The sequence below is a fragment of the Chloroflexota bacterium genome, assembly GCA_020850535.1.
Classification (GTDB): Bacteria; Chloroflexota; UBA6077; order UBA6077; family JACCZL01; genus JADZEM01.
Map to the genome: position 1 here is coordinate 1 of JADZEM010000079.1, position 57,671 is coordinate 57,671.

The window sequence follows — 57,671 nt, forward strand, 5'->3', positions numbered from 1 at the left end:
ACGTGATCGTCTCGGGGAACGGCGGCGAGCTGTCGGTCTTCCGCCACAGCGGCTCCGGCGGCACGGGCACCGCGACCCCCACCTCGCCGGTCTCGTCTACCGCCACCCCGACAGCCACCGTCACCGCGCCCGTTGCCACCGCTACCGCGACGCGCACGCCGACCGCGACGGCCACGGCCACCGGGCCCACTGCCACGGCGACCCGCACCCCGACGGCGACCCGCACCCCGACGGCGACCCGTACCCCGACGGCCACCAACACGCCCCAGCCCACCACGCCAACGGCGACGCGCACCCCGACGCGCACGCCAACGGCCACGCCCACCGCCACCCCTGACGCGGGTGGGTCGCTGATCGTTGACAGCTCCAGCGCCCAGATCACGTTCACGGGCTGGTGGCCGACCCAGAACGACACGGCGGCCATCGGCGGCTCGGAGCGCGTCGGCGAGTTCGGCGGCTCGAGCGCCGAGCTCACGTTCACCGGCACATCGATCACCCTGGTCTACCGCCAGGACACGAATCGCGGGCAGGCCCAGGTCAGCATCGACAACCTGGCAGTCGGCCTGATCGATCAGTACGGGACAGCGCAGGCCCAGAAAACCGTCACCTACTCGGTCTCGGCCGGCACCCACACGGTTCGGGTTGTCGTCAGCCGTGCCAAACAGGCCGCCTCGTCCAACTACTTCGTCGGCATCGACGCGTTCGCGATCGGGTCGACGGCCTCAGCGCCGCAGAACCGAATCCGCCTGACCACGCAGGCCGGCGCGCCAGGACAGTTGCTCGTCACGGTCAGCACGCAGGCCGCCTGCGGCGGTCTCACCCGGATCGACTTCGGCGGGGCTGGCGGCGCTGGCGTGGTCGGGTCGGTGCGGTTTGACATCAGCGGCGGCCCGACGAACCTCGCACCGGGTCAGTCCTATGTACCGCCGGCCGGCGCGCTCCAGGTTTCATTTGTGTTGCGGCGGCTGAGTCCGGGGGCGGTGACGGTGCCGCTGACCATCTCCGACGCCTGTGGCAGCTGGAAGACGTTCGTCGGTGGCGGGGCGTCGGCGTTCTAGTGGCCTGTCAGTCATGAACGACCGAGTTGGACCTCTGCCGCCGCCTCACCGTCATCCCGAGCGACGTGAGGCTGCTCCCTCCCCCGTCATCCCGAGCGGAGTGAGCGTGCGAACGAAGTCGAGGGATCTTCCTCACGCTACAGAAGGAGAAGATCCCTTCACTCCGCTCGTTCCTCGCCGCGGTCGGGATGACGGCGGGGAGGTGGTATGTCGCCGCGGTCGGGATGACGAGAGGGGTGTGCTCGTAGCTCGCGTAGCTTGCCCTGAGCGTGCCGAATGGGGTCGGGATGACGACCGGTACTGAGCGACCCTGCGATTGACGCCAGACGAGCCACTAGCTGCGCGCAGACGGCACGATCCGGGGCGGCAGCGGGAACGAGATGTGCTCTATAGCGGGCGGTTACCAGTCGAATGTCACAATACTGACGGTGTCATGACTCACCAGCATCGGCGCTCAGTAACGCAGGCTTCGGGGCGCCGCACCGGCCGTTTCCGTGCTCGCTAACACCAAACGGTCGTCCACCTGGCTCCGGACGCCGCTCTCACCAGAGCAGCGGTTCTTGCTGGAGTGCGTCCGGCGCAGTTGCGGTGTGGAGGCTCGTCCGCTGCCGGCCGTGCAGCAGTGGACCCTGCTCATCCAGTGCGCGACCACCCAGACCGTGTTGCCGGCGCTCGACGCCGTCCTCCAGGATGAGCAACAGGTTGCCCCAGACGACGTGCGCCGCCTGGTGCATCTCGGGGCGGCCCTCGCCGTGGAGCAGCGGCTGCGCGTTCAGGATCCAGGTGTCCGCCTGACGCTCCAAACCCTGGTTGACGCGGGCTGTGATCCCGTCGTCCTCAAGGGCGCCGCCCTGGCCTACACCCGCTACCCGAATCCGGCCTCGCGCCTCTTCTCCGATGTTGACGTGCTGCTGCCGGAGCACCAGATCGGCAGGGCGGCAACGTGCCTGGCGCAGGCGGGCTATACGTTGGTCCCGGGGCCGGCGCTTCCTGCTGCTCATCAGCACCTGCCGCCGCTCCAGCCGCCCGACCACTCGATTGCCGTCGAGCTGCATCGTGGGCTGGTCGAGGACACCGCTCCGTACCGCGTAGAGATCGGTGCGATGCTCCAGCGCGCCCGCCCGGTGAGCATCCTCGGCGTCCCGGTCCGCGAGCTCGATCCGGTCGACGCGCTGATCCACGTGAGCGTGCATCTCTCCTACGGGCATCGCTACACGCGCATGCCCATCCGCTCGCTCGCCGATATCCTGGCCCTCACCAGCCACGATCGCATCGACTGGCCCGAACTGGTCTCGCGGGCGCGAGCGGCGCACGTCAGTGGCGCGGTGATCTGGCCGCTGGCCCTGGCGCGCGGCTGGCTCGGCGCGCCGGTCCCGCACGCGGTGCTGGCGCAGCTCGCACCGCCGCGCCCCCTCACCAGGGTGTTGACAGCCCTCTTGCGGACCGGTTCGATCCTTGACCCCTCGCTCGTGCCAGACGACGGCAGCCGTGTCCTGCACGATACGGCCGTCGAGCTGTCGCTGGTCAGCGGCTGCTCGGCACGCACGCAACTCGCCACCCTCGCGCAACGGCTGCTGCCGGGGCCACACCGCGTGACCCATCTCCAGCCCGTCGAACAGACATCCCCAACGGCGTATCTTCGCGCGATGTTGCGACCGGAACGTCTTTCAAGGGGCGTGCGAGCAGCGCTCGACACGGTGCGCGCAACACGCGAGCGACTGCGCTGACGGCGCCGCGCTGGCGACTGGCGTTGTGACGGGCAGTTTTCTAACAGTCTTGTGAAAAGTCACCGAAAATCACCCATTTTGCCACCTTGAGTTGTGCATGACTACGACGAGCGCGCTAGACTTGAAGGGTAAATCACGAACTCTGAGTAGCGGGGAAACTGATCATGAGTTCAGACCAGCCGGCATCGACGGATCACTCGGGCGGTTCGGCGGACAACGCCGCCAGGCCGGAGGGCAAGTCCAGGCGAGGCCGTCGAGCCGTCCTGAAGGGGACGCTCGCAGCGACGGGCGGCCTCCTTGCCGCGAGCTACGTTCAGCCTGAGTTGCGGACATTCGGCAGCGCCACCGCCCATGCTGTTGGGTCGATCGACCGCTCCCATGGCCGGGTCGCACCGATCCAGCAAGAGCATGCCCCAGACAAGCCGCGACGCCGCGCCGATGTGCCAGGGCTTCCGCTGCCCCCTCGCGGCCACTAGTTCGGCCGGGGTGCTCGTCGCCCCGCCAGCCATGAGATTCTCGCGCGCCGGTGCGTTGACGCGCCGATGCCGCCTGGATGTCCCCCCCGCGGGACGCAACGGACACGGAGACGCGAACGCCCGCGCATGCTCGATCCACGACGACGCTCCGAGATCGAGACGGCGACGCTCGATGACCACGTCATCCTGATCGACGTCACGTCCGGCGCATATCACACCCTCAACCACACGGGCGCGGTCATCTGGGACTGGTGTGATGGCACACACTCTGTCGAGGAGATCGCGCGCGGCCTCGCCGCGACGTACGGGATCGGCGTCGAGCTTGCCCAGGTTGACGTGCTCCATGTGCTTGCACAGTTGAAGCGGGCAGGACTTCTTGAAGATGCCAGGGCGTCCGCGTGATGCGGGCCCCCGCCTGACGCGGTGACGGCCAGCCATTCTGGGGCGACGGCCGAGCACGAGCCGGGGCGCGTCACGCTGGCCCTCTTGAGCGCCCGCGTGGACGTCGTCGGCCCATCACCCATGGTGCAAGGCGTGGCCGCGCTGTTTCCGCCGCCGCCACCGTGGCTGATCGAAGCGCCGGCGGGCCTGCGCACCACGGTGACCGTCGAGCGGGACGCCGACACCCACGGCCGGTACCATGTGCGCTCCGGCGACGATCAGTGGCTCCTCACGAGCATCGGCGACGCACAGGCGAGTGCCGAAGCGCTCGTCACCACGGCGCTCGCCGAGCAGCTACGTCACCGGCTGCTGCTCATCCATGCGGGAGCGGTCAGCAACCAGGACGCCTGTATCCTGTTTCCTGGGCCGTCAGGCAGCGGCAAGAGCACCCTGGTCGCGGCGCTGGTCGCCAGCGGGATGCGCTGCTTCGGGGACGACGTGGTCCTGTATGACCGAGAGCGCCAGCAGTGCCTGCCGTTTGTCCGGAGCATCACGCTGAAGGCGGGCAGCCCGACGCTGTTGAGCCAGCAGTGGGGCCAGCAGATCGAGGAACCGGCCGCCGCTCGTTTTGGCGAGACGCCGGTCACCTTCCTGACGCCATCGGCGGATGCGTGGCCGGCTGCGCCGCTGCCCGTGCGCTTCGTGGTCGTGCTGGAGCGGCAACGGGGCGTGACGGCGCACCTGCGTCAGCTCTCGCGCATCGAGACGCTGACGCTCCTCCTGAGCCAGTGTTTCAACCACGGCACCCTGGGAGCAGCCGCCGTCCACGCCGCGCTCGATCTCCTGCGGGGCTGTGCCTGCATGGCGCTGACCTACGACGACCTCGGCGAGGCCGTTCGGCTCGTTCGCCGGCTGTCGTAGACGCGGCAGGAACGACGGGCGGCAGGAACGACGGGCGGCAGGAGCGAGGGTCGGTCGGAACTAGGCTGGCCGCTGGCGCGTGGCCCAGCCGGCCTCGCTCAGCTCGTACCCCGGCTCGTCCGCGCCGATCTCGTGCAGTTCTTCACGAATGCCACGCACCGCTCGGTCGTTCTGGTGCAGGCGAGACCAACCGGCAAGAATGGCGCCAATCGCGAGCGCCCAACCTACGATGAGTCCACCGATCAGCATGGCCTGCTCCGCATGGAGGATTTGGTCAGATAACGTACAGCACCCCTGAAATGTGATGGGTGCGCGCCTGCCTCGCCGAAACGACGCACATGCCGGCGTGGATCGAGCAGTATGGCGCGGGGCGCACCATCGACGTGCGGCGCGGTCAGCTCCGACCATACTATGTTCTCGCAGGAATGGGGCCAGGCGCTGTCACACTGGCGACACGCCCGCGGGAACCCTCAGCACACAAAGACGCCCCCGGGAGGCTGCTGGATCGAGCAGTCTCCCGGGGGCGTCTTGCAGCGGTGAGGCGTTCGGCCTACGGGGTTGGGTAGGTCGCCGGCAGGCCGAGCTTGAAGCGGCGAATCGAGTAGGCCGTGGTGTCGATGGTCACGGACGACGCCGTATGGAAGCCATCGGTGTAGTCGATGCCGGCGAGGCTCGTCGGATTCACCGTCAGATCGATCACGTCGGTGTACCATTGGGCCACGCTGGCATCGTAGTAGCTGGCGCGGACACGCAGCTGCGTGGCGGACACCTGGTCCCAGCGCGTACGGATGATGTCTCCCGCCTCCGGGATGTGGCTCCCGCCGCCGATTGAGGCCGTTGGCAGCGGCCACTCGGCCAGGATCGTCGGGCCGCTGCCGTTCCAGGCCTCGAAGACCAGCCCGACGTTGCCGCCCCCGCGACCGATGGGGATGATCTCAAGGTTCTGCTCGCGGTTGATCTCCTTGCGGAAGCCAACCATCGGCCCGAAGTAGGTCCCGTTTGCGGGCTGTGTCGGCGGCGTCCCGTTCGGCCAGCCGATCTCGATCTCCGCCCAGCCGCTGGTCAGCGTCGGCATGCGGTCGATGTTGCGCCCTGACTGCAGTCGGTCCGTCGCGCTGTACAGGCCATGCGTACCGACGAGCCGCAGGTCGTTCGCCCAGGTCGTCCAGTCGATCTGCCACTGGACGCCGCTCTGCGTTCGGTAGTCTTGCTCCTGCACGTTGGCGGTGGACCGCCCATCCGGACCGGTTGGCAGTGCGGCAGTCCCGGCCGGCCGCCACTCGTCCACGTACACGGAGAGCGCATCCGCGCTGTTGGTCTCAACGATGCCGATGGCGGACTGGTCGTAGGTCTCGGATTGCATCCGCCCCTGGTGGTACCAGCCGTAGAACGACCCGTCGATCAGGAAGGCAAAGGCGCGCTTGACGCCAGGGCCAGATTGCGTGTGCAGGCCCAGCTCCAGGTCAAACCAGCGGTCGCGGGGGACCTGGCCGTACACGCGGAACTCGATCGGCTGGTTGTCCCAGTCACGCTGGCCCACGGCGTACAGCTCGCCGCCCTGTCGTACCCGCAGCGACCAGCCGTAGCCGGCCCCACTGGCCCACATGCGGCCAACGGTCAGGTACTCGGAGGCCCCGAGCGCGTTCACGGTCGCCGATGGCACGTACACGCTGGCGCGCTGCCACCGCCAGGTGCCCGGCCGCTCTTGCCAGGTGTGGCTGCCCGCGGCATCGGTGAATCCCACGCGGACGGAGGCTGTGCTGCCGCTGCCACTGGTGGTGGCCAGGGCCGAGAAGCTGCCGCCGGCCGCCGGGATCGCCGAGCTTCGCTGGACCGCGCCGGTCCCGCTGACACCCGTGGTCACCTGCCAGCCGCTCGCCGCCTCAAAGCCTTCGAGCACCGTCCCGCCGCCACCGGTGGGTGTGTTGGTTGGCGTGGCGACCGTGGTCGGGGTTGATGTGGCCGTGGGGGTCCGTGTCGCGGTCGCGGTTGCGGCCGGCACGCCGGTGGCCGTGGGGGTCCGTGTCGCGGTCGCCGTGGCCGGGGCGGTCGTCGGCGTCACGGTTGCTGCTGCGCCACCCACCACGAAAGCGTCAACGCCGACAAAGTAGGCGCTGGACGCTGCCTGCTTGGTGCGGGTGACGCCCACGCGGATCGTGTGCGCGCCCGGTGCGACGGTGTAGGTCGCCAGCTTTTGCGCCTGGGCCGTACCGTACTGATCGAGGACCGCTACCTGATTGCCGTCGATCAGGATCTGCGCCTGTCCCCGGTTCGAGTCCTGGCGGTACATCAGCGAGATCGTGGTCCCCGTGAACGAGAAGGACGCCGCATCGCCGCCGAACTCGCCCGCGCGCTCCGAGCCGCCAAATGCGGTGGCATTGGTCTGGGTCGGCCACCAGCCGGTGAAGGTGATCTGCGCGCTGGTGCTGTCCACCGTCGTGCCCGTCGCTGGCGTGGCAGTTGCGGTGGCTGTCGCCGCTGTCGTGGCCGTCGCCGTTGGCGTACGGGTGGCAGTGGCGGTGGCCGCAGGCGGCACGGTGTTGCTTGGCGTGGGTGTCCGCGTTGCCGTCGGCGGTACAGCGGATGTGGCCGTCGCGGTGGGGGGCGCGGTGTTCGTCGCTGTCGCCGTCCTGGTCGGCGTCCGGGTTGGCGTCGCAGTCGCCGCCGGCACCGTCGTGTTGGTGGCCGTCGGCGTGCGCGTCGCCGTGGAGGTGGGCGCGGTCGTCGGCGTTGGCGTCGAGGTCGGCGCGGCGCCTCCGGCGACCCGGAAGGCGTCTACGCCGACGAAGTAGCCTGACGACGCGGTCTGCTTGGTCCGCTGTACGACCAGGCGGAGCGTGTGCGCGCCCGAGGTGACGGGATACGTCACCGCGGTCTGGGCCTGGGACGCGCCGTACTGGTCCAGCGTTCCGACCGCCGTGCCGTCGATCAGCACCTGTGCGCGGCCCCGGTTCGTGTTCTGTCGATACACCACCGTCACGGACGAGCCGGTGAATGGGAACGAGACGGCGTCACCGCCGAACTCGCCGACCCGCTCCGAGCCGCCGATAGCCGCCGCATCCGTCTGAGTGGGCCACCAGCCGGTGAAGGTGATCTGCGCGCTGGTGCTGTCCACGGTGGTGACCGGCGGCGGCGTCGCCGTGGCCGCCGCCGTCGCGCCGCCAAATGGGGTGGACACGCTGGCCCACGCCGGGTCAGCCGCCTCGGTGGCGGACGTGAGGCCGAGCGTCAGCGGGCCAGCGTTCCCAGATGCATCGGCGGCCGCCTGCCCCGTTCCCTCATCGAAATGGTAGAGCGCGAGGGTCGTCGCATCGGGATCAAACGGCCCGGACAGCGGGGTGAACGCCGCCGTGTAGCGCAAGCCTGAGGAGATCCGCAGCTCGTCTACCTGCCCGCCAAAATACGGAAATGACGCATAGCCGCCCATGCGGAGTGGCAGGCAGTTGCCGCAGGTGCTGATCTGGCCGACATCGCCGGCCGCACCGGGCGTGCCGTTGACGTAGACCTGGCCGAGCCGCGTCGTCGGATCGTATGTCGCGGCGACGTGATACCAGGAGCCGGCCAACAACGTCACGGCCGTATTCGTGACCGAGCGATCCGTCGTGCCATCGGCCACCCAGAGCGTCACCTGGCCGTTGGACAGCTCCAGCAACCAGCCTTGATTGTCGGCATCATTTCGCGTAAAGACGATGGTGCCATTCTCGGTGCTTGTAGCGGGCGAGACCCATACTTCGACGGTCTGACGACCCTCTTGACCGGCAAAGGCAGATCCGGTCGCACGGGATGTGTTGCCATCAAAGATCAGCGCACTGTCGGACGATGTCTGATAGACCGCGCTGGAGCTGCTTCCACGAAGTGCCAGCCGTGAGTCGATGTGCGCACCGGATGCCCCGCGATTGAGCGCTGAGGCGTCTGCGTCAGCTTGCCCGAACACCAGCGCCCCAAGCGTAACGACCACCATCACCGCAAGGATCCGTTGATACACGAGCAATACACCCACGCTAGCCCTCCACATCGCCGCTCAATCCGTTTCCCACACGTCCAGCAGGATGCCATGCCGATACAAAATGGATCATCCTTCGGGCGTCGATGGTCATACTGGCGCCCATCCCATCACTTGACGCCATGTCTCCACGTTGGGAACGGAAATTCCGGCCCGGAAGTGATGAGTGGAACCTGAGTGAAGTACGCGCGGAGCGCTTACTCGGGTTTTCAAGATGTCATGCAAATCACCTGTCGATCATACTGCACCAGATGGCAGAGAAGTCCATGCTTCCCGAACAAAAACATGTCAGCTTTCTTGTGCGACTTCTGAACGCAAAAATGGGCAGCAATCCTGCAAAGCAAGACGCTGCCCAGGACACATCAGTGTCAGACATATGTTCTATTCTAGAGCCGATCATGCGGCCGCACATAGGCGCTATGCGGCCGGCCTACCGGAGAGGGGGCTATTCGCGGAAGTCTGGCCGAAGTATCGAGCGCCGCGCATCAAAGTCGATCATGACCGACTTTTCCAGGGCATGCCTTGCACTCGTGCACCAATCGTCGTGCACATTATGCGGAAATCGCACGCAGAAGCATGGGAGCGGGTCGCCCGGCAAGTATCGCTCAGCGACGCCTCTGAGCGCGTCCCGCAGGATACACACGGCTTCGGACAGGCGCGCTTCAAGGCTCGCCTGGGGCCACGCTGCCATAGCGCGATCCAATTCCGAGGTGTCATGTTCGTCCATATCCACACCACTCCGACGCCAGCATAGGCAGAGCTCGCTTCCGCAGCGCGATGTGTGTCGTGGTACTGTTCGCGCTCTACGTGCAAAATCGACGATCTTGTTCACGGTCACCGCGTCCATTCGGGGCTGGGGTCAGCGTGGCAGGTCGCAGCTAGTACGTTGCCATGCTGGATGTGACGGGTCTGTCATCTCGACCCCATTCGGCAAGCTCAGGGCAAGCTACGCGAGGAAGGAGCGGAGCGGAGGGATCTTCCTCGCAGGGGTGTCCAGGGGAAGATCCCTCGACTGCGCTCGCACGCTCGCTCCGCTCGGGATGACGGGTACGACGCCGCCTTCTGCGTGGTGGAGTACGAGCCCGCGTACGCTCGGGACGGTTCGCGCCTGCAAGCCGGGCTGCATGCTCTCGCCAGACGGGGCTGCCGGGGGGCTGCCCGATCTCTGTTGCACTGTCACCTGCCGGTGCAGGTGCGTCACTACTATCCATTCACCGGAGGGATGCTCATGTTTCGTGCGCGCGCGGCTTTGCCGCTGGCCGGCCTCGCCTCGGTGCTGGTCATCGACCGGTTCCGCCAACGACGGTGGCCGCTCGTCATCGCGGGGCTGTTGGACGAAGCGGGACACGTCGTCACCGCGCTGCTCACGCACTGCGCGTTCGCGCTGCCACGCTCGCGGATGAGCGTCGGCGGCACGCTGGCCGGGGCGACGCTCCTCGACGCCGATCACGTTCCGCACCACCTCGGGTACCGCATCCTCACGTCCACGACCGAACGGCCCTTGACCCACTCAGCCGTGTCGGTCGGCCTGGTTGCGGTCACCGCCGCGCTCGCTCCGCGTCAGCTCCGCTGGCCACTCGCCTGCGCGGCCATTGGCGCGGGAACCCAGCTCATCCGGGACATGGGCACCGGATCGGTCCCGCTGATCTGGCCCGTCTCGCGGTCCGAGTTTCGCACGCCGTATCTGGTGTACATCGCCTACCTCCTGCTGTGCGTTTGCCTGATCGTGCGGGGCGAAAAGACGACGAGCTAATACTCCACCACGCAGAAGGCGGCGTCGTACCCGTCATCCCGAGCGGAGCGAGCGTGCGAGCAGAGTGGAGGGATCTTCCCCGTTGTGGCTACGTGAGGAAGATCCCTCCACTGCGTTCGCACGCTCACGTCGTTCGGGATGACGGGGGAAGCGTCGAGTAACCCGACCCGGTCGTTCATGGCTGACAGGCCACTGGGCTACGCCCGTCAGGCCACCGCGTATCAGCGGGCGACGCCCCGCACAGGCGCCGCCGCCCGGCGAACAGTTGCCCATTGCCGCCAGCGACGCAGCCGGCCGCTCGGCCGGGTATCCCGGCGCGACGCCTACAACCCGCGGCCAGAGTACTGGCGTCTCCCAACGCTCGGTTCGTCGATCGGTCCGGCCGCGACGGCGGTGGCCGTTGGCATGCGCGTCGCCGTGGGTGTAGCGGCGGGCGTGGAGGCGAGGGTAGCGGTGGGCGTCTGCGGCGCACCGTCCACGATGACGGCGTCAATACCGACGAAGTAGCCGCTCGACGTGGTCTGTTTGGTGCGATTGATCACGATGCGCAACGTGTGCGGGCCGGGCGCCACCCCGTAGGTCGCCGTCTTCTGCGCCAGGGATGGGCCGTACTCGTCCAACATCGCCACCGCCACGTTGTCGATCCGAATCTGTGCGCGTCCCCGGTTTGTGTTCTGGTGGTAGACCACCGTAACCGACGATCCGGTAAACGTGACAGCCGCTGCGTCACCCCCGAACTCTCCCACACGCTCCGAGCCGCCGATGGCGGCGCTGTCGGTCTGCGTGGGCCACCAGCCGGCAAACGCGATCTGGCTGCTGGTGCTGTCGATGGTGACGCCTGGAGCCGGCGTCGGGGTCAGGGTCGGCGTCAGCGTGATGATCGGCGTCAGCGTCAGCGTCAGCGTCTGGGTTGGGCTGGGAGCTGGCGTCGCCGTTCGTGTGGCCGTGGCGGTTGCCGGCGGTGTGGCAGTCGCCGTGGGCGTCGATGTCTCCGCCGGGGCGACGGTCGCGGTCGGTGTGGCCGTGGCCGTCGGCACTGTCGTGGGGGTGGTGGTTGCCGTGAGCGCCAGTGTCGCCGTCGGAGCAGCCATCAGCGTTGGTGTTCTCGTGCTCGTCATGGTTGGCACTGTCGTTGCCGTGGGCGTGCTGGTCCCGACCGGCGGGCCGCTCGCCCCGAGGATCACCGCATCCACGCCGACGCCATATCCTGATGAGCCGGCCTGTTTGGTGCGGTTCACGACTACCCGCAGCGTGTGGACGCCTGGGCCGGCGCTGTACGTCGTGGCTCGCTGGCTCTGCGCCCCGCCGAACTGATCCAACATGTCGATGGGCTGTCCGTCCAGCCAGATCTGTGCCTGGCCTCGGTCGGTGTCCTGGCCGTAGACCAGCGTGACAGACGTGCCAGTGAAAGCTACGGTTGCGCTGTCGCCGCCGAACTCGCCGATCCGCTCCGAGCCGCCGATGGCGCTCGTATCGGATCGTGTCGGCCACCAGCCTGCGAACACGAGCTGGCTGTCGGTGCTGTCGATGGTGGTGACCGGTGGAACGGTCGGTGTGGGGCGCTCGGACACGACGATGGCGCCGGTCATGCTCTGGTGGATCTTGCAGACGTAGGTGTACGTGCCGGGCGTCGTGAACGTCTGGCTGAACGAGCTGTCCGGCGTGAGGAACCCGGAGTCCCAGAATCCTCCGCTGCTGGTGGCGGAGTGGGTACGGTCGTGCTGATTCGTCCAGACGACGGTGTCGCCCACGAACACGTTTTGCGTCCGCGGTTGGAACGCGAAGCTGGCGATGGTGACGCCCACGGTGCTGCCCGTTGGCCCTGTCGGAACGGTCGCCGTCGCCGAGGCGGTTGGCGTCACGGTCGGGGTTGTGGGCGGCGTCGCCGTCAAAGGGCTGGTCGGCGTTGCCGTCAGGGGGCTGGTTGGCGTCGCAGTCGGGAAGACGCCGCCGGCGGGATCGCCGTCGAAGACGCTCACGTCGTCGAACACGACGGCCCCATTGTTCTGCATCCATGACACCGGCGCGAACCCGAGTGCCAGCGACGCCGGCAGGTCGGTGTGGGTGCCCGCGCCTGCATCGAGGACCGAGTGGACTTCCACGCCGTTGATGAAGAACGTGAGGCGCGCATCCTCATGCCGACCGTCGAAGACGATGGCCAGGTCGTACCACTGCCCCGCCTGATAGGCGACCGGCGTCGGCATCGTTCGCAGCACGCCGTCTCGCGTCGTGAAGATGGCGCTGAAGGTGCTTGCGCCGAGTGCGAAGCCGGCACGTGTCACCCAGGCGTTTGGCCCACGGGTGTTCAAGGCCATGATGCGGGCCTGGGACTGGATCCGGGTGGCCTCGGGCGTGAACCGGGCGCGCGCGTACAGCACGTGCGAGGCCGGCCACGTCAGCGGCCGCTCGACCAGCGCCTGCTGTCCCGAGGTCTGGGTCTGGGTCGCCATGCGGGCGGCCTGCGTACCCGCGCCGACCGGGGCGTGTACCAGCTCGACGACCGCGCCGCTGCCCTGCATCACTGGCGTCCAGCCACCATCGGCAAAGGCCGTCGCCTCGAAACCATCGGCGATGGTGGCCGGCCCGGTCGCGGCCGGCGCCTGTGCGTCGCTGGGCGGCGGGGGCGGTGAGGTCGCCGTGCCACCGGAGATCTGGAGGATGCTGGCGACGGACGGCACGCCGCGATCGCTCATCAGGAACAGCATGTAGGCGCCCGGCGGTGCGACGTGCGGATTCGCGGGCACGGTGAACTGGACGCCGCCGGCCACCTGGGTCAGCGCGACAGGCAGCCGCACTTGATCCGAGTTGATCGAGTGCGTCACCGACGCCATCCGGACCAGCACCGCGCCCGACAGGCTCGCCGCGCTCGGCGTCTGAACCTCCACCGCTTGCCCGTGCACGGCTGCACTCGGCGCGCTGGCAATCGTCGGACGGGGTCCTTGGAAGAGGTACGCCGGCGAGTAGAGCTGCGCCGTTGGGTAGTCCACCGCTGGCGGAAACCGCCCGCCACCAGCACCCGGCCATCCTGCAACAAGCTGGCGGTGCTGTGATACATCCGCAGATCCTGCAGCGACGGCAAGGTCGTCCAGGCTTCGGTGGCTGGATCCCACAGCTCAGTCGGCAGGATGCCCGTGGTCGATGTCAGGTCTTCGTTGTCAGAGCCGCCGAGGGCCATGATCTTGCCGTCGGGCAAGAGCACCAGATTGAACTGGTGCCGTGGATACGCCATCGGCGAGGTCTCGCGCCAGCGTGGCTGCGCCGCCGTCATGTCGATGACGCCGGTGGCCGTCGCGCGGGGGAGGTTGCCGGCCGTCACGATCTTGCCCGGGGCGTACTCCACCGACACGCCGTTCGGGGACGGCGAGAAGCCGACGCTCTGCCAGTGCTCGCGCCCGACATCAAAGGTCATGCTCTGACCGTCAGGCCCGGCCACCATGAACACCAGGCCGGACGGCAGGTTGTGCAGCCCCGGGTAGTTCCAGGACTCACGGGCCGCGCCGGTGAGCTGCGTCCAGCGGTTGGCCGTTGGCGAGTACACCTCGGGCACGCTCACGTACACGTTTGGCTCGCGCTCGCCGCCGATGGTCAGCACGCGGCCATCGCCCAGCGTGAGCGCCGTGGGGTACCAGCGCGGGTAGGCCATGTCCGCCGCCCGAGACCACTGGCCGGTGGCGCCGTCGAAGATGTTGGTGTCACGAATGCCGAACGACGATTCGATGTACCCGCCAACGGTGATGGTGCGGCCGTCGGCCAGCATCGCCTGCCCGGCGCAGAAGATCTGGGCAAGCAGATTCGGCACGGCGTGGAACGTGTTTCCACCGGGCGTCCAGAGCTGCGCCGTGGGCGCGCCGTTCTTCTCCCAGGCGTCGAACGCCAGCAGGTCGCCGTTCGGCAGGTGCGCCAGGTGCACCGCGACAATCGGCCAGGATGCGACGGGTGACCACGCTCCGACCTGCGCCGGATCGTTCGGGGCCAGGGCCATACGCTGCCAGACAGCCGCCGACCCGCCGTCCGTGCTGACGGCAGCGTACTGTGGCGCGGCGAGGGCGCTGGCGGTGCGGGTGACCGGCCCCTGTGCCGTCTCCAGGCCCCGATACGGCCAGCGCTCGGCCTTCGGATCGTCGGGGATATGGGCCGACGCCGCTGACCGATCCAGCAGGCCCAGACACAAGGCCAGGAGCACGACGATACCGCTGCGCGCGAACGGCAGCCCGCCAGGACGGCCAGGACGGCGCAGCGCTCGGATGGCCGTGATCCAGGTCGGTGTCCGCATCGGCGAGGATCCTTCCCAGGCGAGATGGCATGAAAGGGTGTGAGCGGGCCAGTGATCGGCGGCCCGCCCGGCGCGGCTCTACCGGGCGGCGGTCCCGGGCCGGACGGACGTCGCCCGGTGCGCGTCAGACACGAGCTGACGGTCCAGGCTCCACCAGAGCGCGAACAGCTCGCGGAACGCCCGCACGATGACGGCCGGCCGGGCCCCGGTCGCGCTGCCGGAGGTGCGTGGGAAGTGCTCTACGGGCAGCTCCTGCACCCGGAAACCCAGTCGGCGCGCCTTCACCAACAGCTCCGCACTGAACGTTGCGCCGCGCGCTTGCACCTGGACGCCGCGCCAGACGTCCCGGCGGAACAGCTTGAAGGCGCAATCGACGTCCTTCGCCGTGTAGCCAAAGAGGCCGTTGACCAGCAGCTTCCAGCCGAAGGCGTTCAGCAGCCGCATCGGCGGATCGGCCCGCTTGCGCCGCCAGCCGATCACCATGTCGGTCTGGGCATCCATCCGTGGGACGAAGCGGGCCAGTTCGCTCACGTCGAACTGCCGGTCGCCGTCCGTCAGAAAGATGAGATCCTTCGAGGCGGCGTCGAATCCGCTGGCCAGGGCCGCGCCATAGCCCCGGTTCGTCGGATGGGTGACGACGCGCAGATGCAGATCGGCCTCCTGGCTCAGGCGGGCCAGGACGTCCCCGGTCCGGTCGCGCGAGCCATCATTCGTGACAATGACCTCAAAGTCAGAGACCAGCGAGCGCAGCACCGACGACATCTGCCGCACCGACTGCTCGATGGCCGCCTCTTCGTTGTAGGCTGGGAGCACGGCCGAGATGCTGACGGCGGGCTCCAGGTGAATCGTGCCGTTCGGCTTGGGGTTCGCGGGACGGCTCTCGACGACGACCATGGCTTCTCCTCGCGCCGGTGCAGCAACAACGCTGCATGCGTGATCTGTTCAGAGGTGATGACCGCGGAGAACGGAACGGCATCCTTGCCGTGGGGACACCCGGGCAGGGCCAACAGGGCGGGCGGCGCGCCCGACCTCCAGCAGCAGGATGGCCCTGCGCGCCGGCGCCCCACCCATCCCCACTAGTTCGGAGCGTGCGCTCCGGCGGTGTCGAAATCCTTCTGGACGGCGTTGTTCGGGAACTTGACCGGGCTCATGCTCGGCGCGATGAACTGCTCCAGGCAGACGTTGCCGTACGACTGTCCGGCCCGGACGGTCTGGCCTGTGCACTCCGGCGCCTCCGGCCCGTCGACGATCTGGCCGAACTGGGTGGCCCAGAAGACGCCGGTGGGGTGGTCGCGCCCTGGCATCGATGCGCCGTACCACGCGGCCTCCAGACGACGCACGCCGCCCACGCCCGGCCCGTCTGGCGGCGCCTTCCAGAACGCTCGGTCCTGTTCAAGGTGCTCGCCGGGATAGAACAGGGCGTTGATGCCGCAGATCGTCCAGCCGAAGTCCCAGCCCCAGGACGCGGTGGTGGCGTACCACTGCTCGCACTTGACGCCGTTGTCCCAGCTTGCCCGGTCGACAACCAGCATGATCGGCCGGCGGCCGGGATCGGACTGGGTGCGGGGGATGCGGTCGGCAATCGGGTCGCCCGTATCGTACCAGCCCTGCCAGTGCGACACGCCGCCAGACGGGTCACGCGCCCAGACCTCGTACGAGTGGAAGCGCGCCGCACGGTCGAGCACATTCGACGAGGCGTGGACGCGGAAGTAGATATCCACGTCGTTGAACCGCGCGAGGAACCCCTTCATGCCGGCGTGCTTGTGGGTGTTCTCCATGGCGCTGGTGTTGAACGCGCCATGAAACGACACGCTGTAGCCGGCGTCGGTCAGCCAGGCGGGCGGCGCATCGCCATGCTCGTGGCCGGTCGAGCATCCGTCGACGGTCGGCGGGTGCCAGGCATCCATCGACTCGCCACACAGGCCAACCGCCGCAGCCGGCTCGTGCTCGTGGGATTCGTCGGCCTGGATGGCGCCGGTCGTTGGACCCACGCTCCCGCCCACCATGAAGGTGGCCAGCAGGAACGCCGACAGCGCAAGGCGGAACAACAGCCGCCCCGCCCGGCGCTGCGCGAGATGACCTGATGCGGACGCTCGGCGGCCCGGACGAGCAGCCGCCGTCGTTGCCGCGCCCCGTCCAGCGGAGACACCACGCATCGTCTGTTCCGTGCAGCCCTGCTCCGTGCAGTCCATGATCGGTTCGCCTATCCCTCGGTTCGAGCCTGGACGGCAGCAGCCACGTCGCCGGCGAGGCGCACGAGCATATCGCTGCGTTCAGACTCCAGCGCGGCACGCACCGCCGCCGTGATCGCGTGGCCGATGGCTGCGTGCGCGTCTTCGGCCAGTCCGTAGTGGCGACAAGGCACATGCAGCGCGATGTCGGCGTAGCGCTGCGCCTCGCCGCCGTCGAAGCCGAGCAGGGCGATAGTTGTCGCGCCCTGCTCGCGCGCCGCGACCAGGCCCCGCACGACGTTCGGCGAGTTGCCGCTGGCGCTGATCGCGATGACGACGTCGTCCGGCTCGACGTACGTTTCGACCAGCCGTGAGAACGTCTCGTCGTAGGCGCAGTCGTTGGCGATGGCGGTGGTCAACGGGGTGTTGTCGGTCAGGGAGAAGGCGCGCAGTGGACGGAATCCAGGCACAGCAGCCGTCTTGACCAGATCGCACACGAAGTGACTGGCCGTCGCCGCGCTCCCCCCGTTTCCGAACACGTAGACACGCCGTCCCAGTTCACGCGCTGCAAGCACACACTCCACCGCCTGGCTCAAGGCGTGCGATGGCACGAGCGCCAGCGTCTCGCGCAGGCTGCTCAGGTAGTCCACGGCGGCAGCGCCAGCATCGCGGGCATCGATACTCTGCATCAGCGACCTTCCGTCACAGGCAAACAGCCCCCACCGCGCAAGCGGTCGGCGGCTCCGGAAGCGACATGAAGCACGCCATGCCGCCGAAGGGGCATGGCCGCGGGGAGACAGGCGGGCCGAACGAGTCAGCCGGCTCTGGCGAGCTGCACCAGGTCGAGGTCGACGGGCACGAGCCGCTGGACGATCTCCAGCAGGACGCGCACGCGACCGCGTGCAGTCAGGCAGCCGTCGAAGACTGCCTCCAGGCCCGAGAACGGCCCATGCTTGATCACCACGGACTCGCCTCGCTGAAACGGGGAAAGCTTCCGCTGGCCACGTCGGAGATCGACGCGCGCACGGATCTCGTCGATCAGCTCGGCAGGCAGCGGCGAAGGCCGCTCGCCATCCCCGAGGAAGTACGCCACACCGGGCGCGGAGCGGGCCAGCAGCCACTGCTCCGTCTCCACCGCGAGACGCACGAAGATGTAGCCCGGAAAGAGCGCTTCGTGTCCTGCCAGCGCGGCGGCGCTTCGGCCCGAGGCCGGAGCCGTCGGGAAATAGACCTCAATGCCTCGCTGCTGAAGAACCGCCGTAGCCGCAGCCTCACGTCGTGACTTGGTCTTTGCCACGAACCAGCCGTCCACCATCGTTCCCAATCCCCCGCTAGGTGGCGGATAGCCGCACCATCCGCCATGGGTCGGGCACCGAACTGGCTTCAGCGTCTTATGACCACGATCGCAGGATCGGTAAACTCAGCACGGCCCTCAACCCACCCACACCCAGGCTGGGAAAGGAACCGGGGGCACGGCGTCACTGCCGAACGCGAATTGCCGCGTCAACATCCCAGACGTTGAGCGCGCCAAACTCCCCTTGCTATAGTTCTCCTCTTGGTTGGAGGAGGGTCACCAGCCGCCTCTGCCGCAGGTCTCAGTGGGTGTCAGCCACTGAGACCTTTCTCATTCTGTGCCGACGTTGCCGTCGTCCGCCCGCGCCAGACTCCTTTACCCCGCGAACGCCGGGTGCTCACTGCCTGCTGTCTCGCCCGCACAACGCCGATGCCCACCACATCGCACCCGCTCGTTGCACACCGAGACCGTCAGGCGCCCACCCTGGCCCATCCCGTTCCACCCACAATATGGTGGCGCTACACCCGTCGCCCCCGCCCCACCCGTCCTGATTCGTCGTTCGTCTCAAAAAGTCCGAATTGGGACGATGCGGCGGTGCAGATAATGTACGCCCTTCGTCGTATATTAGTCAAGCCGTACTAGCCCACATGCAACACGTACCTATCCCGTAGTTGGGCTGATTTGCATCTCCGCATCTGGGGGAGTGGCCCCGCAGGCGTTGAGGCGTCGTGGCGTCTCAATTGGGCAGTCTACTGCGCCCTGCTGCGCCGGCTCCGGCGGCAGACAGGCTGCTCGCTCGTCGGTAGGATGACGGCGTCCCGATGTCGATCAGGTACTCCTGCTCGTGCAGTGGCACGCCGTACACGGGCACGCCGTCGGCGAGCAGCGCGGGCAGCTCGTCGCGCCCGAAGTCCCAGACCGCTGCATCGGGAATGCGCTCGAGCAGCGCGCGCTCAAGCACGAGCACGCCGGCGCTGGCGAGATCGCCGAACACGTCTTCCCGGGCTGGCTTCTCCACGAACCGCACCACGCGGTCGTCTCGATCCAGCGCGACGATGCCGCAGGCCGTTGGATCCGGCACGTGATAGAGGACCATCGTCATGTGGGGCGTCTCGGCACGCCGGCGCGCGGCGTGGTACTCCAGCACGCGGCCCAGGTCGAGATTGGTGTACCCGTCGCCATAGACCACGACGACCGGCCCCGTGAAGTGCGGCGCCAGCTTCCGAGCGGCGCCAGCCGTGCCCAGCAGCTCGCGTTCGTAGGAGTAGGTGACGCTGACACCGAACCGCCGGCCATCGCCCAGGAACGAGGTGATGGTCTCGGGCAGGTAGTGCAGGTTGACCGCGATGTCGTCAATCCCGTGCTGGCGCAGCCACACTACGAGATGCTCGATGAGGGGCGCGTCGCCGAAGGTCAGCATACACTTGGGACGGTCGGCGGTCAGCCCGCCGAGCCGTGTCCCCAGGCCTGCCGCGAGAATCAATGCTTGCACAGTCACTCCTCACCGACGTTCCGGGCTACGGGACTCTCTCAAGAAGCGCTGCAGGCCCGGGAACCTGAGATCGTCTCTACGCGCTCGCCCGCGACGCGCCGAACTCTTCGGTGTCCTGCCAGTTCAAGGACGACACCAGGACGCCGCGCGGCTCGAAGCAGAAATCCATCTGGCGCAGCCCGCGCGCGGTCATCGCTGAGATCACGTCGGCCTTCCGCCCCTGTCGGCAGTAGAGCAGCAGGAATCCGCCGCCGCCGGCGCCGGTGATCTTTCCACCCAGCGCGCCGTGCGCCAGGGCCGTGTCGTACAGCTCGTCGATCTGACCGGTGGTGATGCCTGAGGTCAGCGACCGCTTACGCATCCACCCCTCGTGCAGCAGCTCGCCGATGGCGTCCACGTCGCCCTGCTCCAGGAGGCCACGGCAGACCGTGGCAAGCCCACGAATCTGGTGGAGCCCCGCCAGGGCTTGCGGATCGCCGCTGGCGCTGGCGGCCTGCTGGGCGCGCAGGATCGTCGCCGAGCTGCGTGCGGTCCCCGTGAAGAAGAGCACCAGCCGCCGGCTGAGACGGTCGAGCAGGCCCGGCGGCGTCCGCACTGGCTCGACTTTCACCCCGCCCCGCTCGAACTGGATGGCGTTGAGGCCACCAAACGCCGCCGCGTACTGATCCTGCTTGCCGATGGGCGCGGACAGCTTCTCGATCTCGATCCTGCACGCCAGGTCGGCTACCTGCTGCCGGGTGAGTGGCGCATCGCGGTACATCGCCAGCACTTGCACCAGCGCGACAGCCATCGCGCTGGACGATCCAAGGCCGGTCCCTGGTGGCACTTCGGACGCCAGAAAGACCGACACGCCGTCATGCAGATCCATCTCGTGGAGCACCGCGCGCGGCAGCGAGAGATCGCCATCCCAGCACATCGGCGTCCCCCGTCCGTGCAGATAGGACGTCTGGTAGTCCGCCGACACGATCTGTGCGCTGCGAGACGCATTCGAGGCCACGCGCGCATAGACGAACTTGTCAATGGTGGTCGAGATGACCAGCCCACCATGCTCTTCGTAGTACGCAGGGAGATCTGTCCCACCGCCGGCGAGACTGATGCGGAGTGGGGCGCGAGCAATGAGCATGTGGATGCCTCCCGGTGCAGGGAAATCAAGGGAACCACCGCCGCCCTGGGCAGCGGCAGTGGTGCGATGAGGTGCGTGCTAGACGGCCTGGGCTGAGCGCCCGCGCAGGGCCATGGCCTCGGAGTACAGGCGCGCGAAGGCGTCTGCCGCGGCCGCCCACTGATGGTGCCGCTCGACGTACCGGCGGCCGGCGCGCGCGAGGCGCTCGCGCTCGGGCGGGTTCACCAGGAGGCCCACCAGGTGCTCTGCGAGGGCCGGCGCCCCCCGCCCGACGAGCAAGTCCTCGCCTGGCCGAGCCTGCAGCCCGAGCGCACCCTGCTCCGACGCGACGACCGGTACTTCCAGCGCCATCGCCTCCAGAATCTTGTTCTGAATGCCAACCTTGACCGTGACCGGGCAGACGGCCACGGTCGCCGTCGCGATGGCGAGACGGAGATCAGGCACCCAGCCTGTGACCGTGATGCTGGGATCCTGCGCCAGTGCCCGGACGATGGGCGGCGGGTCGCTTCCGACGATGCGCAGGCGCACGTCTGGGATGCGAGCCTTCACGAGCGGCAGGATGTCTCGTGCGAGGTGAAGGGCCGCCGTCACGTTCGCGTGGTAGGACATCTTGCCGGAGAAGACGAGCGTGTTCGAGAGGGTCTGACGCTCGTGCATGGTGAAATAGCCGAGATCGACGCCGTTGGGGATGACCTCGACCGGCGCATCCGCTCGCAGAGCCCGCAGCGTGTCGGCGTCCTCCGGCGAGGTCACGGCGACCCGGTCAAACCTGGACATCAGGTACGACTCGTAGCGGCGCGTCGGGCTCAGCTCGACGGCGGCGACCGCCCGCTGCATCATGCTGTGGCTGTTGTCCCGCGTCCGCTCCCACAGCAGTGAGATCGCGTCAACCGAATCAAAGATGCGCGGCATCTCCGGCGGGAGCGCGGCTTCGATGAACGCCGCCCGCAGATGCTCCACATGCACCACGTCGAACGGCTCGGACGCGAGCATGGCTCGCAGCTCACGGGCAGCCGTGGGGGCCGCTCCAACGACGCTCTGAAGCGACGCCCGCTGGACCACCGCGGCGCCGCAATTCACGACGGCGCGCAGTCTGGTTTGCGGCGCGACCCGCACCGTGCGAACAAACGGAGCGATCTCGGCAAGCTCCGCCGTCGATGGGCTGGCGCCGACGATCAGCAGCGACACGGCGTGATCTCGCGCCAGTTCCCGGATCAGGTTGTACGGCCGCACGCGGATGAGCGACGGCGCATACGGGAGAACCATCAGCATCTTCATGGCACGCTCACCTGATCCTGACTGCAGTTGAGGCGACGCGGCAGGCGGACATCAGCCGGCGCTTCCGCATGTGATATCGACAGGCCTGCTCGCGCGGGCCTGCCCGAGCTCATCCTGGTAGAGATCGTCGAGCTTTCCCAACGCCGTTTGCATGTCGTAGCGGTCCTCGACGAGCCGCCGAGCGGCCTGTGCCCGCTCCCGGGCCTCGTCCGGCTGGGAGACGGTCCGTACCACGGCCTGCGCGAACGCCTCCGGCGTGTCTGCCACCAGCAGGTGCTCGCCGTGGCGGGCCTCGATCCCCTCCACGCCGATGGTGGTCGACACGACCGGCACGCCCCGCGCAAACGCCTCAAGGATCTTCACGCGCATCCCGCTGCCAGAGTGCAGCGGGACGACCAGCACGGCACTCTTGTCGAGATACGGATTGAGGTCGGGAACGTACCCCGTCACCTCGATGCCTGGCTGGGCCGTGGCAAGCTCGCGAATGTGTTCTGGCGGCTTGCTGCCGACAACGTAGAACGTACTGTCTCGAAGCTCTTGCCGAACCAGCGGGTACACATCGCGCGCAAACCAGGCGACCCCCTCGGCGTTCGGCGGGTAGAACATCGTCGCCATGCTCACGATGTGCCGCGCCCGATCGGTGCGCGGCTTGAAGGCGAACGTGTCGGTGTCGACGGCGATGGGCACGACCGTGGCCCGGATCGATGCATTTGCAGCCGCTTCCAGATCACGCAGGTCGCCGTCGCTGACCACCAGCACCCCATCGAACGCCCGACAGAGCGCCCCTTCGTACGACCGCACACGCCGCCATTCGAGCTCGGCGACCAGCCGCCGCGCACCCCACGGCTCGTGACGGGCCACCCGCTTGACGATCGTCCAGACGGCGTTGTGCTCGTCCAGCACGCGGACGCGTACCGGCAGGTCGACGGCAAACTGTCCCATCGTCAACTGGTCGGCATGTACCGCGTCGATGTTGTGCAGGTAGAGCAACTGCTGGACGCGGCACCGGAAGATGTCGGAGTCGTCACGCTCGACCAGGAAGGGCCGACCGCTGCCCCACGACGTCAGGAGCGACGCGACGTCCCGCAGGGTCGACCGCTGAATGCGGACCGTATCGACCGTCTCGCACCACTCCTTGAGGGCTTCGGCGTCGCGCTCCTCCGCCTCCGAGCGGACGAAGGAGACGAGATGCAAGGTGTGCTTGCGCGCCAGGTGACGCAGCACGTTGAAAGTCTTGATCTTGGGGCCGCTGTCAGCGGGAAATGGCAGGACTTGCGTCAAGAACAGGATACGCACAGCCGCCTCCCTCCACGTGGTTGCGTCATTGCGAGGAGCGCACGGCGACGCCAGGGCCGCTCAGCGCCAGGACTGCTCAGCGGGCGCCGTGCAGGCGGTAGAGGTCGTAGTCGCCGATCGAGCGGATCAGCTCCGGCCGCGTGTGGTGTATGAACGCACGGTAGGCATCGGTGTACTTTCCAAAGCGGCCGACGAGCAGGTACTCGGGCGAAGACACCTGCATGGGGTCGTACTCTTGCTGTGCGCTGCCACCCAGCCACTTCGCACGAACGGCACGGTCGAGCCAGCCGGACGGCGGATAGTGAAAGGCGTGGTCAGACAGGAACCCCATCTCAGGCTCCCAGGTCTCGACGATGGTCTCCTGGGGGACGGTCTCGTTCAGGAACGCGGCCATTCGCTGCGGCGAGTCATCACGCGCGGTCACGACGCTCCGGGCCGTTTCAGCCAGCCCCATGCCGATGGGGATGACCACCACGGCCAGGACGGCGATGGCCCGGAGCCGTGTCCGCAGATTCCCGACCCGGTCGAACAGCGGGCGCAGCACGTCGGCGATGAGCCGGGCGCTCAGCAACGTGGTCAGGGCCAGCGCGGGAAACGCGTAGCGCGGCCAGCCGATGGAGCCAAACGCGAACCACGTCAGGCCGCACACGGCGAAGAGCATCAGGAAGGCGTGCGGCAGTACCCGTGAGGTGTCCCGGCGCACGAAGGCCAGGCCGTACAGCAGCGACGGCAGTACCCAGAAGCCGGCGTTCTCGGCGCTGAACAGGAACTTCAGGCTGCTGAAGATCCGCTGCGGGACGAAGACAAAGATCGCGCCGGCTGAAGCATCGCGCGCCAGCGCCAGCGTCCGGCCAAGCTCGTCGGTCCCCAGCAGGGGCAGGAGCGGCGTCAACTGGCACAGCCCTGCGCCGCCGAACACGGCGGCGAGTGGCAGCACCGTCTGCCTCCAGGAGAGCGCGCGGTAGTACAGCCGGTCCACGGCCCAGAGCAGCAGCAGCGTCGGCACGAGGATGAGGGCGAACTGATTCTTGGTCAGCGCGGTCAGCCCGAACGCGACGCATGCCAGCAGGAGGCAGCGCAGCTCACGCGCGCCCGCCTCGACGCTCCGGGACCAGGTGAGGAGTGCGAGCGACAGGAAGGCGAGCGCCGGAACCTCGCCCAGCACCTGCCGCCCGAGGTACAGCAGATTGATGCCGGGCATGCTGACCAGGAGCGCCAGGGCCAGGGCCGCGATCCGCCAGCCGTACAGATAGCGGGCGAGCGCGCCGAACGCCGCCAGCGCCAGCAACAGGTACGCCACCATCACCAGCCGCGCCTGCACCAGCCCGATGCCCGCGAGCTTGAAGACGCCGGCGATCGGCAGCAGGACGGTCGGCCCGACGCCCGTCGTGGGGCCAAAGAAGCGGTAGCCCTCAGCGCTGCGGTCTGCGTAGACGCCGTCCACCACCAGCGTCTTCGGCACGTGCAGGTGCGACCCTTCGTCGAACCACGTCACCGGATACCGTTCCAGGTTGAACAGCGACAGCACGGCAATGCCGCCAACCGCGCAGAACAGCAGCAGCCCGCCAGCGTACCGCCAGAGGGTGTCAGTTACCCGCGGGCGCGCCTGCGCTTTCGTACGGAGCATCTCGACCGCCGCCATCAGAGGCTCACCACCGTGGGATGTGCCGTCGGCTCTGACGGCAGCGCGCGGGACGGGACGTGAACCGCCTCAGTGGCCGCGGTGCGCCCGAACCCCACCGCCAGCAGCAGCCCCCCGAGCACGGCCAGCGGCGCGAGGCTCCACCACCCGCGCAGGCCGGCCAGCGTTCCGAGATTGCGCGCCACATCGCCGGCCAGCAGTGCCGGCCAACTGTGCATCCAGAGCGGATACGGCTCGAAACCCGGGAACGCCTGCCCGCCGATGGTCATGCTCCACACCGCCACAAGCGACCAGGCCACCGTCACGGCGAACAGGGCCTGCACCAGGCGCACCTGCCCGAACCGCGCAAGCGCCACGCCGATACCCACGGCCAGGAACGGGAGCATCGGCACCAGGTAGCGCGGCCCGACGCCAAACCCGCCAGACCACATGCCCGAGGAGCTGTTGAACGCCACGAAGCTGCCGACGCTCCAGGCGCAGACCAGCCCTTCCGGCCAGGATCCGCGGTCTCGGAGCATGAGCGCCAGCCCCACAATGCCGAAGAGCAGGACCGGGGAGAGGCTGAACAGGCCGCGATACAGCCCGAACGTGACCCCCCAGAACGCCTCCCAGGTCGGTGCGGACAGACTGTAGAGCCCCGCCTGGTGCTCGTTCTGCCAGAGCGCGGAGTAGGAGTAGCCGACCGGCAGCGGCGTCCCGAAGATCAGCTGATTGTGGATGGCCATCACCAGCAGCGGCGGCAGCGCCCCCAGCGCGATGACGAACCCGGTTGACAGGCGGCGCGTCATGCCCAGGGCGTAGAGACCAAGGCCGCCGATGATGAGCGCCGTCGGATACTCGCTGATGAGCGACAGGCCCATGAGCAGCCCGACCGTCAGCAACCGCAACGCGCCGGGGGCCTGTTCGCGCCAGAGCAGGGCAAAGCTGCCGAACAGCAGCGCGGCCGTCAGCTGATGGCTGTACAGCGCGCCAGCGTAGGGGAATGCGCTGGTGGCCAGACCGTAGACCAGCGTCACCAGCAGACGCAGCGGGGCCGGCGCTCCCAGCCGCCCGAGGACGCGATACAGCACGACGCCGAGCACGGCCGAAGGAATGGACACGACGGCCCACGTCGCGATGGCCTGCGCGATCGCCATTGTCACCTTCTCGCTGGCCGCCTCGCCGGGCTTGAGCGTCTGCCGCAGCGCCTCACCCTGGGCGAGCCGCTCGACGATCCGCTGCCCGGCGCCGGTGTCGAGGATCGCCTTCGCCAACGCATAGGGCGGCACGCCGAGCAGGGCCGGCCCAGGCGCTTTGTCGCTGTAGCGGTGGCCGCGCAGCTCGGCATAGTCGCCCGTCGTGCCGATGTACGAGTCGATCTCCAGCCGCCCCTCATGCACAATCGCGAGGATCAGGGCCACCCGTGACGTCTGGCTCCAGTCCGCGTAGCGGGGCAGGAAGTAGGCGTAGCACAGGAGCAGCAGCAGGAGCATGCACCACTCGGCTCGACTCAGCCGCGTCAGGAGATGCGTACGAAACGTGCTCATCTCCGTGCCCTACGGTCCGTGCTGCTTCGGCACGGCAGTGTCGGAGGTCGAGCCGCGGGCTGACCCTGGCAGGGCCGGCATCCGGCCAGCGCCCCAGGCGCCCATCGAGCGTAGGCCGGCCATGAAGCCACGCTGCTGCGGCACGAAGTAGTAGCCGTACAGGTTGAGCTGCTCCCACGGCACCGCGTTCAACACCACGGCGCGCAGCCGCGTCGGCAGGCCGTTCAGGATGTCCAGGGCTGCCCGCAGGTCACGGCCGTTGGTCCGCTCGTACCGCGCGACGAACAGGGTGTCCGGGACCGACCCGGTCAGCACCGCCGCGTCCGCCACCGCGAGCAGCGGCGGGCCGTCCACAATCACGTAGTCAGCGTTGCTCCAGGCCGCCAGCACCAGCGCCTCGGCGGAGCGACTGAGGATCTCTGTCGGGTTGCCAACGGGAGTCCCGGCGGGGATCAGGCGCAGGCGCGGCAGGGCCGTATGGACGGCGTACCGGTCGATGTCGTAGTTGGCCTCGCGCATCATGGCGCTGGCGCCCTCGCGGTTTGGCAGGCCGAACAGCGAGTGGAGCACCGGCTTGCGCAGATCGAGATCGATCAGGATGACGTTCGAGCCGCCCAGTGCCAGCGCCGAGGCGAGGTTGGCCGCCGTGGTTGACTTCCCCTCGCCGTTCGTCGCGCTGGTCACCAGCAGAATGTGGGAGCCGTTTCCGAGCACTCCGAACCGGAGTTGTGCGGCCAGCAAGCGGTACGCCTCTGCTGCCAGCGAGTCCGGCTCCGTCAGAACGGCGACGGCGGTGTCGCTGGCGCCAAGCCGGGGGATGTACGCGACGAGCCCATCCAGCGCCGAGCGCATCGCCCCTCGGATGTCGTCACCCGAGCGCACGCGCCGGCCGAACATCTCCGCCGCGACGATGCCCGACGACACGACCAGCACGCCGGCCGCCGCTGCAAGCGCGACGAACCAGGTGGTACGCGGGCCGGCCGGGCTGGTGGGGATGGCCGCCGGCTCGATGATCGACAGACTGTTCGGGTCGGAGCGCCCTTCGAGCGCGCCGAGGACGTCGTTGTAGTTGTTGCGCCAGGTGGACAGGTTCAGCTCGATGGCCTTGATCTCGTCCTGCCGGTCGAGCACGCCCCGGGCCGTCGTCTCCTGGCCGAGCGCGGCCTGCTTCTTCGCCAGCTCGGCCCGCCCCTGCTCGATCTTGGTCTGGAGCGTGGCCAGCTCGTCACGGAGAAACTGCTGCCGCTGATCGAGCTCCTGCTTGCGCGCGCGGGTCGGGCTCGCCTCGACGAGCTGATCGGCGATGGACGCGGCGATGTCCCGCGCACGCACGGGGTTCGTGTCCATCGCGCGGATCTCGATGGTCAGCGCGCCATTCGGGTGAATGACGACGATCCGCTGCCGCAGATCCTCCCAGGTCGTCTGCAGCCCCAGCGAGCGAACGGCGCCGTCCAGGATCGGCTGGCGCTGCGCGATCTGCGCGTAGCCCGTCGCCAGATTCTGGGCAACGGAGAACTCGTTCTCGCCGGGCTTCGGGCTACGCAGCACGTCGCCGACCATCAGCGTCGTCGATGCGACGAACGTTGGCGGCACCTGGCGTATCGCGTGATAGGTCAGCAGCCCGGCCATCCCACCCACGGTGAGGACGAGCCACCAGAGCCGAACCAGAGCTTCAATCGCGCCGTTGAGATTTACCATTGTCACGACATCCCGGGAGGATGGGCCGCCGCAAGGAACGATGGGCAGCGGTGGAGAGGTTCCCCACGCTGGTCTGCACAGTGCACCCAGCGCACGATGGTCACACGCATGGTCGTCACCGCCTGACCAGGAATCTGCGAGCCACGAACAGCAGCGCCAGCACGCTGGTACTGCCGACGATACCTGCCACCACGGGCCATGGAGACGGCTGAAGCGACTCCGCGGGCGCGAGCGGCTCGCCGGCCCATTGACCAGATGCTTGACCGACCGTCGGCGCAGGCGCGACTGGCGTCGGCACGAGCAACGCCGGGTTGGCAGTGTCGGGCTGGGGCGCCGCTCGGTCCGGCAGGGCCACTGGAGCGACGTGCGGCGCTGATGTCACCTTCGAGCTGTACCAGATGCCCGTCGGCACCCGATCCACCGAGGCCGAGCTGCCTCCGAACCACGCCACGTGCAGGCGGTTGCCCTCGCCCACCGCCACGCGTGGCCACTCCGGGAAGGGCGCAATCGAGGCCCGTGTGATGATCTCCGGATTCGCCCAGCTGTAGCCAAGCCATTCGAGGTGGACGAGCGACATCGTTGTGGTGGACGCGCTGGTGTAGGCGACCGCGACGAGGTGCAGGCGGCCGGCGCTGTCCGTCGCCATGTCGTACCGGTCGAATGGGCGCGCCACGCCTCGGACGATGCCGCCGATGCGGGCCGGCGGCGACCACGTCTGGCCGTCATTCGAGCGCTGGAAATAGACGGTGTCCGTCTCGTACTCGCGCCAGACCAGCACGATCTGTCCCCGCCCGTCCACCCCAACGGCCGGCTGAACCCGCCACCGCGTCCCCTCAAACTGCTTCGGGTAGAGGACGCCCGCCTTGGCGGGGGCGAAGGTGGTGGTCTTCCAGGTCGCGCCACGGTCCGTCGAGCGCGCGTACACGAAGCCAACCGGCACGCGGGAGGATGGATCTTCCGGATCGACGACCTCCCAGACGGCGTGGAGATCGTCGTTCTGTCCCAGCTTGAGCTGCAGCCGCCAGCGCGACACGGCGAGCGCTGTCTCGATAGCGACTGGCGAAGACCAGGTCCGGCCGCCGTCGTCCGAGCGCCGATAGTACGGCGCGTACTGCTTGTCGTCGCCGGGCTCGGTCATCAGCGCGTGCAGGCTGCCCTGGCTGTCGGTCACGATGTCCGAGAAGTAGGCGGGCTTATGGTGGCTGATGGCAATGCCAGCGGACCAGGCATTGGGCTTCGTGCCGTCCTGCACGTTCACGGATGCGTAGCGGATCGGCTCGTTCTCCGCGCCGCCGACAACCGGCTCTCGGAGGTTGAGGCCACGGTAGAGCATGTGCAGTTTGCCGTACTGATCGGTCGTCAACGAGGAGCGCAGCGCGTCCCCTTCGTCGCCAATCGCTGCGATCTCGTTGGGAGGCGTCCAGCGCTGCCCGTTCAGCGATGCGTAGATGAGCCATCCAGCGGCGTCGCTGGCGCGCTGACTGTCCTCCATGGACGTGGCCGCGGGCCGCTGGGGCGCGCGCCCGTTCCAGACGATGTGGACGCGGCCCGAGGGATCCACCGCGATGGACGGAAACCACCCCCCGGCGCGCGGGTCCGGCCCGGAAACCGGGAACGGCGTGCTCCAGCGCTCGTCGTCGGCCGCGGATGCTGCCGGGGCGTCCACGGACAACAGCGACACGCCGAGACAGAGCGCGAACGTGACCAGCAGTACCAGACGTCGCACCATCCGTATCCTACTGCCCTGTCGCCGCGGCTGTAGCCTGCCGCACCCGATAGACGGTCGTTTCGGCCTGGACATAGGCCGGCTCCAGGTAGGCTGCCCGGCGCGGGTCGAACGCCCCGATGGCGCGCTCGGCCGGCCCCAGGAAGACGAAGCGGACGTGGTAGCGTGCCAGTGTGCGCTGCCGCTCGGCGTCGTCGGAGCCAGCGGCGAAGAACCGGTTCACCATCTCGCGCTTCCCGAAGAAGTCCAGGGTGTTCGCACCGTGCCCCAGGAAGGCATGCGCTCCGGTGTAGCCTGGCACGTAGTGTCCGATGGACAGCGAGCTGAGCACGACATCGGACGGCGCGGCGTTGGCCTCCAGCCACCGGAGGGCGGACACGTCGTCGCGATGGAGGTAATCCGGATAGGTGTGGCGGTTCAAGTCCACGATGCGCCACGAGAACAGGTAGAGGTTCGTCGGGAGCACCAGCAGCACGATGGCCAGCGGTGTGAACCTGACCAGCCCGGCGAGCCGCCCCGGCAGGGTCTCGCGCAGCCAGGGCATCACATGGCGGTAGAGCCCGATGGTCGTGAGGATCGCGAGCGGCACCTGAATGCCGCTCAGCAGGTTGATCTGGAAGTTGAACGGGAGGTAGATGATGAGGGCGTTGACTGCCAGCCAGCCTGTGACGAACAGCTCCTCGACGCTCCGCAGGCGCAGCGGCACGAATCCCCGGAAGGTGAGCGCGGCCACGATGGCCGGCACGCCCAGGTAGATCAGCAGCTGCGCTGGCTGCGGGGTGAACACGCCCAGGTTGCGGTACTGCTCCAGCACTTGCCGCCACTCAGCGCTGCCGGCCGAGACCCACATCCAGTAGAGCACGCTCGGGGCCGAGAGGCCGTAGAACGCGGCCAGCATCATGATCCAGCGCCAGCGCCAGCCGTCGCGCAGAACCGTGACGACGCCGAACGTCCCGACGACGGAGTAGGCCGTCACGATGTTGTACGGGTGGGCGAAGCCGAGGCCGCAGCACAACAGGCCGGCCAGCAGCGCCCGCCGTCCACACTGCCGGCGGTACGCATCGAGCATCAGGCCGAGCGAGCCGATCAGCATCGAGGCCGACAGGATCATGTGTGGCACCACCATGATGCCGAAGAAGGAGTTCCCGGGGAACCCGTGCACCAGCAGGGGCAGCGGCAGCTCGCCGAGCACCTGTTTCGCCAGCACCAGCACCCAGCCAAAACCCGAAGTCACGCAGGCCAGCGCCACGGCGACACGCCGCTCCCTGCCGGGCAGCACCAGCCCCGTGAACGCCCCGAGCACCAGCACGAACGTCATGCCAGCCAGGACGCGGAACCCCTGGTTGATCGCCGCGAAGCTCCAGCCGGTCCAGGCCTCGATGCGCCCAACCAGCCACCACACGGGGTTGAAGAACGTCGCCGGGCCCGGCTCGGGGGTCAGCTTGTTCTCGACGAAGACGCGGTCACGGGACTCGCGCGCCCAGGACATGTACTGCGAGTAGTCATGGGTGGTGAAGGTGATACCCATGAACTGACGGTCGGCCGGCGCTGACGCGTACGCCCAGGCGTAGGGCGCCGTCGTCACCACCAGGAGCAGGGCCGCCAGCGACAGCAGGAACGGCAGATCGGCTCGCCAGACGCTGATGCGAGCGGGGCGCGCGACGACGCGGGCGAATCCCCCGGTCCGTGCAGCAGTCGTCGGCGTGAGGGGCGCCGAAGCCTCCCGCACGGCGGCATGGTCGATGATGGCCATGGACGGCTCCCGTCAGATGTGGCTCAGAAGGTACCGGTACGAGGCGACGTTGTTGCGCGCCCGCTCTCGGGCGGGCGGCCCGGCAACTGCGCTTGCGCCGGCCCAGGCGAGCAGCTTCAGCAGCGACAGCGAGCGGACGAGGCCGAGGAAGACGGCGCTCTGCAGCGTCCCGTGGTTCTTCCGAAAGTAGAGCCACTTGCTCCGGTAGATCTGTTCCCGCCGCCGGGTTGCATCCCGACGATAGCTGCCTGCGACGAGGTGGACGGCGCGGGCTTCCGGCAGATAGCTCGTCGTCCAGCCGGCCTGTCGTGCGCGGAAGAACCAGTCCACTTCCTCGGCGTACATGAAGTACGCCTCGTCGAGGCCGCCGATCTGCTCGACGGCGGCCCGCCGCAGCAGCACGAACGCGCCGCAGACCCAATCGACAGGACGGGCCTGCTGGCTCTCTGCTTCGGTGTGGCTCGGAAAGGTGGGCGGCAGCAGCCAGCGCGACAACCCCGAGAGGAGCAGCACCTCGCTGTACAGCGTTGGAAAGTCGGCGTAGGAGCCTTGAAACGAGCCGTCTGGGTTGAGCAGCGTGCCGCCGACCGCTGCGACGTTCGAGTGCTCGTCCAGGTGCTGGCACATCCGCTCAACGGCGTCAGGCTCCAGGGTTGCGTCGCTGTTCAGCAGCAGGAGGTAGCGGCCCGTGCTGGCCTCGATCCCCTGATTGACGGCGGCCGCGAACCCGCGATTCTCGGCGTTCCGGACCAGCACGACGTTCGGAAACCGCGCGGCCACGTGCTCCGCGCTGCCGTCGGACGAGGCGTTGTCCACCACAACAATCTGGTGGCTGCGCGCGCCGATTCGCTCGCCGACCGTTTCGATACACGAGGCCAGCAGCTCTCGCGTATTGAAGCTGACGACGATGACGGAAAGCTCCATGCTGGCTCCTGCTTCAGTGCGTGGTCTTGTGCGCCGCCCGTGCGGCGTACGCGGCCAGGAATCCGAGGAACACCCAGGTGTGCACGGTGTAGCGGAACCCGGCGATGCCCTGGTTGTAGACAAAGGGGATGACCCAGTCGCCCAGGGCCATCGCGATGACCGCGCCGATCAGACCGCCGGCAGCGGCAGCCGTGAACCCGCCAGCAAACCCGGCCCGCCAGCTTCGGCAGGCCCGCCATGCGACGATGCCGAGCGCACCAAGCAGCCAGAGGAAGGCGACCACGCCGATGATCCCGGTCTGCGCCGCGATATCCACGTAGTTCGAGTGGGTGGACATCGACGATCCAGACCCCACGTACAGCGTCATGTAGTAGGCCGCGTAGCCGGCCGGCCCCGTTCCGAGCACGGGATACTGGCTCAGGAGATCCCACGCCTGCATCCAGATGTCCAGCCGCGAGTCCGATCCCTCGTCGATATTCGACTCGACGACCGCGTCGAAGATGCGGTCGGAGAAGGCCACCAGGAACGGGGCCGCCACGATGATGCCGAGCCCGGCCAGCAGCCGTGACCGCACCAGCGTGATGATGCCGACCGCCACCAGCGCCGGTATCCACCCCGAGAGCCAGACCGTCTGAAGAATCACCACCTTGAACAGGTACGCCCCTGCCAGGCCGATCAGCCCCAGCCGTCCGATGGGGCCGAGCCGGCGATTGAAGAGCGCCTGACCGTAGGACAGGGCCACGGCCCAGAGGGTGAACAGCCCGTTGGTGTTCAGGAAGGCCAACCGGGTTTCCAGCCCCACGTAGTAGCTGGAGATCGCGACGACACTGACCGCCAGATACGCCCAGGTGGCGACGCGGCAGTACCAGTCCTCCTGGCCCAGGTTGGCGCCTAACAGGAGCAGGCCAAGCGAGATGACCGTGACGGTGACCGCCGCGACCTGCACCAGCGCGAACGAGCTACCCAGCCGCAGGGCGACGCGCGGATCCACCAACACGTTCGATGCGATACACGCCAGCACCCAGACCAGACACAGGATGGCGACCGGCGCATTGAGCGGCGTCCGCACCAGGAACGCTCGGCGGCTGAAGACCAGCCAGCCGATCCAGAGCACGAACAGCGCGATGGAGATGGCGAGCGCCGCGACGATCGTGCTCTGCGTTCCCGTCCCCAGCGCAAACGGTACGACCGCACCAACCGTCGGCACGGACGCCAGCCCGTACCCGAGGACGCGGGCGAACCGCTCGGTCGGTGCCATTGGCTGCCGTTCGCCCAGGCTGCGCTCGCTCCAGGTGGCGGCGGGCGAGGGCACAACATCCCCTCGATGCACCGGCCATACTGCCGCCGAGGCCACCGACGCAGGCCGCTGCAACGCAGCCGACTCGTGCTCCATCGCGGTCATGCACCCCCAGGGATCTGCGAGGTTACAGCGTCGCTGGCGGCGCGCCAAACCGCCCCAGCAGAAAGTCAGCGAGTGCTCGCAACAGCACTGGGACATACATACGTCGCTGTCGATACCGTGGCCGGAGCGTCCAGCTCATCGCCGTCCGCAGGAGATCCAGCGCGGACCACGCGACCGTGCCGAACGGAGCACGAGTACGGCGCAGGAACAGCAGTCGGTTCCGCGCCATTAGGTACAGATGTAGCGGGGACTCTCCACGCTCATTCGGCTCGATATTGTGCCAGGCACTTGCTGCGGGAACCCAGACCACTCGGAAGCCAGCAGAGACTGCCCTTCGGCACCATTCCGCCTCCTCGTAGTATGCGAAGAACGCCTCATCAAGCAGGCCAATCTGTTGGATGGCCGAGACCCGAACGAGCAACATGCACCCTGTCACATAGTCCACGTCGCGCGCGTGGGTCAGTTGTTCAAGGCCACTCAGCGTGGCATCTGCTCCGGGCTGGCTGGCGCGCCCGAAGCGATCAATGTGACCAGCCGATGACCAGACAACCAGGCGTTGAGCACCGTAGTAGATGGTCGGCCCGATCATCCCGATCGTCGCATCAGCTTCCGCCGACTGGTAGAGGCAGATGAGGTCTTGTTCGGAAATCCCCGCATCATCATTGTGCAAGAGCACATATGATGCGCCATGATCTATCGCCCATCGAATGCCGACGTTGCAGCCGCCGGCAAATCCGAGATTCGTGCGGTTCCGGATGATGACAGCCCGCGGGCACGCCTCATACATCGCTGCATCACTCAGCGGGACACCGCCATTGTCCACCACCAGCACCGTGATGGGAACGGCTTGTAGAGCCTGCAATCGAGCGAGGCAGGCCAGCGTCTCATCGGCTCGCTTCCAGTGCAAGATGATGACGGCAATGGTGGATGCTTGAACGTGCTTGTTCACATCAACTCACGAGAGGTTCCGATGTCGGGCGCGGGCGCATCGACGCGCCAACGGAGCGGAGCACCGCCAACTCGCCAGGCTGTACCACGCCCAGCAGAACCAGGAGCATGCCGTACATGACGGCGGCAAGCAGGATCGTCACCACAGTTGGAAGCTCCTTCATGAGCAGAACGCCAACACCCATCATTCCCGTCGCGACCAGAGGAAGGATCAGCGTGCGCTGCCATGAGATCTGGGCCAGCGTCGCGCGGAGATACCAGACGTACTGGCCGACCAGCACCCCTTCCGTGACCACCGTCATCGTGGCCGCTGCGAACAGCCCGAACCACGGGACCAGCACCAGGTTGCACAGGATGTTGATGCCCGTGCTCACCAGGACCGCCCGCGCCACCGAGCGCTCAGCGCCGCCGATCACCACCACGTACCCCAGCAGCTCGGACGCGAACATCAACGGCACGACCAGGATCAGAATGGCCAGCACCGGCCCCGCCTCCACGAAGCCCGCGCCGAAGAGCAGCGCGACAATCTGATCCGAGAGCACGAACCCGCCGACCGCGATGGGAAGGGAGACACTCATCAAGTAGCGCAGGGCCGTCCCGTAGATGGACGGTAGCGACTCCGGCGCCTGCGCAGCCTGCCGCGTCAGCGACGGGTAGAGCGCCGTGTTCAGCGCGTTCGAGAGGAACACCGACGCGAAGACCAGGCTGTACGCGGCGTTGTAATAGCCCGTCTCCGTATCGCCCCACGCGATGTTCAGCAGCACACTGTCGAACTTGTAGGACAGCCCGAGCGTGCCGGCGATCACGGCGAACGGCGCGCTCGCCCGCAGCAGCGGCAGCCACTGGTCTGGAGACGGACGCCCCGGCGTCACATCCAGGCGTCTGACACCTCGCCAGCACAGCCAGGCCATGATCGACACGCCGACCAGATTCGCAACGACCAGCCCGTGATACCCTGCCCCGACGATCAGCGCTATGGCGCCCAGCACCACAAAGGCCAGTTGATTCACGACCTTCGCCGCGGCGGCAACGTGCAGCCGTTCGAAGCCCGCCAGCACGGCCTCGCACGCGCCTTGCGCCGAGTAGACCATCAGTCCGACCGCCCCGACCGCCAGGGCCACCAGCATCGCCGTTGGACGGTCCGTCGCCCAGGCGGTCAGCACGATCAGCACCGCGGCGACGCATCCCAGCAAGACGCGGAGCACCACCACGTTGCCAAAGAACCGGTCGATGTGCGCCTTCCCGTCCTCCAGGGCACGCCACCGGCTGACCTCACGAACGGTGAAGACTCCGAGGCCCAGGTCTGCCAGGAACACAAACGTCGCGCCGAACGCCAGGACGGCCGCGTACTGGCCGAACTGCTCTGCGCCAAGCTGACGCACCACCAGCACCGAGAAGCCGAACGAGAGTACCTTGATGGCCGCCTGCGCCCCAATGCCTGCGAACGAGTTCCGAAGCACCGTCGTCGCGAGGCCGCTCATGCTCGCTCCGACACGTGCACAGCCGTGGGGGCAACGGACCCTGCCTGCGCGCCTGGGTGCCGCCGCTGCCAGGCCATGTTGTACACCCCGAGAATCGCCCGGGCCGTGTTCTCCCAGGTGAACTGTGCCGCCCGCTCGTACCCCTGTGCCCTGTGCCGCTCGCGCGCGCCGTCGTCGGTCAGCACCAGCTCGATGTGCCGCGCGAACGCAGCGTCGTCCTCGGCATCGGCGAGCAGGCCAGCCCCGCCAAGCACTTCCGGGAGCGCCCCTCGGTCTGACGAGATGACCGGCGCGCCGCAGGTCATCGCTTCCAGGACCGGGATACCGAAACCCTCGATCCACGAGGGAAACACGAACGCCGCTGCCAGGCTGTACAGACCGATCAGGTCAGGCCGCGTCGGTGCGATCAGCAGGTACGCCTCACCGCGCGCCTGCGCCTCGATCACCGCTGGCGCCACGTTTGGGCGTCGCGCGAAGAAGACGATGCGATGGGTGTCGCGCAGCGCCTGCGGCAGACGCCGCCACGCCCGAATCAGCGTGCCAGGATTCTTCAGCCCATCGGCCAGCACGAACGGCGTCTGGATGCCGTGTCGCCGCCGCACCTCGTCGAGCCGGTCAGGGTCCGTCACCCTCCTGAGATCAGGCGTCGGCGCGTGCGGCACCGCCACGATCTGTGACGCCGCCACACGCCCCGTTCCTGCGATCTCGCGGCGGGCGTGCTCCGAAACCGTCAACACCAGGTCGGCCCGCCGCGCCGCGTACTTGGTCCAGGCCTGCAAGTAGAGCATCTTCGCGATGGTGCCTGGCCGCTTCGGATGTCCCCGCACGATCTCGTAGATCGGCAAGAGGTTGATCGCGTCGTGGATTGTGAGGACCGTCGCCGCGCCGCGCGGCCCGATGCCGTAGTTCGCCGGAAAGTGCACGACCTCCAGGCGGTCCGTCTGCATCGTGCGCCACATCCAGAGATCCTGCTGCACGGTGGAGAGCGCGCTGCGCCAGGGCAGGCGGCGCAGCGTCACCGAGGGCGGCAGATCGGCCAGCTCAAATGGCTGCTTCGTGTCCGCGTAGAGGATCACCTCGAACTCGCTGGCGAGATCCAGGAGGGCCGGCACGAAGTGGCGCACGTAGGTGTGCACGCCGCCCACAAGCCCGTGCGAGAGGTAGCGAACGTCGATGCCAAGTCGTCGGCGGGCCATGTCAGGCGCTCACCGGGAGCGTGGCCCCACGATACAAGTCGAGCAAGGCCACGATCTCCTCGTCGATGGTTCGCACGGGCTGGATCCCCGCGCGAAGCTCGTCCAGCAGCCCCGGCTCCGTCGTCAACCGGACGATGGCCGCCGCGAGTCCCGCTGCATCGCCACGCTCGAAGAGCAGCCCGTTCTTGCCGTGCTGCACGGCCTCGCTCATCCCGCCCAGGTTCGTGGCCAGGGCTGGCCGCCGCGCCGCGAACGCCTCGCTGATCACCAGCGGCGTGTTCTCGTACCAGAGCGACGGCACGACTATCGCATCCAGGCCAGCCAGCACCTCGCGCAGGTCGCGCGGCTGGTACGGTCCCACGAACTCGATGCGGGCATCCCCCTCGGCAAGCTCCCGAAGACGTGCCACGTACGACGGGTTCTTCTCCAGCGAGCCGAAGATCCGCAGGCGCACCGGCCGATCCGTGGGGAGTGCACGGACGGCGCGCACGGCCACGTCAACACCCTTGAGCGGCTCGATCTGCCCAAGGTATCCGAGCACGAGCTGGCCGTCGTCTGCGCGCCGGGCCGTCATCGGCCCCCACGAGAGATCCATGCCGTACGGTGACACCGTCATCGAGTCAGCCGAGTAGCCGCCGCGGACGAGCATCTGCTTCAAGAACCGCGACGGCGCGATAACCGCATCGGCCTGAGCGAAGGCCTGCCGCAGGTGGTCGAGGCGCGTCTCGGCATCGCCGACGTACCCGCGCAGCCCCGGCAGCCGTACCAGCGCCGGAGCGTGGCTCGCGGCCAGCAGCGCTCTGGCGACCAACTGCGGATTCGTTCGATCCATGATCCCCCGCAGCGAGGGAGAGCCAGACGCCAGGCAGCGCTGGCAATCGGCCGCGGATGTCGGGCCGGCGCACAGCGAGCCGTCGCCGCGCAGGAGCGTGTGGCGAATACAGAGAAACCAGAAGTCCGTCAACGTCAGGATCGTGCGGCAGCCGGCCTGACGAGCGGCGCCCAGGATGTTGGCGCTCAGCGAGTAGCACGAGGTGACGTGGACGACGTCCGCGCCGACCTCCCGCAGGTACGCGCTGAAGAGCGCCGTCGCCTCCGGGTTGTCGTAGAAGGTTCGGAACGGATGCGGTGCACGCACCCAGTCCCACGAGAGCCGTCGAACGGGGATGCCGTCGTAGGTGTCGTCCTCGGCGCGCGGCGGCCAGCCGTGCGCGGCGTCCAGCGAGCCGGCGCAGATCACGAACGGCTCGTGACCGCGCGCCCGCAGCGCCCGCGCCAGCCCGAGCGTGTACGACTCGGTCCCGCCGGACTGCGTCGGGAAGAAGAAGTGGGTCGCAAGCACGACTCGCATGACCGTCAGTGCACTCCGGCGGCAACGGCCGGCCGCGCAACCTGCTCCAGCAGGTCGCACAGGCGCGGACCGATCGCGTCCCAGCTGTAACGCTCACGGACCAGCCGACGGCCAGACGCAACCAGCCGTGCGCGCAGATCCGTATCCTGGAGCAGCGCCTGCACCGACGCCGCGAACGCATCCGCCGTGTCGGCGATCAGCAGGTGCTCGCCGTCGCGGACGTCCAGGCCCTGCGCGCCCTTCGAGGTCGAGACGACGGGCGTCCCGATGGCCAGGGACTCGAGGATCTTGAGGCGCGTGCCGCCCCCCACCAGCAACGGCACGACGGTCACCATGCTCCGCGCGATGACCGGCCGAATGTCCGGCACGTATCCCGTGATGGTGTAGCCGTCCATCTGGGGCAACTGGTTCAGGTCAACGCCAGCGGTCTGCCCGGTGATGTTCAGGCGACAGTCCGGCGCGAGGGTCTTGAGCTTCACGAACACCTCGCGCAGGAACCAGTCAGCCCCTGAGAGGTTGGCTGAATAGGTGAGGGCGCCAGGAAAGATCAACGCGCCCGGGACCGGCGTCTCACGCAGGTGGGCGTACTGGCCGAGATCGACCCCGTTCGGGATCACCATTGCCGGCCGATACTCCGGCGCCAGCGCCGCGACGTACTGCCGCTCCGGCTCTGAGACCACGGTACACGCGGCGAACAGGGGCAGCACCCGTCGGAGGTACGCACGCAGCTTGATCCAGGTCAGCTGGTGGCGAAGCGTCTGGAGCGGCCGTTGCCATCCTGAGGCCGCGTCCCGGAAGAGCGCGATCTCCAGCTCTTCGAGCACCACGGGAACGCCTGTTGCCTGCGCGGTCTCGATGCCGTACGGGACCATCGATAGTTGCGATGCGAGCACCACGTCGAACGAAGTCGTCGCGAGCAGTTCGTGCAGTTGGCGGGAGAACTCGGGACGGTGCGTATCGACGAGGTAGCGCGGCTCGCTGGAGAATATCCCGGCGAGCGCCTTGCCGCTCCTCGGCTGAAAGCGGCGGTACGCCACCACCCGAACGTCTGCACACACGCTGCGAAGGTGCGCCAGCGCGTCGTCGTCGATGTGGTCCAGCTGCTCGGCGCAGGTGAGCAGCGTCACGTCGTGGACCCGCGCAAGCTGACGGAGCAGGTTGTAGATCCGCAGCTTCGCCCCGTTATCCGCCGGATACGGGAACCACCGCGACAGGAACAGGACGCGCACGAGTCAGGGCTCCCGTTGATACAGGTCAAAGTCGCCGTACGAAGCGATCTTCCGAAACCGGCCTTCAGAAAGTGCCTGGCGGTAGATGGCGCGGAGCCCATCAGGACAGGGCAACTGTCCTGGGAGCCGCCACCGCTGACAGTGTCGTCGCCACGGCATCCAGCTCGTCGGTCGTCAGCCCCGGATGCACCGGCAGGGAGAGCACCTCGCGGCTGGCGCGCTCGGACTCGGGCAGGTGATCCTCGTACCCCATGTCGCGGTACAGCGGCTGCTGGTGCACCGGCACCGGATAGTGGACGCCCGTGCCGATGCCCTGCTCGGCCAGGCGCCGCGCGACACCATCGCGGTCGTGCGGGATTCGCACGGTGTACTGATGGAAGACGTGCCGATACCCCGGCAGCACGACGGGTGGCCTCACGCCGGACAGGCGTGCTGACAAGCATGCCGCGTTCCGGATCCGTGCGTCGGTGAGCGCCTCCAGGCGGTCCAACTGCACCAACCCGATGGCCGCCTGCACGTCCGTCAGACGGAAGTTGTAGCCCAGGATCTCATGGTGGTAGCGCTCGCGCTGCCCATGACTTCGCAGCAGGCGCAGGCGATCCACGATCTCGTCGTCATCCGTCGTGACGAGACCGCCCTCTGCCGTGGTCACGTTCTTCGTCGCATAGAACGAGAAGCAGGCCGTCCCCGTCGATCCGACGATCCGTCCGTCAATCGCCGCGCCATGCGCCTGCGCGGCATCCTCGATCACGGCAAGCTGATGGCGCGCCGCGATCTCGTGGATCGCGTCCAGCTCGGCCGGCTGGCCGTACAGGTGGACTGGCACGATCGCCCGTGTGCGCGGCGTGATGCTGGCCTCGATCTGGCCTGGATCGAGATTGAACGTGTCTGGTCGGATGTCCACAAACACCGGGCGCGCCCCCACGTACAGCGCCGCGTTCGCCGAGGCGATGAACGTGAAGGGGCTGGTGATGACCTCGTCTCCGGCGCTGATGCCGTGTGCCAGCAGCGCCAGGTGCAGCGCGGCGGTGCCGTTCGACAAGGCCACGGCGTGCCGCGCTCCGAGCATCGCTGCGAACCGCCGCTCGAACTGCTCGACCAGCGCGCCTTGCACCAGGTGGCCCGAACGCAGGACCCGTGCGACCGCCTCGATCTCCTCCTCGCCAAGCATCGGTCTGGCGACCTGAATCGACCACTTCGCTGGCGCCTCAATCTGTTGCGAGTGCATGCAGCCGCTCCATCAACCCAGTGCGACGACGGTCACGCCGAAACAAATCACCAGCACCCCGACCAGCCGGGCCCACCCGATGGCCTCTCCCAGCACGATCCGCGAGCCGACGAGGATGAGCACGTAGCTCAGGCTCAGGAAGGGGTAGGCGTAACCAAGCTCCACGCGTGAGAGGCCGGCCATCCAGAACAGCATGCTCACCCCGTAGAGCGACATGCCGGCCCAGACGCCCGGGTTCAGCGCCATGGCCGACACGGCGACAATCGGGCCGCCGCGCAGGCCAAGTGGGCCGGACCTGGACATGGCCGATTTCAGCACCAACTGCCCGATTACGCCGATCACCACGCTGCACACAATCAGCACAACGGCTGGCATTGAGGACTCCTCACATCCGCGCCGGTCAGGACACGGCCACCGGTGACGGCGCCGCCCGGTGGGTGGCGATCAGTGGCAGCGCCTTCTGGGCATGGCGAACACTCGCCTGGCAGTTCGTCAGCTCGGGGTAGATCTGCCCGTTGTTGACCACGAACAGCCCACCGATCGGCGTCTGCATCGGTACCGTCGGCCGGGCCCGTCCGATCTGGTGCAGCGGCTCGACGAACCGCTCGCGGAACACGAACGCGTGGCGCACCGTGGACTCGCGGAACGCGGGCAGCATCTTCGAGAGATGTTCGATGTAGAGCTGTCGGAGCGCATCGTCGTCAAGCTCGTGGAACGGGCTGGACCGCGTCACGTACTTCGGCACATACACCAGGTGGTGCCCGCCTACATCCTCCGGCGCGATCACGTTGGTGGTCTCGATGACGCCCGTAAACGGCACGTCGCGGTCGGCGATGTTCAACGTGTAGTACGGAGACAACGGCCGATCCAGCAGCAGCAGCCCGCAGATCACGCCCAGAAACTCGGGCGGCGGCGGCAGGGCCAGCGCGCTGCGCGCCGGCTCCGGGACCAGCGCCGACAGCACCTGCAGCGGCGTCGTGACCACCACGCTGTCAAACGGCTGCTGCCGACCGTTGACGACGAGCCCGGTCACACGCTCGTCTTCAACCGTGATCTCGCTGATCCGGGCGTCCAGTTGAACGGTCCCGCCAGCCTGCTCGATCCGCTCCACCAGTCGATCGACCAGGACGCGGTAGCTCCCGACGACGTAGCCAAGCTGATCGCCGCGCCCGGCCGCTGCCTTCGTCGAGGACGTGCGCTTGATCCGCGACCAGATGTAGGTCGCCGGGGTCTGGTCAAAGCTCGCGTCGAACTTCGCGCGGAGCAGCGGCCGCCAGACCTTCTCGAACGCGCCTCGACCGCCCAGCCCCACCAGCCAGTCCTCGACCGGGGTCTCTTCGAGCCTGGCCCAGTCGTTGACGCGGAACGCACCGAGGATCGTGAGACCGAGACGAAACCGCTCGACCAGCGACAGCGGCGGGAACAGCAGCAAGTCCTTGCCGCTCGCCATCGAGTAGAGACGCCCGCCGGAGTAGAAGCCCTGGCGCGCCGCCGTGAACCGGACCCGGTCACTCAGATCCAGCTCGTCGATCAGGGCGAGAAGGTCGGTATCGCCGCCCAGGATGCAATGGTAGTACTTGTCGATAGCCACGCCGTCCACGTCGACGGTTTCGAGGAGGCCGCCAGCCTGGGGCTTCGCATCGAAGATCGAGACCTGGATGCCGGCTCGTGACAGGGCGTACCCGAGCGCCAGCCCGAGCATCCCCGCCCCAACGATGCCTACATTCATAGGGACTGCCTCACGGAGAGCGAGGGCGCGGCGATCTGCGGTGAGCGCTCGACCGCCGGCACCTCGCGATGGACGCTCGACGTTCGGGCGATCAGGCAGACCCCGCCACAGATCGCCAGGACGCCAAGCAGTCGGACTGGCGAGGGGCTCTCACCCAGCAGCAGCCAGGAGCCGACCAGGACGGCGACATAGTTCAGGCTCGCGAACGGATACGCAAAGCTCAGATCGACGCGTGACAGCGTGATCAGCCAGAAGAACGTGCCGGTGACCGTCACCACGAGGCCCAACACGACCAGCGGATTGAGGGCCAGCGCCAGCACCAGCTCTGGCAGTCGGGCCGGCGCGAGGGTCAGCGGCCCGATCTGGGCGAGACCCCACTTGAGGAGGATCTGGCCGAGCACGGCGAAGACGCCGCTCACCAGGATATACGGCAACGCATTCACAGGAGTCACCACCTCGGGCGCGACGCCGCGCGGGCGTCGTGCCGGTATGTTCCAGAGGGAGAAGCCGCTCGCATCTGGCAGCGGATCGACAGCGCACCGGCCGTCGGCGTCAGTTAGGACGCATACTCCCGTGGCCGTTGCTCGCGCGGCGTGCTGCGCCGACGGCCCGCGAGCAGTCCCCACTGGAATCGCAGGTGCGAGCGGATGATCCGGGCCACCCGGGCCTTCGACTGCCCGTACCGGCGGGCGCGCAAGACGCAGGGCAGCTCGGCGACGACGCGGCCGTCGCGGATGGCGTTCGCCAGGATCTCGGTGACGCCCAGGAAGCCATCGGACTCGAACTCGGCCCGGTCGATGACGTGTCGCCGATACGCCCGGAACAGGCACGTGTAGGTGTGCACCCGCCAGTCGAGCAGGACGCGATACATAAACGATGCCGACTTGCTCAGGAAGATCCGGTAGGCCGGCACATTCTCAACACCGCCGTCCGGGTGGTAGCACGAGGCCGTGACGATGTCCACACCCGGCGTCAGGCGCTCGAGCAGCGGCGGAATCAGCGAGAACGGGTAGCTCGCATCACAGTCAGTCGTGATGACGATCTCACCCGTGCTGTACGCGAACCCCGTCCGCAGCCCCGCGCCGAGCCCTCGGCCCGTCTCGTGGCGCACGACCCGCACGGCGGGATCGTCGGCGAAGGTGGCTTCCAGAAGATCGCCAGTCCCGTCGACGCTCCCATCATCGATAAACACCAGCTCAACCGAGTACTGCTGCCGCAGCGCCTCGACAACCGGGCGCAGCTCCTGCTGCAGCACCTGGACATTGTCAGCTTCATCGCGGCAGGGGATCACCAGGGAAATGTCCACGACCCATCCTCACAAGATGCATCGCTCGAAGCGACAAGAGTTGCGTCATCGTTTGCACCGGCTGCGCCGCGTACTCAGGCAGGCATCAGTTGATGACGAACGCGTCGATGGCGACGAGGTAGCCGCTCGATGCTGCCTGCTTCGCCCGATTCACCGTCACCTGAATCGTGTGGGCGCCAGAGGCCACCGGGTAGGTCACGGACTGTTGCGCCTGGCTCGGCCCATACTGATCGATCGTGCCGACGATGTTCCCGTCGATCCGCACCTCAGCCTGGCCACGATTGGTGCCCTGGCTGAACACGACCTTCACGCTGGAACCGGTGAACGACAGCGTGGCCTGTGCCCCGCCAAACTCGCCGAGCCGCTCGGAGCCGCCAACGGCGCCTGCCGTGTTCTGGGTCGGCCACCAGCCTGAGAACGCGATCTGGCCGTTCGTCGAGTCGATGGTCGTGCCCGGCATCGGCGTGTTCGTCGGGGCCGGCGTGGTGGTGACGGTCGGGGTCAAGGTAATGGTCGGCGTCGGGGTGCGGGTGGGCGTCACCGTGGGCGTCTGGGTCGGGACGCCCGGCGGCGTGACGCCATTGACGACGAACGCGTCGATGCCGATGGCCCAGCCAGTCGCCGCGTTGTTCTTGCTGCCCGAGTTACCCACGACGACGGTGTGCGAGGTCAGCGCCGGGTTGACCGCGTAGGTCACCGTCTGCTGATAGGCCGTCGCCGCCGCGTACTGGTCCACGGTCGGCTGTGCCACGCCGTCCACCGTGACCGAGGCAATCGCCCGGTCGGCGGCCTTCGTGTACAGCAGCGTGATCTGCGAGACGCCCGTCCCGGAGATGTTCAGCGTCGCCGGTGCGCCCGGCCCGCTGACCAGCCGCTCCCCGCCGTTGTACGCCCCTGCTGCCGTGGTCACGTTCCAGAAGCCGCTGTAGGTGATGCCGTTCGTCGCCCCGATCACCGTATCGTCGATCGCCACCGGAGCGGGCGTCGGGGTCGGCGTCCCAACGGGCGTATTCGTGGCCGTCGGGGTGAACGTCGACGTCGGGACGGGCGTCGGCGTGTTCGGCGGCGGCACGGTGTTCGTCACGGTGGGGGTCAGCGTGTTGGTCGGCACCGGCGTGAGCGTCGCCGTCGGCACCGGAGTCGCCGTGGCCGGGGGCGGCGGCGTGACCCCGTTGACGACGAACGCATCGATGCCGATGGCCCAGCCGGTCGCCGCGTTGTTCTTGCTGCCCGAGTTGCCCACGACGACGGTGTGCGAGGTCAGCGCCGGGTTGACCGCGTAGGCCACCGTCTGCTGGTAGGCCGTCGCCGTCGCGTACTGATCGACGGTCGGCTGTGCCACGCCATCCACCGTGACCGACGCAATCGCCCGGTCGGCGGCCTTTGTGTACACCAGCGTGATCAGTGAGACGCCCGTCCCGGAGACGTTCAACGTCGCTGGTGCGCCCGGCCCGTTGACCAGCCGCTCCCCGTCGTCGTACGCCCCGGCCGCAGCCGTCTCGTTCCAGAAGCCGCTGTACGTGATGCCGTTCGTCGGCCCGATGTCCGCGTCGTCGATGACTACCGCCGCCGGATTTGGCGTTGGCGTGACGGCCGGCGTATTGGTGGGGCCAGGGGTCGGCGTCGCTGTCGGCGTGGACGTGTTCGTGGCCGTTGGTGTGCTGGTGGTCGTCGGCGTGCTCGGGACCGGCGTGCTGGTCGATGTGGGAGCGGATGCGAGCCGCACCGTGACATCTGTCAGCTCAGGCGAAACCGTCGTATCGGCGGTGTTGAGCGTCACCTGGTAGCGCAGGTACCGGTCTGTTGGGGGCACCGGCGCTGCGCCGTTCTGCACCGTGTTCCAGGCGGACCACGCCTGCCCGTCCGCGGAGGTGCTGACCTGGACCGAGAGCACGGCGCCGGCCGGCGCGCTGCCGGTCCAGGCTACCGGGCCCCAGGCCGCTGCGCCAGCATCCTTGATGCACGAGGTGTACGTGACGGCGCCGGTCGTGTAGGAGCCGATGCGCAACCAGTCGAGCGACAGCGCGGCGGAGCCGTTGTTCGACGCGTAGACGTACATCGGCGCGGCGATGCTCACCTGATGACTTGCGACGGTGCTGCCGTCAACCACGTAGTCGACGCCGGTCGCCGTCCAGACGATGCGGACATCGTGGGGAACGCCGAGGGTCGCCGAGCCAATGACCGTAGTGGTCTCCTGCCCGTTGACCGCCGTGCGAGCGCGAATCGCCTGCCCGTCACTGCCCGTGCTCAGGATGGCGTACCGCGAGCCGAACCCATCGTCGGCGAAGCCGACGTGCTCCCAGGCCCCGGCCCCGAGCGTGACGCGGCCCTCGAGCGTCTGCTGCGTATAGGTGTTCTGTGACCGAAGCCAGGCGCCCGTATTGGCCGGGAGCGCCAGCGTGCCACCGTTTGGTGCGGGTGTAAACGGTCCGCCGCCCCAGGTGCCCCAGAGCCAGCTCTGGGCGCCCGGCGAGGCGTCAAAATACTCTTCCAGGCTGGCGCGCAGCCGCAGCTCGCCGCCGAGCACATTCGAAACCGAGATGCCGCTCGGCGCCGGGCAGGTGCTGAAGTCCGCAACGATCGTGTCGATCTGCTCGCCGGTGACCACGTTCGGGGTCGGCGTGGCAGCGACCGTCGCCGTGTTGGTCGCCGTTGCGCCCGGCGGCGGGGTCGCCGTCGCCGTGGAGGTCGGCGCCGGGGTGTTCGTGAGGGTTGGCGTCGGGGTGGCGGTCCCGGAGACGGCGCAGTTTGGACCCGAGATCGTGCCGGCCTGATAGCGAGCGCCAATCGAGTGCGAGCCGCTGCTGACCTTGAACGCGCGGTAGTTGAACCCCTTCATCGAGAGGCTGGTGGTCGCGGCGGGCAGGCCGTCCACCACCAGTGTCTGGAGTCCCGTGCCGCCGTAGGACGCCGGCACGAGCATGGTGACGGCGTTCTCGCTGCCCGGGATCTGAACGCAGTAGGTCAGCCCGCGCGTCGGCAGATTCCAGTCCCACTGGCTGACGGTTGAGGTCTGGCGGGCCTTGGTGAAGTTCAGCCAGCGCTCGGCGGTCAGCATCGGCACGTTGTTCTGCTGGGCGTGCGTCGTCATGCCGACGAGCCAGTCCGGCGCGTAGAAGTAGTCGACGTGAACCTGCGCCACGACCGCTGCGAGGTCGCCGTTGATGCTCCGGTCGATGAGCGCGTTGGACTCGGTCACGGCCTGTGCGTACGTCAGCCCGCAGGTCGTCTCGCCCGGTACGTCGAGCATCTGCTCGTCAACCAGCTGGGTCACCTGCTGGTAGGCGGGGATGATCGTGCCATCGGTGTCCACGAACTTCATCGGCTGGCCGCTGCCCGTGGGATACCCCGAGCAGACCCACTGGCCGTTCGGCTTCTGCAGCCACGCCCCCCAGTGGTAGAAGTCCACACTCATCTCGATGCCGTTGCTGGCGGCCACCTGCGCCGCGGAGGCCCAGCCCTGCCACTCAACCTGGTGGTTGCGCGTGGTGCGCGAAGGCTGCACGCCGGTGTCGCCGACGAACCAGTTGATCGCCTCGGTGTAGGCCGCCGCGAGCGACTGGTTCGCCTGCTGGCCAGTCGAGTGGACGCCAAACTCGTGTCCTCGGCTGCGGAGCACCAGCAGCTCCTGCGGATCGAGGTGGAACCAGCGCGACATGTAGAACGTAAGGCGGGCGCCGTTCTGCTCGGCGACGGTGGCCATCTGGTCGAAGATCGGCGTTGACTGGCCGTGCTCGTCGCTCGTGAGCACCAGCACCGACTTGTTGGCTGCCTCAGGGAAGTACCAGAACTGCGGCACGGGCTTCGTCAGCTCGCCGAAGTAGGTCACGAAATTGCGGAGCAGCCGCTGCTGCTCATCCGCCTGGGGAACCTGCAGCCGGTCGAGGTCGGCCCACCCGACGAAACCGTCGATGGTCCGGACGACGCCGTCGCCGTCGTGATCGGTGCCAGCCCACGCCGGGTTGCCCTGACGCGTGTACGCGACGCTCTTTGCCAGATCGTAGGTGAAGGCGGCGGCGCGGCCCGTGCCGTAGGAGTTGATCACCGCGGCCGGCCGCCCCGTGTCCAGGGTCTGGCTCGAATACAGGGCGGCAACCTTCGTCCCGGTGGTCACCGAGTAGCGGTCGGCATCGCCGTGGATCTGCAGCGTCTGGCTGGACAGGCCACTGGCTGTCTGATGCGCGCCGGCCTTGAAGTACCCGTCTGACGTGACCCCAGCCACCGGCGTGATACCGAAGACGGCCGCCAGCTGGGCGTCCGGGCGCATCGCGATCAGCGAGCCGCCGGTGTTGACGTAGCTCGTCAGGAGAGCTGCCTGGGGCGCGCTCAGCGGCGTCTCGCTGAGGACGACCGTCGAGTACCCAGCAAGCTGACCGCTCGAGATGCCGCTCAGTTGGGCCACATCAAACGCCACGATGCCCTCGACGCGAAGGATCTCGCCGAGGTAGTTGCCGAACTTGTTGGGGGATGCGCTGTTGACGATGAGCAGGATCGGCGCGACGGACGACTGCGCGGTCGTCGGGAATGGGTGCGGGACCGCCACGGCCAGGGCGAGCAGCGCCAGGATCGGCAGCAGCACCGCTCGGCTGACGCCCAGACGCCGCACGAAGCCCGCGCATACCACCCGTAGCTGGGCAGACTGCCGTCCCACCCATCCGGCCGTTTCGCGATCCGTCACCGAATCACCAGCGTGACGTTCACCGGATCGTCGCACACGCACGCCATCCCTGGCGTCCGGTGGCGCCATCGTACCCCGCATCAGAAGCCCCTTCCCGCAAGCCGCGGCAACCGGCCAGACCCCGCGCCCCAACGCGACCGACTACCGCCTACACACGCCCCGCAGCGCTTGCCACTTCAGGCACGCTGCTCCCGCCGGTCCCCGCCGAGAACCGTGACGCCCCGGTCTCCAGGATCTGCACGATGCGCTCTGCCGCATGGCCGTCGCCGAACACCGGCGGGCGGATCGTCGTCGGCCTGAACGTGCGTACGGCATCCACGATACGTTCGGTGTCTGCCCCCGCAAGGCAGTTCCAGCCGACCGTCACCGTCTCGACGTGCTCGGTCTGCTCGCGCAGCGTCACGCAGGGCACGCCGAGCAAATACGACTCTCGCGTGACTCCACCCGAATCCGTCACGATCACCCGCGCGCCGGCCTCGAGCATCAGCATGTCGTGGTAGCCGACAGGCTCGATGGCGAGGACACGGTCACCCAGGCCGAGCCGGAGCCGGTCGAGCGCCGCGCGCGTCCTCGGATGCACCGGGAAGACCACCGTGCCCTCGATGGCGTTGATGGCGGCGACGATGCTCCGCAGCCGGGCAGGATCGTCGGTATTTCCGGCCCGGTGCACGGTCGCCAACACGTAGTCCCGTTCTTGCACGCCAAGACGCGTCCGCAATGATGATGTCCGATGCGCTATCGGCACATTTTGTAGGAGTGCATCATACATAACGTCGCCGACGTTGTACACGCCTTCGGTAATGCCCTCATGCTCCAGATTCGTGACCCCGTTCGGTGCCACGCAGAAGAGCAGCGACGACAGGTGGTCGACGAGCACCCGGTTCAGCTCTTCGGGCATCGAACGGTCGAAGCTCCGTGCCCCGGACTCGATGTGCGCGACAGGAATGCCGAGCTTCGCGGCGGCCAGCCCGCCCGCCAGCGTCGAGTTCGTGTCCCCGCGAACGATCACCCAGTCAGGCCGCTCGTGGAGGAGTACCCGCTCGATATCCGCCAACAGCTCGCCCGTCTGGCGGCCATGCGAGCCGGACCCGACGCCCAGGTTGTAGTCTGGCGCGGGGAGTCCCAGCTCGTGCAGGAAGATCTCCGACATCAGGTAGTCGTAGTGCTGGCCCGTGTGGAGCAGGACTTCCTGATGAGATCGTCGCAAGGCCGCCGACAACGGCGCGACTTGCACGAACTCTGGCCGCGCACCGACGATGGAAACGATCTTCACAGCTGGCCTCTCAGACGGCCGCGAGCCGGGATGCGGTCAGCATCACCGACGGTTCCGCGGCGCGCACGTCATCGGTCGAGCGGTCGTGGCCGAGGCCACGGATGCGATCCGAGATCCCCGCGGCCACGGAGTAGGCGTTCAGCGCGTCCTGGGCCGTCACCCGTGGCCGGACCCCATCCCGCACGCAGCGGACGAAGTCGGAGAGTTCCAGGAAGAGCGGCTCGGCCGTCGGGATGTGGATGCACTCGACGAGGTTCTCCTGGCGGTAGCGCAGCGGGCGCTGATCGCCAGTGACGAACGACGGCATCGCACGGCGGTACACGCGGACGCTCTTGTTCAGCAGGTCCGTCGAGACGTACGCGCCCAGTGTCGTCACCTCGAGCAGCCGCACCTTCTGCTCGGTGATGCGTGAGGCCGTCAACGTCGCGAGCGGCCCCTCCGACATCGACAGCGTCGCGACGGCGTAGTCCACCGCCTCAGTGCGCGCCGCCCGACCGAAGGCTTGCAGGCGGTCGATGCCGCGCGGCATCAACGTCAGCGCCAGGTCGATGTCGTGGATCATCAGGTCGAACACGACATCGGCGTCCGTGCCGCTCGTGTCGAACGGGCTCAGGCGCTGCGCTGCAAACCCGACGACGTCCATGTCTTGCAGGATCGACTGCAGCTCCAGGAACGCCGGGTTGAACCGCTCGATGTGGCCAACCTGCATGATCACGTCCGACCGCTCGGCCAGCGCGGCAAGCTTCCTGGCCTCGGCCAGCGAGTTTGCGAGCGGCTTCTCCAGAAGCAGGCTGGTCTGGCGGGCGAGGCACGCAGCAGCGACCTCGAAGTGCGTGTGCGTCGGCGTGGCGACACTCACCGCGTCGACCTTGCCCAGCAAATCGTCGTAGTCGGGAAAGTACTGGGTGTCGTAGGTCTCGGCGACGGCCCGCCCGCGCTGCGGGTTCATGTCGCTGACGCCCACCAGCTCCACGCCAGGCATATTGGCGTAGATCCGGCAGTGCCGCTCGCCCATGCGGCCTACCCCGATCACCCCCAGGCGCAACCGATTGATTGCCATGGTGCCCCCTCACAGCGCGCAAGCCGCACAGCTCCGCGCCGCTGCCTCTAGAAACGCCCCACTCTCGCCGGCGCGGCGTACGCCGCCCGTCCCACGCGAGAGATCTCTTCGAGCCGCGCCACGTGGTGCACGCCATCGGCGCCACGATTCGCTGACTCGATGACCCGAGCTGGAACGCCCACCGCTACACAGTTGGCTGGCACATCCTTCGTCACCACCGCCCCAGCCCCGACGACGGCATTCCGCCCCACGCGGACCCCATCCAGAATCAAGGCGCCTGCGCCGATCCACGCCCCGTCCTCGATCACGATGCCCTTGCAGGTGATGCCCTGATCGAGGATCGGCGTCTCAGGGTCGCCGTGGTTGTGATTGATGGCGAGAATCTGGGCGCGCGGGCCGATCAGGACCGCGGCCCCGATGTCGACACCGCCCTGCCCCCGGACGATGACCGACTCGCCGACGAACGACCTCGCTCCGATACGGATAAATGCGTCTCGAAGATTGCGGAAATTGAACACGTGAAGCTCGGCATTGTGCATGATAAACGCATCATCGCCAATGTCAATACCCCCGGGGCAGGCGTGCAAGTAGACCCCGTGGTCGAGATACACGTTCTTCCCGAGCGTGATGTTCTCCGCGAACGCGATACGCACGCTGTGCTCGATGGCGGCGAAGCCGTTCGAGCGGATGATGGCGCGGTACGCCACGGCCCGCAGGGCGATCCCCAGCAGGCTCGGCACCCCGCCGCAGACGCCCGTCACCAGCTCCTGGAGGATGTACCGTCCCAGGCTCGACGCCTGGCCCCGCGTGTAGTACCCGATCTCGTCCAGCAGCTTCAGGCTGGCCGGCCGGGCAGGACGCAACGTTGCCATCAGTACGCCCCCCTGCCCTTCACGACGGCCGGCACCGTCTGCATCAGGATCTGGATGTCCAGCCAGATGCTGTAGTTGCGGATGTACTCCGTGCTGAGGCGCACCCGCTCGTGATACGAGATGTCGGCGCGGCCCCGAACCTGCCACGGGCCAGTGATGCCTGGCTTGACGGTCAGGAGGTTGAGCTGCCACTTGCCGTACCGCTCGAGCTCGTCCGGGCTGACCATGCGCGGCCCGATGAGGCTCATCTCGCCGCGCAGGACGTTCACCAGCTGCGGGATCTCGTCGATGCTCGCCTTCCGCAGAAACCGACCGAACCGCGTGATGCGCGGGTCGAGCGACGACTTGTCAGGGCGGCGGCGGTCTGGAAACGTCGTCGGCAGGCTCGTCTTCCGACGATCCGCAACCATCGTGCAGAACTTGAAGGCGTCGAACGTCTTGCCCGACCGCCCCACAACACGGCGGCGGTAGAAGATCGGCCCGCCCGAGTCGAGCTTCACCGCGACGGCCACCAACAGCAGCACCGGGCTGAGGATGGTCAGCGCCGTCAGTGCGAACGTGTAGTCCAGCAGCGTCTTCAGCATCGCATCGACGCCGGTGATCCGCACCCGGTCGATCGTCATCAGCGGCACGCACCCGGCGTGCTGCACGCGGACGCTCGTCGCCAGGATCTCGAAGAGCCCCGAGGACATCCGCAGCTCAACGTCCTGGCGGTGCGCGAACCGCCCATACAGGTCGAGCACCTCATCGCGGGCGAGGGCGCCCGTTGCGATGACCAGCAGGTCCACGCCCAGATCGGCAATGCGCGCGTCGAGGTTCGTCAGCGAGCCCACCACCGGCAGGCTGAACGCGCCGGTCTGTTCGAGCGGCTGGGATCCTTCCACGAACCCAACCACCTGGACGCCAGCGCCAGGGTCGCTCATCAGCTGCTGCGCCAGGGCATCGCCTTCGCCATTGGTGCCGATCACCAGGGCGCGGCTGGCGAGATACCCGTGCGTCCGCGCCCGCCGCACCAGCCGACGGACACAGAAGCGCTCGCCCCAGATGAGCATCACCGAGCCGAGCCACACCAGGAGGAGCCAGGCCCGCGCGATGTTCGGGGTGTCGTACAGGTAGCTGATCAGCACGATGGAGAGGGCGCCGGCCGTGCACGCACTCCCAATGCGCGCATACTCGCCGTACCCGGAGAAGAGCGTCCGGTGATCGTAGAGCTGCCACATCGCGAAGATCGCGATCCAGATGGGCAGCGCCCACATCACCAGCAGCGAGTAGAAGCCGACCGAGTCTGCCCCTTCCCGAAAGATGGGCAAGTCGCTCCGAAACCGAATCCAGTAGGCAGTCGAGAAGGCGGCGACCAGGGCGAGTGTGTCAAGCAGGACAAGCGCACCCGTCACCGCCGGCCAGGTCAGAAGCAATCGAGACCACCTGTCGCGCTGAAGCAACAGGGGTGGGAGAGTCGAGCTTGCTTGCATCGCGGCTCCGAGATCAGGTGAGGCCGCCCTCGACGAGCGGCCTGGCAGCGTCGCTAGCTCTTCGCCCAGGTCAGGTGGCGAACGCCGACCTCAAGTGCCGAGCGGAGCGCACCGGGCGTGGCGAGCATCTTCAGGTAGGTCATGGCCGGGCCGGGCCGGAACGCCCACTCGCGCCACGCCTGCTTCTGCCACTTCTCGAGGTCTTCGGCCTTCAGGCCATCGTAGTCCAGGACCGTCGAGCGGTCCATGTCGACCTCTTCCCACTGGGTCTCTGGCCGGAACCAGCCGTTCTCCATGACCTGGAAGAAGAACGGCGTTCCTGGGTACGGCGCTGCAACGTGGAACAGGGCCAGGTCCAGCGGCAGCTGCTTGGAGAAGTCGATCGTCTGCCGGATCGTCTCCTCGGTCTCGCCGGGCAGCCCGATGATGAAGTAGCCCCAGTTCTTGATGCCGGCCGCCTTCGCCCAGCGCAGCGCCCGTGCGGCCTTCTGCGGGTCTGCGCCCTTGCGCGCCCGCTTGAGGATCTCCTCGTTGCCGGACTCGATCCCCCAGGAGATCATCCAGCAGCCGGCCTGCCCCATCAGGCGCAGCATCTCCTCGTCGACGTAGTCAACGCGGCTGTTGCACGTCCAGCGGATCTTCAGCCCCTCTTGCAGGATCAGCTTGCAGATCGCCACCACTTGCTCGCGGTTGACCGTGAACAGGTCCGCGTACATGTGGATGTTGTGCACCCCGAGCTTCCCGAGGATCTTCAGCTCTTCGACGATCTTTTCCGGCGACCGCAGCCGCACGGACCACTGATAGCTGACGTGCTTGATGCAGTACACACACCCGGCCGTGCAGCCGCGCCCCGTCACGATGAAGGTGTACGCCCCCTTGATCAGCGGGATGCGGTACTTCTCGAGCGGCAGCAAGTGGTGCAGCGGCATCGGCAGATCGTCGAGGCTCGGCACGAACGGGCGGTCCTCGTTGACGATGACCTCGCCGTCCTTCCGCCAGCCCAGCCCCAGGATGTGCGACAGGTCCGGCTGCGGCGCGTCGTCCGACTCGGCCTCCGGCCCCCTCCGTCCCAGGGTCTCGACCAGCTCCTTGAACGTGTACTCCGGCTCGCCCCGCAGCACGAAGTCCAGCGCCGGGAACGGCTCCAGCGTCTCGCGGACCATCGGCGTGACGTGCGTCCCGAACGCCATCGTCCAGGCGCCGAGGCTCTTCGCCAGGAACGCGCCGTACATGTCGTTGGTGAGGGTCGGGGCCGTCACCTGGGTGATGTAGAAGCGCGGGCGCCGATCCCGCAGGAGCGCCTCGAACTGCTCCCAGGTCATCCGCTCGGCAATCGCATCCACGACTTCGACGGTGAACTCCGGGTGCACCATCGCCGCCAGCTGGGCCAGCGACACCTGCGGCCAGATCATGTTCTCGCGCGAGCGCCTGCCGACACGGTGCTGGCTGCGAATCCAGATCGCCCCGTCTGGCGACGGCGGATTGACCAGCAGCACATCCACCTTGCGGACGATCTTCTTACGCGCCGCCCGAATCGCCGGTCCGGCGTCCGGGTAGCGGGCTGGGCGCGGCTCGCGGACGGGCCGGTTGCCAAGGTTCTCGTGCGTCCCGGCGCCGTTCCCATTGGTGTGGGGCGGCGCGGCGACCACCTTGAGGTCGAACATCTTTGCCATCGACGACTCCTGAAATCCTGCGGCCGGCCTAGCCGAAGTAGACTTGCTCGTTGCCAACCCGGCTGACCATGGTGCCGATCTTGTCCGTCAGGATCTCCTCCGCGGCGCAGAAGCCCATCTCGATGGCGTGGTCCTGATTGACGTAGCGGAAAAGTCCCTGACGGCCGCAGACGATCAGGTTCGGCCACGAGGCGAGGTGGTACGCGAGCTTTCCGAGGTTCGCCTCGAACCTGAGGTCGTACGTCGGATAGGCGTTGCGTGTCCGACGGAAGAAGTGCCCGACGACTTCGGACTCTCGGATCAAGCCGGCCTGCACGAGGCCGTCGACCGACCGGCGGTACAGCTCCTCTTCGCTGGCGTTCCAGATGTCGTCGTCAACATCGCACGAGATCTCGACGCAGAGTGACGTCTTCCCTTCCGGTACCGACGCCAGGCTGAAGTTCTTCATCTCCGAGATGCGGTTGAACACCGTGGACGGGTCCGGGAAGTAGATCCAGTGGTCCTCGGTCACCTGCTCGCGGTCCAGCTTGAGGAACAGGAAGACCATCGCGCGGAACTGGATCTGCGACGCGGCGTCCAGGACATCGGCGGGTGCCGGCGGCTGCAGCGCGCGCACCAGCGGCGAGATCGGGACCGTCGAGACGAAGTAGTCGCCACGGACCTCTTCCGTGCGTCCGTCGCGCTCGACCACGACGGCTTCGACACGGTTCTCCCGGCAGATGACTTCCTTGACCCGCGTGTTGAGCGACACCGTGCCGCCGTACCGGACGATCTCGTCAGCCATCCGCTCGTAGATCGCGCCGACCCCCTGCTCGGGGTAGTAGAACTCGGCCTTGAACGGCGAGTGGTGGAAATCGTTGTCCTCGCGGCGGATCTTCAAGACGCGCAGGACGAGATCCCACAGATCGACCACGGCGACCCGCTGCGCGGCCCAGCTCGCCGCCAGCTTTGCGGGGTCACGCCCCCACACCTTCGCCGTGTAGGGGCCGAAGTAGACGTCGTAGAGCCGTTTTCCGAACCGGTTGACGACCCAGGCCTTGAACGACGTGTCCTCGGCTGGGCGGATCTTGTTGCGGACCCACGTCGCCAGGAAATCGGCGAAGCAGGTGACGGCCAGCCAGGGCGACAGGCTGGTGAGCAGGTTCCCCGCCGAGAGCGGGTAGGTGTAGAACTTGCCGCCAAAGTACACCTGCGTCTTGCAGATGCGCGTCGGCAGCGGCCCCATCAGCGCCTTGATCTCGGCGAGGATCGCCGAGTTCGCCGAGTGAAACCGATGAGGACCGAAGTCGAACAAGTAGTCCTCATGCTGCATGGTGTAGGCAAGCCCGCCTACGTACGAGTTCGCTTCCAGCACCTCGACATCCTGGCCGCTCCGGCTGAGCTTCCAGGCAGCGGCAAGGCCCGCTGGGCCACCCCCGAGCACAACGACTTTACCCACGTCACCCTCCTCAGCCACGGTGATTCAGCACCCACCGCCATACACGCCGTGACCGGTCACCCACAATGCGGAGCCGGCAGCCGCCAGAGACGCTTGTCGCCAGTTGATGAGCCTCAGCCGACGGTGAGCACCTTGCGCTCAGCCGCGATCTGCTCTCGGAACGCCTGCACGGTGTCGGTCAGCCCCTGCTGCAGCGGCATCGTCGCGGTCCAGCCGAGCTCCTTGCGCGCCCGTGTGCAGTCGAAGTGCGCGTGTCGGAGGTCGCCGGGCCGGCGCGGCGAGTGCATCGGCTCCACGTCGCGGCCGGTCGCCTTGCACAGCAGCGAGAAGATGGTGTTGACCGAGGTGCCCTTGCCCGTGCCGATGCAGAACGCCCGGCCATCGCCACGAAACGCCGCCGCCAGGTTCGCTCGCGCCACGTCCTTGACGCTCACATAGTCCCGCGTCTGCTTCCCGTCCCAGTGGACCGTCGGGGTCTTCCCATCCAGCAGCTGCTGCGTGAAGATCGCCACCACGCCGGCCTCGCCGTGCGGATCCTGGCGGGGGCCGTAGACGTTGCCGTAGCGCAGCGCCGTGAACGCCACGCCTCGGTCCAGGGCGTAGTACTTGAGGTAGTGCTCGGACATCAGCTTCGTGATGCCGTACGGCGACTCCGGCAGCTGCGGGTGGTCTTCGTCCATCGGCAGGTACTGCGGGTTCCCGTAGGTTGCCCCAGACGAGGCGAAGACGACCTTCCGCACGCCGCTCGCCGATGCCGCGTCGAGCAGCCGAATCAGCCCGAGGATGTTGATGTCGGCGTCACGGCGAGGATCGTCAGTCG

The 57,671-nt window shown here is 67.8% G+C and carries 42 protein-coding genes (1 of these 42 running past the window's edge); 5 read left to right on the forward strand and 37 right to left on the reverse strand.

The genetic code is table 11. The features are described 5' to 3' along the window. The 4 genes from IT306_11765 to IT306_11780 form a co-directional block, all read left to right on the forward strand. Nucleotides 1-1,058: hypothetical protein (locus IT306_11765; GenBank protein ID MCC7369094.1), on the forward strand; the 1,058-nt coding region annotated here is incomplete at its 5' end. Between the two features lie 494 nt (nucleotides 1,059-1,552). Continuing rightward, entirely contained in the window at nucleotides 1,553-2,785 is a 1,233-nt protein-coding gene (locus IT306_11770; protein MCC7369095.1) for a nucleotidyltransferase family protein, read from the forward strand. 602 nt (nucleotides 2,786-3,387) lie between these two features. Next, complete coding sequence (locus IT306_11775) at nucleotides 3,388-3,663, forward strand: PqqD family protein (GenBank protein ID MCC7369096.1); 276 nt, start codon at nucleotides 3,388-3,390, stop codon at nucleotides 3,661-3,663. Between the two features lie 132 nt (nucleotides 3,664-3,795). Then, a complete protein-coding gene (locus IT306_11780; GenBank protein MCC7369097.1) occupies nucleotides 3,796-4,563 on the forward strand; it encodes a hypothetical protein in 768 nt (255 codons plus the stop codon). Nucleotides 4,564-4,623: 60 nt separating this feature from the next. On the opposite strand, the gene IT306_11785 is transcribed toward IT306_11780, so the two are convergent. Together IT306_11785 and IT306_11790 are read right to left on the reverse strand one after the other, a co-directional pair. Beyond that, nucleotides 4,624-4,812, reverse strand: coding sequence for a hypothetical protein (locus tag IT306_11785; GenBank protein MCC7369098.1), 189 nt, complete (start codon nucleotides 4,810-4,812; stop codon nucleotides 4,624-4,626). A 301-nt stretch (nucleotides 4,813-5,113) separates the two neighbouring features. Beyond that, entirely contained in the window at nucleotides 5,114-8,563 is a 3,450-nt protein-coding gene (locus tag IT306_11790) for a hypothetical protein (protein MCC7369099.1), read from the reverse strand. 1,231 nt (nucleotides 8,564-9,794) lie between these two features. On the opposite strand from IT306_11790, the gene IT306_11795 reads away from it, so the two are divergent. Beyond that, nucleotides 9,795-10,319 carry a metal-dependent hydrolase gene (locus IT306_11795; protein ID MCC7369100.1) on the forward strand — a complete coding sequence of 175 codons (525 nt, stop codon included), beginning with the start codon at nucleotides 9,795-9,797 and terminating at the stop codon, nucleotides 10,317-10,319. A gap of 323 nt (nucleotides 10,320-10,642) precedes the next feature. Here the strand turns inward: IT306_11795 and IT306_11800 are convergent, their stop codons facing one another. The 35 genes from IT306_11800 to IT306_11970 all read right to left on the reverse strand — a co-directional run. Further along, nucleotides 10,643-13,219 (reverse strand): DUF1929 domain-containing protein, encoded by a 2,577-nt coding sequence (locus IT306_11800; protein MCC7369101.1) that lies wholly within the window; start codon nucleotides 13,217-13,219, stop codon nucleotides 10,643-10,645. Further along, complete coding sequence (locus IT306_11805) at nucleotides 13,138-14,592, reverse strand: hypothetical protein (protein MCC7369102.1); 1,455 nt, start codon at nucleotides 14,590-14,592, stop codon at nucleotides 13,138-13,140. The genes IT306_11800 and IT306_11805 overlap by 82 nt, the downstream gene beginning before the upstream one ends. Before the next feature lie 78 nt (nucleotides 14,593-14,670). Continuing rightward, the gene (locus IT306_11810; GenBank protein ID MCC7369103.1) at nucleotides 14,671-15,486 is read right to left on the reverse strand and encodes a glycosyltransferase family 2 protein; all 816 of its coding nucleotides are present in this window, start codon (nucleotides 15,484-15,486) and stop codon (nucleotides 14,671-14,673) included. Nucleotides 15,487-15,668: 182 nt separating this feature from the next. Then, complete coding sequence (locus IT306_11815) at nucleotides 15,669-16,640, reverse strand: hypothetical protein (GenBank protein MCC7369104.1); 972 nt, start codon at nucleotides 16,638-16,640, stop codon at nucleotides 15,669-15,671. A 155-nt stretch (nucleotides 16,641-16,795) separates the two neighbouring features. Further along, the gene (locus IT306_11820) at nucleotides 16,796-17,452 is read right to left on the reverse strand and encodes an SIS domain-containing protein (protein ID MCC7369105.1); all 657 of its coding nucleotides are present in this window, start codon (nucleotides 17,450-17,452) and stop codon (nucleotides 16,796-16,798) included. A gap of 125 nt (nucleotides 17,453-17,577) precedes the next feature. After that, nucleotides 17,578-18,078: a hypothetical protein gene (locus IT306_11825; protein MCC7369106.1), complete on the reverse strand. Its 501-nt coding sequence runs from the start codon at nucleotides 18,076-18,078 to the stop codon at nucleotides 17,578-17,580. Nucleotides 18,079-18,793: 715 nt separating this feature from the next. After that, nucleotides 18,794-19,549 (reverse strand): nucleotidyltransferase family protein, encoded by a 756-nt coding sequence (locus IT306_11830; GenBank protein ID MCC7369107.1) that lies wholly within the window; start codon nucleotides 19,547-19,549, stop codon nucleotides 18,794-18,796. Nucleotides 19,550-19,625: 76 nt separating this feature from the next. Beyond that, nucleotides 19,626-20,672 (reverse strand): GHMP kinase, encoded by a 1,047-nt coding sequence (locus IT306_11835; GenBank protein ID MCC7369108.1) that lies wholly within the window; start codon nucleotides 20,670-20,672, stop codon nucleotides 19,626-19,628. A gap of 78 nt (nucleotides 20,673-20,750) precedes the next feature. Continuing rightward, entirely contained in the window at nucleotides 20,751-21,950 is a 1,200-nt protein-coding gene (locus IT306_11840) for a glycosyltransferase (protein MCC7369109.1), read from the reverse strand. A gap of 51 nt (nucleotides 21,951-22,001) precedes the next feature. Beyond that, on the reverse strand, nucleotides 22,002-23,246 hold the full coding sequence (locus tag IT306_11845) for a glycosyltransferase (GenBank protein MCC7369110.1): 1,245 nt from the start codon (nucleotides 23,244-23,246) through the stop codon (nucleotides 22,002-22,004). Nucleotides 23,247-23,322: 76 nt separating this feature from the next. Continuing rightward, on the reverse strand, nucleotides 23,323-24,888 hold the full coding sequence (locus IT306_11850) for a glycosyltransferase family 39 protein (protein MCC7369111.1): 1,566 nt from the start codon (nucleotides 24,886-24,888) through the stop codon (nucleotides 23,323-23,325). Further along, complete coding sequence (locus tag IT306_11855; GenBank protein MCC7369112.1) at nucleotides 24,888-26,414, reverse strand: hypothetical protein; 1,527 nt, start codon at nucleotides 26,412-26,414, stop codon at nucleotides 24,888-24,890. The genes IT306_11850 and IT306_11855 overlap by 1 nt, the downstream gene beginning before the upstream one ends. A 9-nt stretch (nucleotides 26,415-26,423) precedes the next feature. Then, the gene (locus IT306_11860; protein MCC7369113.1) at nucleotides 26,424-28,112 is read right to left on the reverse strand and encodes a polysaccharide biosynthesis tyrosine autokinase; all 1,689 of its coding nucleotides are present in this window, start codon (nucleotides 28,110-28,112) and stop codon (nucleotides 26,424-26,426) included. A gap of 115 nt (nucleotides 28,113-28,227) precedes the next feature. Continuing rightward, on the reverse strand, nucleotides 28,228-29,841 hold the full coding sequence (locus tag IT306_11865; GenBank protein MCC7369114.1) for an exo-alpha-sialidase: 1,614 nt from the start codon (nucleotides 29,839-29,841) through the stop codon (nucleotides 28,228-28,230). A gap of 7 nt (nucleotides 29,842-29,848) precedes the next feature. Next, a complete protein-coding gene (locus IT306_11870; protein MCC7369115.1) occupies nucleotides 29,849-31,591 on the reverse strand; it encodes a hypothetical protein in 1,743 nt (580 codons plus the stop codon). A 12-nt stretch (nucleotides 31,592-31,603) separates the two neighbouring features. After that, nucleotides 31,604-32,515 (reverse strand): glycosyltransferase family 2 protein, encoded by a 912-nt coding sequence (locus IT306_11875; GenBank protein MCC7369116.1) that lies wholly within the window; start codon nucleotides 32,513-32,515, stop codon nucleotides 31,604-31,606. Nucleotides 32,516-32,528: 13 nt separating this feature from the next. After that, nucleotides 32,529-33,827 carry an O-antigen ligase family protein gene (locus tag IT306_11880; protein MCC7369117.1) on the reverse strand — a complete coding sequence of 433 codons (1,299 nt, stop codon included), beginning with the start codon at nucleotides 33,825-33,827 and terminating at the stop codon, nucleotides 32,529-32,531. A 112-nt stretch (nucleotides 33,828-33,939) separates the two neighbouring features. Beyond that, nucleotides 33,940-34,866, reverse strand: coding sequence for a glycosyltransferase family 2 protein (locus IT306_11885; protein MCC7369118.1), 927 nt, complete (start codon nucleotides 34,864-34,866; stop codon nucleotides 33,940-33,942). Between the two features lies 1 nt (nucleotide 34,867). After that, nucleotides 34,868-36,346, reverse strand: a complete 1,479-nt coding sequence (locus tag IT306_11890; GenBank protein MCC7369119.1) for a flippase — start codon at nucleotides 36,344-36,346, stop codon at nucleotides 34,868-34,870. Continuing rightward, complete coding sequence (locus IT306_11895) at nucleotides 36,343-37,542, reverse strand: glycosyltransferase family 4 protein (GenBank protein MCC7369120.1); 1,200 nt, start codon at nucleotides 37,540-37,542, stop codon at nucleotides 36,343-36,345. Before IT306_11895 ends, IT306_11890 begins: the two co-directional genes overlap by 4 nt. Before the next feature lies 1 nt (nucleotide 37,543). Next, entirely contained in the window at nucleotides 37,544-38,893 is a 1,350-nt protein-coding gene (locus IT306_11900) for a glycosyltransferase family 4 protein (GenBank protein MCC7369121.1), read from the reverse strand. A 5-nt stretch (nucleotides 38,894-38,898) separates the two neighbouring features. Further along, a complete protein-coding gene (locus tag IT306_11905; protein ID MCC7369122.1) occupies nucleotides 38,899-40,122 on the reverse strand; it encodes a glycosyltransferase in 1,224 nt (407 codons plus the stop codon). A 100-nt stretch (nucleotides 40,123-40,222) separates the two neighbouring features. After that, entirely contained in the window at nucleotides 40,223-41,350 is a 1,128-nt protein-coding gene (locus tag IT306_11910; protein MCC7369123.1) for a DegT/DnrJ/EryC1/StrS family aminotransferase, read from the reverse strand. 12 nt (nucleotides 41,351-41,362) lie between these two features. Then, a complete protein-coding gene (locus IT306_11915) occupies nucleotides 41,363-41,725 on the reverse strand; it encodes a multidrug resistance protein (GenBank protein ID MCC7369124.1) in 363 nt (120 codons plus the stop codon). A 25-nt stretch (nucleotides 41,726-41,750) separates the two neighbouring features. Next, nucleotides 41,751-43,079, reverse strand: a complete 1,329-nt coding sequence (locus IT306_11920) for an NAD(P)/FAD-dependent oxidoreductase (protein MCC7369125.1) — start codon at nucleotides 43,077-43,079, stop codon at nucleotides 41,751-41,753. Further along, complete coding sequence (locus IT306_11925) at nucleotides 43,076-43,522, reverse strand: EamA family transporter (GenBank protein MCC7369126.1); 447 nt, start codon at nucleotides 43,520-43,522, stop codon at nucleotides 43,076-43,078. Before IT306_11925 ends, IT306_11920 begins: the two co-directional genes overlap by 4 nt. A gap of 113 nt (nucleotides 43,523-43,635) precedes the next feature. Next, the gene (locus tag IT306_11930) at nucleotides 43,636-44,385 is read right to left on the reverse strand and encodes a glycosyltransferase family 2 protein (GenBank protein MCC7369127.1); all 750 of its coding nucleotides are present in this window, start codon (nucleotides 44,383-44,385) and stop codon (nucleotides 43,636-43,638) included. Between the two features lie 85 nt (nucleotides 44,386-44,470). Then, nucleotides 44,471-49,063, reverse strand: coding sequence for a hypothetical protein (locus tag IT306_11935; GenBank protein MCC7369128.1), 4,593 nt, complete (start codon nucleotides 49,061-49,063; stop codon nucleotides 44,471-44,473). Between the two features lie 148 nt (nucleotides 49,064-49,211). Beyond that, entirely contained in the window at nucleotides 49,212-50,336 is a 1,125-nt protein-coding gene (gene wecB, locus IT306_11940) for a UDP-N-acetylglucosamine 2-epimerase (non-hydrolyzing) (protein MCC7369129.1), read from the reverse strand. Between the two features lie 10 nt (nucleotides 50,337-50,346). Further along, complete coding sequence (locus tag IT306_11945; GenBank protein MCC7369130.1) at nucleotides 50,347-51,396, reverse strand: Gfo/Idh/MocA family oxidoreductase; 1,050 nt, start codon at nucleotides 51,394-51,396, stop codon at nucleotides 50,347-50,349. A 47-nt stretch (nucleotides 51,397-51,443) separates the two neighbouring features. Beyond that, on the reverse strand, nucleotides 51,444-52,268 hold the full coding sequence (locus IT306_11950) for an acyltransferase (protein MCC7369131.1): 825 nt from the start codon (nucleotides 52,266-52,268) through the stop codon (nucleotides 51,444-51,446). After that, a complete protein-coding gene (locus IT306_11955) occupies nucleotides 52,268-53,683 on the reverse strand; it encodes a sugar transferase (GenBank protein MCC7369132.1) in 1,416 nt (471 codons plus the stop codon). Before IT306_11955 ends, IT306_11950 begins: the two co-directional genes overlap by 1 nt. Nucleotides 53,684-53,793: 110 nt before the next feature. Beyond that, nucleotides 53,794-55,404, reverse strand: a complete 1,611-nt coding sequence (locus tag IT306_11960; protein ID MCC7369133.1) for a radical SAM protein — start codon at nucleotides 55,402-55,404, stop codon at nucleotides 53,794-53,796. Nucleotides 55,405-55,441: 37 nt separating this feature from the next. Next, nucleotides 55,442-56,851 carry an FAD-dependent oxidoreductase gene (locus IT306_11965; protein MCC7369134.1) on the reverse strand — a complete coding sequence of 470 codons (1,410 nt, stop codon included), beginning with the start codon at nucleotides 56,849-56,851 and terminating at the stop codon, nucleotides 55,442-55,444. 113 nt (nucleotides 56,852-56,964) lie between these two features. Next, a protein-coding gene (locus tag IT306_11970) for a GDP-mannose 4,6-dehydratase (protein MCC7369135.1) crosses the window boundary here: on the reverse strand, nucleotides 56,965-57,671 show its 3' portion. Its footprint extends 241 nt past the window's final position; the window shows 707 of its 948 coding nt (coding positions 242-948); the start codon falls outside the window, past its right edge; the stop codon is at nucleotides 56,965-56,967.

Excerpts from the sequence above, each read along its gene's own strand:
- IT306_11775 (MCC7369096.1), top strand. The coding sequence starts at position 3,388 with ATGCTCGATCCACGACGACGCTCCGAGATCGAGACGGCGACGCTCGAT.
- IT306_11785 (MCC7369098.1), bottom strand. The coding sequence starts at position 4,812 with ATGCTGATCGGTGGACTCATCGTAGGTTGGGCGCTCGCGATTGGCGCC.
- IT306_11795 (MCC7369100.1), top strand. The coding sequence starts at position 9,795 with ATGTTTCGTGCGCGCGCGGCTTTGCCGCTGGCCGGCCTCGCCTCGGTG.
- IT306_11805 (MCC7369102.1), bottom strand. The coding sequence starts at position 14,592 with ATGCGGACACCGACCTGGATCACGGCCATCCGAGCGCTGCGCCGTCCT.
- IT306_11810 (MCC7369103.1), bottom strand. The coding sequence starts at position 15,486 with ATGGTCGTCGTCGAGAGCCGTCCCGCGAACCCCAAGCCGAACGGCACG.
- IT306_11820 (MCC7369105.1), bottom strand. The coding sequence starts at position 17,452 with ATGCAGAGTATCGATGCCCGCGATGCTGGCGCTGCCGCCGTGGACTAC.
- IT306_11825 (MCC7369106.1), bottom strand. The coding sequence starts at position 18,078 with ATGGTGGACGGCTGGTTCGTGGCAAAGACCAAGTCACGACGTGAGGCT.
- IT306_11835 (MCC7369108.1), bottom strand. The coding sequence starts at position 20,672 with ATGCTCATTGCTCGCGCCCCACTCCGCATCAGTCTCGCCGGCGGTGGG.
- IT306_11840 (MCC7369109.1), bottom strand. The coding sequence starts at position 21,950 with ATGAAGATGCTGATGGTTCTCCCGTATGCGCCGTCGCTCATCCGCGTG.
- IT306_11850 (MCC7369111.1), bottom strand. The coding sequence starts at position 24,888 with ATGGCGGCGGTCGAGATGCTCCGTACGAAAGCGCAGGCGCGCCCGCGG.
- IT306_11855 (MCC7369112.1), bottom strand. The coding sequence starts at position 26,414 with ATGAGCACGTTTCGTACGCATCTCCTGACGCGGCTGAGTCGAGCCGAG.
- IT306_11860 (MCC7369113.1), bottom strand. The coding sequence starts at position 28,112 with ATGGTAAATCTCAACGGCGCGATTGAAGCTCTGGTTCGGCTCTGGTGG.
- IT306_11865 (MCC7369114.1), bottom strand. The coding sequence starts at position 29,841 with ATGGTGCGACGTCTGGTACTGCTGGTCACGTTCGCGCTCTGTCTCGGC.
- IT306_11870 (MCC7369115.1), bottom strand. The coding sequence starts at position 31,591 with ATGGCCATCATCGACCATGCCGCCGTGCGGGAGGCTTCGGCGCCCCTC.
- IT306_11875 (MCC7369116.1), bottom strand. The coding sequence starts at position 32,515 with ATGGAGCTTTCCGTCATCGTCGTCAGCTTCAATACGCGAGAGCTGCTG.
- IT306_11890 (MCC7369119.1), bottom strand. The coding sequence starts at position 36,346 with ATGAGCGGCCTCGCGACGACGGTGCTTCGGAACTCGTTCGCAGGCATT.
- IT306_11895 (MCC7369120.1), bottom strand. The coding sequence starts at position 37,542 with ATGGCCCGCCGACGACTTGGCATCGACGTTCGCTACCTCTCGCACGGG.
- IT306_11900 (MCC7369121.1), bottom strand. The coding sequence starts at position 38,893 with ATGCGAGTCGTGCTTGCGACCCACTTCTTCTTCCCGACGCAGTCCGGC.
- IT306_11910 (MCC7369123.1), bottom strand. The coding sequence starts at position 41,350 with ATGCACTCGCAACAGATTGAGGCGCCAGCGAAGTGGTCGATTCAGGTC.
- IT306_11915 (MCC7369124.1), bottom strand. The coding sequence starts at position 41,725 with ATGCCAGCCGTTGTGCTGATTGTGTGCAGCGTGGTGATCGGCGTAATC.
- IT306_11920 (MCC7369125.1), bottom strand. The coding sequence starts at position 43,079 with ATGAATGTAGGCATCGTTGGGGCGGGGATGCTCGGGCTGGCGCTCGGG.
- IT306_11945 (MCC7369130.1), bottom strand. The coding sequence starts at position 51,396 with ATGGCAATCAATCGGTTGCGCCTGGGGGTGATCGGGGTAGGCCGCATG.
- IT306_11950 (MCC7369131.1), bottom strand. The coding sequence starts at position 52,268 with ATGGCAACGTTGCGTCCTGCCCGGCCGGCCAGCCTGAAGCTGCTGGAC.
- IT306_11960 (MCC7369133.1), bottom strand. The coding sequence starts at position 55,404 with ATGTTCGACCTCAAGGTGGTCGCCGCGCCGCCCCACACCAATGGGAAC.